This is a genomic window from Alteromonas sp. 5NW40-0090, from assembly GCF_057552975.1.
Genome location: NZ_BAAJLT010000011.1, coordinates 115,344 through 173,014, shown reverse-complemented (window position 1 = coordinate 173,014; position 57,671 = coordinate 115,344). Strand labels below are relative to the sequence as shown.

Genomic DNA, 57,671 nt, shown 5'->3' with positions numbered 1-57,671 from the left:
CAGCACTGGTCAAATATTTTAGCATAGTGTGAAGTCCTCTCTGCGTTCATTGAGACGAGAGCAAAAGGTAAAACTGAAAAAATTGTAAGGGAGTATATCGAGCATACCGTTTATTCACAAAAAAGAGTAAGGTTATGCGATAGACATCAGGTTTGCTGAGTACATATATGATTTGGCAACGTTAAATAGTCGTGCTGTCATCATGTTTTCAATTAATGTGCAGCATATTTAGTTAACACGCTTACGTGTATTAATATTGACGAAAATTAAAGGAGAGCGTCATTTCTACGCAGCACTTGCCCCAAGTTATTGCAGGTCCAATAGTAAGAAAAGTGACATCTACAGAATGTCATATTTGGGTAGTAACCAGTAACGCCGATTCACCTGCGCTAAATCTATCTGCAAATGAAGTCGTCGTCAGCGGCAATTGTCAACGCGAAACCGTACCCGTAGGTAAGTACGCATTTATACACTTGCTCTCTTTCACTTCGTCAGAGCCCTTCGAAGATACTGCGCGGATAGGTTACTCGCTATCTTTTAGCGACGACGCTCAACAGGCTTCATGGGAAGATGAACAACGCGGGCTTCTTTACGATGGGCAGTCTTCCTTAAGTTTCCATTACACTGAGACTCCCGAGACCATACTGCACGGCTCATGCCGTAAGCCTCACTTTCAAAGTGATGATGCCCTAGCACAAGTAGATGTACTCCTTAAAAATGCGTTCAAAAAGCAAAATGATTTTCCCGATCTTCTGTTGATGACGGGTGACCAAATTTACGCTGATGATGTCGCAGGTCCTATGCTTAAAGCCATACATAGCGTGATTGACCGTTTAGGCCTTTATCATGAAGTACTGGAAGGAGCAGTAGTAACCAACACTAATGAACTTGCCACACATGAATATGGGTATTACGAACGAGAGCAGCTTCTACCTCAAATTGCGACCAATACGGTACTGTCTTCAATATTCTTTGGTGCTAAGAAAAAACCCGTATTCACATCAGTAAACGCGCAAAATCATTTGATTGGCAGTGCGGAGATCATCGCTATGTATTTACTGGTGTGGTCCGACACGCTTTGGGCTGATATCAATATAGATAAAGATGGGATCCCCCAAAAATACCACGCTATTTTCGACAAAGAACACGAGGCGCTTAGCGGCTTTGTAAAACAGCTACCGCAGGTACGTAGAGCCCTGGCACACATTCCTACCTATATGATCTTTGACGATCACGATGTGACCGACGACTGGAACTTAACCCGGGGGTGGGAACAAGAAGTCTATGGAAACCCTTTATCAAAACGCATGATCGGCAATGCGCTTATCGGCTACTTGCTTTGCCAAGGCTGGGGAAATGCACCAAAAAAAGTGGCGCCATTAATTGCTAAAGTACAAGAATCAATGGGAGAAAGCGGTTTAAACTCGCACGATGAAATCATTGATGATCTGTTGGATTTTGATCAGTGGCATTACCGTTTAGATACCTCACCACCTATTGAGGTTTTAGACACCCGCACGCAGCGTTGGCGCAGTGAATCTAATATGAATAAGCCCTCGGGGCTAATGGACTGGGAAGCACTGTGTGATTTTCAGCATTCTATAATCGGCAAAGAATCTGTCATCGTTGTCTCTGCCGCTCCCATTTATGGTGTAAAGGTTATCGAAGCCATTCAAAAGGTGTTTACGTTTTTTGGCAAGGCGCTTACTGTTGATGCTGAGAACTGGATGGCCCACAAAGGCACCGCGAACGTTATATTAAACATATTCAGGCATTACAAAACGCCCCCCGATTTCATCATTCTATCTGGCGATGTGCACTATTCCTTTGTATACGATGTACGTCTACGCTTTAGGCGAAACAGCCCCCATATCACTCAGTTCACCTGTAGCGGATTGAAAAACGCATTCCCGGATGGGCTTATTAAGTGGCTGGATAGGTTAAACCGTGTGCTTTATCGCTCCAAGTCACCCCTGAACCTTTTTACTAGGCGCAGAAATATGTCGGTAAAAGCACGGGAACCTAGCAAGGGTTATGGCGAATTATTCAACGGTTGCGCCATTGGTGTATTAAAAATTTCACAGAAAAACACCGATGTTCAGTGCAAAGCTTTGTTGAGCAACGGTAAAGAGGTAGAATTCCCTGCTTCTAAAGACGATTAGTTCAAAAGAGGTATCTAATGAGTGATAGCGTACTGTCCATCGGATTATTTTACGGCTCAACAACCTGCTATACCGAAATGGCAGCAGAAAAAATCCAAACGCAGCTCAATAGCCTTTTTGACGAAGATATTGTTGACCTCCACAACATTAAAGACGTGAATCTAACGCGCACCGCCGAATACGACATTATCATTTTTGGTATTTCAACGTGGGACTTTGGCGAGCTCCAGGAAGATTGGGAGTCTCATTGGGAAGAAGTGCACGGCTTGGATTTAGCAGGGAAAACCATCGCTTTATTCGGACTTGGCGACCAACTTGGTTACGGAGAATGGTTTCAAGATGCACTAGGTATGCTTCACGATGCAATATTGCCATCTGGCTGTAAGATCGTGGGGTATTGGCCAAACGAAGGCTATGAGTTTACCGCCTCAAAAGCGTTGACCGAAGACAAAACTCAATTTGTTGGTCTGTCTCTTGACGATGAAAACCAATACGACAAAACCGATGCACGCATCGAAGCATGGTGTGAGCAGTTATTGGTCTCGATGGCTTAACATCTATAAAATTTGGATCTCAGTGTTGGAAAGTAAAGGCCGTATTCATCAGCAGTTTTATCGCAACGGCCCAAGCCACAGGGACGGCGCTGATGTTTCATTTCAAGATATTCGCAAACTGTTTAATTTCGCTACGATCACTGTGGGTAGATGGGTCACAGCAGAAGAACAACAGATTGCTGCTAACCTCTTTTTCGATGCACTTTACGATCTGGTCGCGATCTTAAATATCAATGAACAGGTGTTGTCGTTAAATGGCTCCCTGTCACTGGCTTTTGGCAGTGGCGGTCAAAAACACAGTAGTGCCCACTACAACAGTGCGAAAAGACAGCTTGCGTTAGCAAAAAACGCGGGCGCTGGAGCGTTGGCTCACGAGTGGTTTCACGCCTTCGATCATTATATTGCGCCACGGATGTTCAACGGCATTGCCGCCGGTAGTTTTGCTACACAAGCCTGGCTAGATAACGCGCCTATGATCGATCATCCATTGAATCAAAAATTGAGCGATTGCTTCTCGTTATTGTTCTTAAATGATCAAAAAAGGCCAAATGAGTACTTTGTGCGATCCGTAGAAGCTGATCGCGCGCTAAAAATGTATTATTATGCTATGCCTCAGGAGATGGCTGCCCGTGCATTTGAGGCCTGCATTCAAGATCACGAGATCAAAAATGCGTTTTTGGTGCAAGGCACAAAAAAGTCAACGGAAGCTAGACTTGGCATTTATCCTCATGGTAACTTGCGTACATCACTCAATCAGGCATTGATGTTGTATTTTTACCAATTAGGTGTCGCTATTTCACGCAAACAAACCTAGTTTGTTGTTTTATTACCGTGAAACTGAGTATTTTTTCAACAACAAGTGTTAATGAGCACACTGTTTTTATACAAAAGTCTGTATATTTTTGTAACAAGCAGTATACTAAATGGCTCGAACGTAACAGAAGAAAGAAGACGAGATGAAAAGAAAGAAGCATACCTCGGCTGAAGACGAGGCTCAGATTGATATGACCCCCATGTTGGACATCGTGTTCATCATGTTGATTTTCTTCATCGTAACGACCTCGTTCGTGAAAGAGAAAGGTTTAGACGTAAACCGTCCAGAAGATAATCAAGCTAAAAACGATAAGCCTTCAAAAGCGCTTTCTATTCGTATTGATGCTGATGGCACAATCATGATGGGCGGCCGTGAGGTTGATATTCGTCGTGTGGTAGCTAACACACAAACATACCTAGCGGAAAACAACACGGATTCAGCTGCTATCCAAGCTCACGAAGACAGCGAGCACGGTACTGTGGTAGAAGTTATGAACCAAGTTAAAATTGCAGGTATCGATAAAGTATCTGTTCTGGTTAAGAAGAAAAGCTAAAGCGCTTCATTAACTAGACAAAACTTTACAAAAGCCACCTTCGGGTGGCTTTTTTCGTATAAGGCCTTATACCAAAGTATCTCTTGTGCTATCGCATGAATTTTGTTCAGATCGTAGTATTCGGTGTGTCTGGAAAATCCATGTTGAAGCTCGGTTCCAGACTCGGATGTCACTGGAGCCAATATGCACAAAAAACTAATCTACACCACTGTACTTGCAGCGGTGATGACAGCACCACAGGTGTCTGCCGCCAAAATTGAATTAAGTGAAGCGTTTGAATATAACGCATTCATTTTCGACAGCTTTACCGGCAAATCTTCCGATGTTGAAGGAAGGTTAGCAGTAGGCGGTAAGATGGAGGTAACTGATTTTAATGTTGGCTTGTTGTTATCACCAGATATGTCTGAGTCTGCGCTTGCCGTAGGCGGTAACCTTCATTTCACACGCGGTGATGTTCACGGTGGTTCAACTACCGTGTCAGGTATGGTGTTTGGTTCTAAACTCACATTCGATAAAGCGGTTAACGCCGAGCAAACTGTAAATCTCATCAATTCGACGGTGAAATCTGGCGGTATCTCATCGAAAGGTGATGTCAAACTAGGTAACTCAAACGTTGTATCAGGTGATGTGTACGCCAATACCGTGAAACTTGGCGGGCCTAATAGTGTTAACAGCGACGAGAGCAACCCTACCTTATACGGCTCCCAAATTGAAAACGGAAACGTATTTGCCGAGACTAGCGTTGAACTTGATAGCAGCGAAGTTAACGGTGCCGTAACGCTTAACGACGTTAGTAATTACACCGCTATTAACGGTTCGACAGCAGCATCTGTTGAACAAGGCAGCGTGATTAAGGCTGACGTTAACAATATTGACTTTAATGCGATTGCTGCCGAAGTGACAGGGCAGTCTCAGGAATTTGCGTCAATGTCGGTGAATGGCACAACAACATTGTCGTGCACTGACGCTAACGATTCGGACCAAGCGGTTGCTTGTACCGACGCTAGCAAGGATGTATTGCATACCATTACCTTCTCTGGCTCTGATGATATCAATATCTACAATATTGACGCTAGTTGGTTCAGCGCTGCTGATAAAGGCATTGTTTATGATTTCTCAACCACCAGCTACAACATCATCAATGTGTACGGTGAATCAGTTGAGTTATTTAACACTGGCTTCTTTAATACAGCCTTTACGCAGGAAAATGAATATTTCAGAGAAAATGGCCAGTACAGAGACAACGACAACAATGTAGGTCAGCGTCATGATGGCCTTTATACCAACAACATCTTGTTTAACTTTGTTGATGCTGATTTTCTTACACTACATAGTGTGGGTGTTAAAGGCAGTGTACTTGCGCCATATGCAGAGCTAAGTTTCTACAATGGTCATGTGGATGGTAACGTCATTGCTAATCGTTTGGAAACGCCGTTCAAGGAACTGATTAATGACGATGGTGAAACCTACGTTGCACCAACAGGCCAAATAAACAACTATCAGTTCGGTGCCATTAACGTAAGTGAACCAGCCTCAATCGCTCTTTTATTTGGCGCTGGATGTTTCATGCTAGCTAGACGTAGAAAAGCGAACTAACGCTTTAAAAAGAGAGTAAATCTTGAGACAAAAGCGGCTTTATAGTGCAAAGCCGCTTAATCTCGGCGAAGACAGCAACAGTTCATCGCTTGTTACACCGCCGCCTTGCCCTTCTCGCCACCTTACCTGAATACCCGCTTCAAATGCTTGGTACTCAACCGCAAATGCTTTTCCTATGTACCCAGCCACAATCCAGTTGTGATTGATTCGATACTGACCTTCAGCCATAAAATTTCCGCTTAAACCCGTATCTGAGCTTTCACCAAGGGTCGCGTTCTCGTCTGCCGTTGGAAATGCACCTCCAATCGGAAAGCGCAGTTCATCGTCTTGTTCAACACGTGAAAGCGCAAGTGAACTTCGAAGTTTAACTTGCCAGTTTAGCGCCTCAAGCGTTAACAGCTCTGAATAGCCCCCGATGCTGACAAACTGACTGGGGCTAAAGTAGCCACCATTGCCGACCGTAAAGCCGCTTGGATTTTTATCATAGCTTGTATAGCTCAAGAATGGCCCTACACGCCAATAATCAAGCATGGGAGATATTATGGTAGCAATATCGTAACTCACATCACCCCGTAGAGAGAACGCACTATTATCGGCAACCTGCTCGCCTTCTAAGCGACTAACCTGAGCAGTACCTGCAACAGACCAGTTGTCGGCGACTGCATGCGCTACTAACCCTCTTATGCCACTTTCTATCACGTATCCCCAAGGTTTCGCGTGATCAGCATTGAAGGTTCCGGTTTGACTTAACAAGCTGTCTTCTTTTGCCTTTCTAAATAAGGTTGCAGCTACCGTTGTACTGGTAAGAAATTTGGTTGCAGATATCTGCCCCGTTACTTTAGCGCCAACGGGTTGATCGAACATGGCATATTCAAGATTAGCGTAAAAATTGAAATCAGGTGCCTGGTAATGCGCTTCGGCGCGAAGCCCCTTATCTTCAAAGCCGCTTATTCCCGAAAATGCTCCACTCAATTGGTCGTTACCAAACCAGTCGCCAACTTGAGGGCGACCGCTGTAGAATTGCTTATAGTCGAGCGATACTTGCCACAGCCAGTTTTCATAACCGCTGCCAACACCAACATATTGCGACAGAACATCGAAATTACCGAGTCCCTCACTCCCGCTTCGACTGCGAGTATTAATACCGTAGACTGCACTTAGGCCATCTTTAGTTTGTGCTGTAACTCCCCGCGCATCGCGATTTTGATAAGCTAGCCAAAACTGTTTTCTGGGCCAGGCGTTACGTGTGGTACGTTCTTGCAATATGCTTTTTACCGCACTGTATCTCAGCGCCAATCGGTTCAGTGTGGCTCCGTCGTCTTGATTAATTGTAACCAATTCATTAGCAATTACCGTATCGGTTGGCGTCTTCGCTAGCACTCGCTCGAACGCTGCGGTGGCGGTTGTGGTGTCTTTTATCTCTTTAGCAGCCCATCCAATTAGTGCTTGCTCATCTACACTTAAAGGTCTCAAACGGGCAAGTGCATCGCCTGACTCAATACTTTGCTTATAGCGCCGCGTATCGTAAAAAAGAGCCTGTTGGCTAGCCAGTGCATCAGCACAGCGTCGAATGAAAACCTCAGTATTGATACTACATGCTAGGTCAAACGCGCTTTGCTTGGCCGTGTCGCTGCTTTGCGCGCTAAGTGATAAATACCTGCCTTCGTTATCGTTTACCAAACTAAATAGCGCGTCGGCAAAGTCGTAATTTTTCGAGTCATATTGTTGCCATGCCGCGCCCTTCAGCACTTCTTTCACGTAGCCGCTGTTATCAGATTTGAGAAACTGCTCCAGCGCTGTCGTATCGCGCAAAAACAATGCCTGCTGTAGCTCAATACCAGTGATACTGTTAAGGCCTTGTTGAGCGGATTGTTTATCGATATCCCGAACTGCCGATTGTAGGGCCTGAGAGAACTGCTGCGTTGCCATTTTTAACATGCCTTTATCAATGGCTGTCCACCCCATAAGCAAGTAAAAATCAGTACGCTTAATTTGATTGCTCAATGCAATAAGCGTTTCTACTTTTTGCTTCGGCGTATTTGCTCTGGCTTTCGGCGTTAACTGAGCAAATTGTTCGAGCGGGAGGGCTTTAGAAGCGGGCTTATCTGGCTGCTTTTTTAAAGCCTGAAGCGATTCTCTTGGCTCTGAAACTACAGACTTGATAGTACCTTTTAAGCGGCCGTTTATTCTGTTTAGTTCGGTTTCGACTTCTTGTGGCACCTGCCATGCAGGGTAACGAGCTTTTAAGCGCGTAAACTCTTCATTGGCTTGCTGAATCTGTCGCTCATTAATATGGTACCAAAGCCCTGTTAGATCTGGCTGTTCTTGTTGTGCAGGTAATATACCCAGATCTTTTTCTTTGTACGTTGTTTTAGCTTGTCCGTATGCCTGCACCGACACAAGTGACGTGGCCAAAGCGCCTAGTGCCAGATACAAAGACGTGCGAGTAAGCCGAGTTTTCACGATGCGTTATCCAAAACTGCTAGCATAGAAAGCAGCGTTAAACTTGCCGAGTAATAATCCATGTTTCGATTGATCTCAGGCCACTCTGGCCTTTGCTTTTCTTCTGATTTCATCAAGCTGTTTACGGCCATCTGCACTGAACGCATTCCCTTAGACATTTCGTACTCAGCGGTTTCCTCGTTTAACAGGTTGATGGTAGCTGGCGTAGGCGTTATCGCCCACCATGCATAGTAGGGAGAAAGTAGCTTCTCAGTTAACCTAGCGTTTTGGCGAAAACGTGGGGACCATGCAAGCTGAAGCGGTATACGGATCGCATTAAAACCAAACTCGGGCGATATCACATTATCTAAACTTAACGCACCAATTTTACTGTTATCGGACTCAGCACTATTAGGGGTAAAGCGCACCCAATCACTGGGCAATTGATAGGAAGAAAACTGCATATTAGACAGCAAGATCAAGCCCGATTCGAACAGGCTTTCCCAACGTGACGGAGTGTCCGACAGCGAAGACAGGTCAGTTATGGCGGGAAAAACCCAATAGGACAGATTTAGCTGAAGGCTGGCATTTCCTGTTTGGTCAGATGCAAATCCGTATTCCCCTGGCAAGAGCACGACACTGTTATTATTCACCACCAAAAGTTTCTGCTCTACAGCACGTACAATATTCCTGGCGGCCTCCTCATACTTACTAACGCCCCACTTTTCACTTGCACGCAATAATGCCCAGGCAATAAGAATCTCACCATCAGAGGCATTATTAGGGTCATCAATACAAGAGGATGAATTATCCACACAAGGTCGGTAGCGCCAGCTAAAGAGCCCGTCTTCTCGCATGAGCGTACGTTGGGTCCAGTGCCATAATGCATCAAAGGTGTCTTTATCGTTGGCGGCGACGGCAAAGAGCATACCGTACCCTTGCCCTTCACTGTGAGACACATCATCATTTCCCGTGTCTACTACGCGCCCACCGTCAACAAACAATGCCTTGTACGCTATGTACTGAGACTTGAATTCGCTATCATCCTTGGTAGAGCACGACGCCAACAGGAATAAAACACCTATCACTAGCGTCGCTTTTGTTGCGTAATGCAGCTTTACCATGAGTCTTGCACTTGTTTATTTCTGCGTTTAAGCAACAGGTAAATAAGTAGGCTCACAACAAATACAACCAATATAAAGCCTATTAACCAATACCACGGGTTGTTAGACAGCCATAGTCGTAAATGCAGCCAGCTGTCGTCGGCTTCACCCACTTCATATTTATCGCTTACCTGCATGACGAGTGATGGCGAAAGACCATCTTTCCATGCGAAGAAATCCCCTGCCATCTGCCCCCACATCGACAAACTAACTAGGTCCTCGACTCTAGCTTGAAGAAGCTCTGGCGTCTGTGCTGCAATAATGAACAAGGTATCGGTTCGTGATGAAACTGGGTTTGCCTGTGCAGTAAGCACAGCTTGCTCGCCTAAGTCGCTTTCTTGAACTGTATGGCCGTCTACGCGCATTTCTTTGAAAGACTGATCGTCAGTCAGGTTTCTTACGCGATTGTAAAGATTATTCTGTAACCGATAAGACCAGCGTTTCGTTGCCTCAATAGCCGTACTGAATTCAGACTGCTCGATATTCGTTAAGCTTTCAGGGGTGCCTAGAACAATCACAGAGCCTTCGGTTGCAATGTCGTTTCCAGTTGCTATTTTCACATTTAGTAAAGGCACTTGAGCTACTTGCGCTAATTTTGCTGAAAGAGTCAACGCTGTATCTAAGTAGTCATCTGAAGGAATAGCAATGGTTGACGATGGGGCTGACTTAAAGCGGGCAAACGGGTAAGCGGTTTCTGAAAGCAAAACGAGACTAGGCTGAACTGCCACGTTTCCTGCATCAGGGAGCTTAATAGCCGAAGAATCATCAAGTTGGAATACGAGGTGGGAACCAGGTATATCATCACAAGGTACGCCTGCCAATGGCGCTCTCATGGTTACCGAAAAGTCTAAATTATTCGTCCCGCCTTTGAAGAACCGTGCAGGTATTCTTAGCTGATAGTCTCGGTAGGATTGTCCGTTAATATTATTAAGAGACAAACCGTGTACAAGTTCGTCGTTCACACTGACATTCATAACCGAACCAGGTCCAAAACCTGCGCCATACCCAAAGTCTAAGAGCAAGCTCACGCTCGCGTTTTCAGGCACATAAAAATCTGCAGGCAATCTGAATGACACCCGTTTAGTGAAGTTCCCCTCATCCCTAAATTGAGTGGTCGCCACACCAAAGTCTTGGAATGTGTAGTGATTGTCAGGGTTCAGAATGCGATGACGCTGCAGCGTTTCCGCCTGCATTTGTGACTGTGAAAGTACGGTGACTTGTGAAATAGGGTTGATCGCATCGTCCATTACCGCCAAGGCTTTCGCTGCTTCAAGTACTTCATCTTGCGTAGTACCGCTGACAATAAGACGGTAGCTAGCCGGTACAATAACCTTGCTGTCCTTAACAAACGCTGGTGTCCGCTGTGCTTTTAGAAACGCGCCATCTATGTCGTTAATCACTTCGTCAGATAACACAGGTGATAACGCGTCGACTGTACCAACTAGAATATGAACAGGCTGCTTTTGCTTGGCTTTGAGATACCATGCAGTACGCTCGTAACGAGCAACATTTTGGTCGTTCCAAAAACTATTTTCTGTGTCTTCTAGCTGGGGCAAAACGTAACCATCATCAAAGCTGTCATGCTCGATAATCAGCGGCTGATATTGATTCCTAAGAGACAGTGCTTGCGCAACAATGGAAAGTGTCTGATATCTAATTTGAGCATCAGCTTCACGCGCTGTGTATAGCTGAACGTTTCGCTGTCCGCCAATTCCTGGATTAAAGAACCCGCTGAGCTCATCTAACGTGAAGCGCTTTTCAATTACCGACGTCGCAATTTTTAGCGTTGAGTTGTATGCATTGATTTCGCTCCACAACTCAGGTGCACTGCCATCAACACATTGCTCGGCGTAGTGCTGACTCACCGCTAGTGTCAGAGAGTTAAACCCGGCTCGCCATAATGAAGTGGGGATCGCAATTTCAGAGACAAGAGAAGGTCTGTCTGGGTCGAACGCAATCTGTCCAATGGTCGCATTATTAAATCTCACATACAGCTGAGAACGCTTTTTAATTAATGCCTGAGAGCTAACCACTTCTAATGTCAATAAGGCGCTATCTACATCAGTGACTGAGCTTAGGGGGATTGGTATATCAATAGAGGCAGATTTTCCCTGTAAGCGCACGGTACTTTCACCGCCAAAGAAGTCGGTTAATCGATACGTGTCGGTTTGCGCCGCTAGGGTAAAAGACATGCACAAGCATACGATAAACATAAGGTATTTTTTTATCATTGTTTTTCCTTTGCCAGTTTAGCAAGCAAGCCTAATTTCATGGCGAATTTCCCAATCAATACAAGCAAATGCAATAAAACAGGCTTTAACCCAACTTTCAACACATGTTTTGCGCCGAACCAGTAAGAGATAGCCCTTGTTCTTCTTCGTTGAAACGACAGCCAGCGCAGACTATCACACAGTGAATAAGCGACGACTTCGTTTTCTTGTTCTTCGGTTTGAGGCATAAAGCGTACACGGAGCATTTTTGACTTACTATCGTAATGCAGCACATTTATAGGGATATGTACGTTTCTACTTAGTGCGTGGCTCCATGAGGTTAATATCGCGCCCTCGGGCACGTAAGCACCTTCTCCCTTTAATCGAAGCCGAGCCCCGCCAAGCGACATGTCTACTAAATCACCCACCCATCCTTGACCGTTCTCACTCTTGATAACCACACTATTGGTAGCGGGCAAGCGTGCCTGGCTACGAACTTGTTTTCTTTCTAATAATACACTGAGTACAGACAGCAGTAATATTAAATTGAACACGTTCCAAAGCATTACCACTACGGTTAATTCTCGGGTGATCGGCTCAGTGATAAATTTATAAACACCAGAGCCTAGTGCGAAAGTGATGACCAGAATAAGCCAATAAAATACGGTTGAAAGTGGCGACACAAATGTCTTTTCCAGGCTTTCTCCTTTGGGCGTTACAACAAAAGAAGGAGCGCGAGGTTTTAGGAAGACTTTTACCAAGGCATTCAACGTAAAAGCACATTGTAATATTTCATATAATTCTGAGACCAGCGGCCATCGAGTTCGACCAAAAAGCATGGTTGATATCATGTAGGTAGCGATAACGTGAGGTATAGTGAAGGCAAAGATTTCAAGTAATGACGCGTGATACACCTGAAGCCCAAAAACCAAATATGCTAGCGGCATTAGCAAGAAAATAATACGGGCGAAAGGAAACAGCCAAAACATGATTGAACTCATGTAACCCACCCGCTGGTGCCATTTCAGGCCTTCCGCTTTGAATGGTTTTTTTAATAATAAAATTTGCGTCATTCCCTGCGCCCAACGCATACGTTGCTGAATGAATGCATCAAATGTTTCAGGGGCGAGTCCGCTTACCATTGGCCGATCAACATATACTGATTCATAGCCCATTTTATGCAAATCAAGCGCAGTTTCTGCATCCTCTGTAATAGAATCACCCGAGATCCCCCCCACCAAGTCCAGATGCTTCCTTCGCATTAAAGCAGCCGAGCCGCAAAAGAATGAGCTCCCCCAATAGTCTAGCCCCTTTTGGATGGTGCCATAGAACATGTCATTTTCAGACGGCATACGGGTAAATGCCGAGAAATAGTTTCGTTCTACCGGATCGGGATTAGCCATAAAATGAGGAGTCTGAACTAAGAACACTTTTTCATTTCTAAGCATCCAAGGGACAGTTCTATCTAGAAAATCTGAAGTGGGCACATGATCTGCATCAAGAATTACAATTAACTCACCCGTAGTGTTGTGTATTGCGCTATTAACATTACCCGCCTTGGCGAATTCATTTTTTTCACGCGTGTGATACGTAACACCAAGGCGCGAACAAAGCGCCTGGAGGTCCTGTCTTCGCTGCTTTGCTGAAGCCGCTGAAACCGGATTATCTGCATTGATTTTTTGATCTGTTCCGCCGTCGTCAAGCAAATGGATGTAAAGCTTATCCTTTGGATAATCCAGCATTTGTGCGGCACGAATTGTGACCTCTAATATCTCTTCATCTTCGTTATAACTTGGGATCATTACGTCAACGCTCGGCAGCGTAGATTTGTCTTTACCTTCCAATGTCAGAAGAGGACGACTTAAAGGAAAAGCATTCACGATTGCGCCCAATACGGAAGTTATCCCAGCGTAAATTTCTGCGCCAAACAATAGCCAAACTGCAATCATAGAAAGCACATCAGAATAAGTGAGCGTATAAATACCACGCCATAATAAATACCTCACGCTAAGTGCTATGGCGAGAACGAGCGCAAGTACTCTGAATAAGTTCTGGTATTTTTGAGAATGCCTGGCTTCTTTACTGCAAAGCGATATGAAAATGAGAATAGTAACGGAAGCCAGGAGTTGCCCGAGTGCATCCATCGGAGCCAAAAGTAGCGCCCCAAGAACGAACGACGCTACTAGTAAAACAGCAGTAAGGTGTGACGTGTAGTGATGTTTATGTGTTTGCGAATGATCCAACGTTGCGATCCAGAATGTGTATGTGCGTTACACTTGCATAGTTCGCCCTGTTGATTAACGTCATCTTTCCGTCTGCGATCTCTACCTCATGATTGCTCTTGTAAAACAAACTAGAGATATGATCTCTGCGCTTTCTGTCGCTCTTAGATACTAAGAACCACGCTGGGTACGTCGCAACTCCGAAAGCGGCGACCGCACTTAGAACATAGAAAACGACTGGCGACATAGACGGTGCTAAGTACAGGGAAAATAAAAACATAGCCGTGCTCAATACCGTAAATATACCAGTAATTTTACGTAAGCGTATAACTTTAATAAGTTTATTCTCTGCATCAAGTAGCAGGTTGAGACGTTTCTTCCACAGGTTTTCTGTTTCTAGACTTGTTCGAGTCTCAACTAGACGAGGTTGCTCACTTGCCGAAACAGCATTGCGAAAATGCCTCGCGCGCTCAAATACGTTAACCGCAGTGCCTTTGTCTATCGCACTTTGAAACGATTGCTCAAGCAAGTCAGACTGATTAGATTGTTGTGTATTTTCCACTAATTTCACTGCGCATACTCCCCTCATTACTACACGTTGAGTCTACTTCCACATATTCAGAGGAAAAATTGCTGAAACCATACTTACTGATTAGAAATGATACGCTTATATTTGGATAAAGATATTGAACTTTAGCCCATTGAACTTTGGTATACCCCTTTAAAAATAAGGCGCGCAGAGATTTGATATGATATTTGTTGACCGTTTGGTTAAGTATTTTTAAGAATTCTAACCATCGGAAACTGATCTTTTTTTGAGCAAAATGAGAGGGAAATTAGACTAATTGATTAGATAAAGGTATTGAAGGTTTTAACTAGGGTTTGCGCAGCTTACTTAAAATACTGATCAAATTGCTTACATTGAATACCGTGCCGAAAATACTTCCTACAGAAATGGCATACAGCAGCCCCAAAGTTTCAGCTAGAAGAAAGACTTTTCTAATAGTATGTGTGTTGCGAATAACCAGTGAACCCACTGTGAAAATAAGTGACGACGCATAGGCAATGAAAATGATCCAGCTGTGATCTAGTACAAACCATTCATAAGCCAGAAAGCCTAAATTCACTGCAACAAAGAAAAATAAAATAGCGTTGCTTCTGTGTTTGATCGCAATGAAGTTACGAACGCTGGCAAGTAGAGTACCGATGCCTGCGGCCATAGCGTCTAGCATAAAAAAGTGCACGCTAAGTGCGCTCAAGGCAAAGGCAGAAATAAGCAAATATCTGTCTACATTGGTTTGGCGATACCCAATAAAATTCAATACAACGGCTATCGCGCCAAAGCCTTCTGCGATTATGTTCATTTATAAAAGCTCATTCAAAATTTAAGGTAAAAAGGCTGACAAAGGGCTTTGTATTCAATTGTGTAATTGCCCTGCGCGTCTCTAATCGTTAATGTTGTCTTACTCGCCTCTTCAGTAATTACCCCGACATTTTCAATTGGCGATAATGTGGAAGTTAACGCTAGCTTTCTAAAGTGGAATGCACAAAGGTAAGGAGCGCTGTTAGATTCATGCCTGACGTAAAGCTGCTTTTCTAACGCGAAGCCATGGGAAGCGGCGATCTGAATTACCCTTGCTTCTAGCGAAAAAGGATAAACGCAATACAAATGCCCGTTTAATTCAAGCATTTCTTGGCTGACCTCAAAAAACTCTTCTGCACTAAGCGCCAAAGTCTGCCTTGCCAAATTTCGAGACTGGCTCTGCTGGTTGTAAGCATTTGAACGTTTGGCGGGCGAGTCGAAGTAAGGCGGATTTGAAATGACGACATCGTACAAATAGGGCGATGTAAAACTATTTACATCACAACAGCGGGCAAATAATTGGTTAGCCCACTTTGAATTTTTAAAATTCAACGCGGCCTGCGCGGTTGCATCTTCATCAATTTCTATCGCGTCTATTCGAACGGCTCGCTGATTATCAATACGCTGTTCATCGGCACTACTATGAAAACTATGCTCCGACTTTTGCGCCATCATCAGCGCAAGAATGCCACTCCCTGTTCCAATATCTAGGATATGCGTCGCCGTACCTGGCTCAGCCCAACTTCCTAAAATTAGGCTGTCAGTGTTCACTTTCATGGCGCAATTGTCCTGCGCTACGGTGAATTGTTTACAGCGGAACATAAGAAAGTCATATTACCTAATGCGTTAAAAGCCGCGCATTCTATACCAAGTCGGGTTGTGCTTCACGTTAACGTTGTGACATTTACTGCCAGCGCTGCAGCGACATCATGTTCCTGGCCACATCAACAGCATGAACCGGGCGGAATTTCTTTAGCGGCCCTTTCATAATGCTTTGCCAAATAGGCGCGGTTTTCTGCGCTATATCTTCTAGTGTTCTCGACTCATCACGACTGCCTAACAACAACGATGGACGCACTGCAGAGGCATGAGGTAATTGCGGCATTCGCATGATCGCGTTTTCAAGCTCACCTTTTACGCGTAAATAAAAGTTACTGCTTTTAGCATCAGCGCCAACCGAAGATATCCACACAAAGCTGTCTGCGCGCTGTGCACGGGTAAGCTGTGCGGCAACATGCACATACTCAAAATCAACGCGGCGAAAGGCTTGTTTGGACCCCGCCTTTTTGAGTGTAGTTCCTAGGCAGCAATACACATGGTTTACGCTAAAGTAACCTTGGTAGTCTTGTAAGTTGTTAAAGTCGATAACCACAGGCTTTAAGCGTTTGTGGGGGTCGTTAAACATGCTAGAAGAAAGTGGCTTTCTGACTAAGCAGGTTACTTCGTTGTACCGTCTGTCCTGTAACAGCATATTTACAAGCGTTCGTCCTACTAAACCTGTCGCTCCTAGCACCATTGCGGATTTCATACGTCGCACCTTGTATCATAAATTGATATAACTACAATCAAACCTTCGACAGTCAATTATGCAGATAAAAATGAAAAAAGCCCTTTTAATTGGAGCCGCTATGCTCTCTACTGCTTTAAACGCTGAAACGCTCACAATCGAGCGTATTTTCTCTTCACCTTCTCTTGATGGCGATGCCCCCCGCTCATTAAAAGTGTCACCCGATGGTCAACGAGTAACATTCCTTAAAGGTAAGCAAACCGACTACGAACGCTTAGATCTGTGGGAATATCACATTGAAAGTGGTCAAACTCGCATGCTGTTCGACTCAAACGACCTTCAAAGCGGCGAAGAAGTCCTGTCTGATGAAGAAAAAGCGCGACGTGAGCGTATGCGCTTATCTGGTAGCGGCATTGTTAGCTACCAATGGTCAGACGATGGTAAAGCGCTGTTATTCCCGCTGGGCGGAGACGTTTTCTATCACAAGTTAGGCGAAAAAGGCGCAAAACAGCTTCTTGATACTGAAGCATTTGAAACTGATATTAAATTATCACCAAAAGGCAACTATATTTCTTTTATCCGCGACCAGAACCTTTATGTTAAACATATAGAGTCAGGGAAAGAGACAGCAATTACCAAAGAAGGCGGCGGCAACATAAAATTTGGTATGGCTGAGTTTGTAGCCCAAGAAGAAATGGGCCGCATGACCGGATATTGGTGGTCGCCAGATGAAACTAAAATTGCTTTTACCAAGGTTGATGAAAGCCCAGTAGACGTGATCACGCGTTCTGAAATCTATGCTGACGACATCAAACTTATTGAACAAAAATACCCAAAAGCGGGGACGCCAAACGTATTGGTTGAACTTGCTATTCAAGACATCAACTCTGGCGATCGCACCTGGGTTGATTTAGGTAAAGACAAAGACATTTATTTTGCCCGCGGTAAGTGGATGCCAAATAGCACTACCTTTACCTACCAGTGGCAAACGCGTGATCAGCAAACGTTAGAGCTGCGCGCGTTTGACCTTAACAGCAAAAAAGAAAACGTGCTGCTTACAGAATCAAGCAACACGTGGGTAAACCTGCATGACGACCTTTACTTCCTAAAAGACAAAGGCCAATTTATTTGGGCGTCAGAGCGCGACGGTTTTAAACACCTTTACCTATTTAACAACAGCGGCGAAATGGTTAAGCAGTTAACCAAAGGTGATTGGGTAGTTGATAGCGTTGAAGCCATTGATACCGCAAATAACCGCTTGTTCTTCTCTGGCCGCAAAGACACACCACTAGAAAGTCATGTTTACAGCGTACCTTTAGATGGCGGCGAAATTTCGCGTATCACTGAACTAGGCGCGTATCACAGCGCGGCATTTAGCAAAGATGCCTCTATCTTTATTGACCGTTTCTCAACGATTAACTCTCCTGCACAAGTTAGCCTAAATAGCGCCACTGGCGAGCGAATTACCTGGCTTGAAGAAAACAAAGTTGAAGAAGGCCACCCTCTGCACGCTTACATGGATAGCTGGACGGCACCTGAGTTTGGTGACATCACCACTAAGGATGGTGCAACCCTTAAGTATCGAATTTACACGCCTGACAGTGCCAAGCAAAACCCTAAACAGAAGCACCCTGTTATTGTTTACCTTTACGGCGGCCCGCACGCACAAGTGGTAACAAACAGCTGGGCGGGTAACCGTGGTTTGCTTTTCCAACACTGGGTTGACCAAGGTTATGTAGTATTTACGTTAGATAACCGCGGCTCTAACTATCGCGGTAAAGGCTTTGAAGATCCTATTTATAAAAAAATGGGCTTTATTGAAGTGGACGATCAGGTTGCAGGCGTAGAGTTCTTGCGTACGCTTGACTACGTTGACGCTGAGCGTATTGGTGTTCATGGCCACAGCTATGGCGGCTACATGACGCTAATGACCATGTTCAAAGCGGGCGATTACTTCGCAGCGGGCGTGTCAGGTGCGCCGGTGACCGACTGGCGCTTATACGATACCCACTACACTGAACGCTACATGGGCAACCCAAATACGGATGACGATGCCTACACCGCATCTTCAGTATTCCCTTACGCAAAGGACTTGAAAGGCGACCTCTTGATTTACCACGGCATGGCAGATGACAACGTGTTGTTTACCCATTCAACCATGCTCTACAAGCACCTTCAAGACTTGGCAATTCCATTTGAAACTATGGATTACCCGGGCAAGAAGCACAGCATCCGTGGTAAGCAAACGGGCATTCACTTATACAAAACCATAACTAACTTTTTCAATAGAACGATTAAGTAGCAATAAGTAAATGAAATATAAGGGTATAAAGAGAACTTATCTTTATACCCTTTTTTTTGGTTATTAAACTTTATAATAATTTTTTGCTACAAGGTTTGTTAAATTTTTTTTCATAGTGTAGGTTCAAAAACGAGCATTTTGCTTACCCACCACAAAAAACAATCAAAAAGGTGGGAACGAACAACAGGTGAAATAGTGTGGTACCTATGAAAAATAATAAATTTACCCCTTCTTTAATCGCTGCTGGCTTGGCACTTTCAAGCTTCGGCGCTCTTGCAGACAACGACCGTTATATTATTCAAGTAGACAACAACGCCAAAGGCATTGTCAAAGCACTTGCAAAACAGTCTGGTGCAGAAATACACGTTGATGCCGACGGCTTTATTGCTGCAACCTTCAGCGGTAAGTCACTAGACGACGTAAAAGGCTTACTTAACAATCCACATGTAAAACTGGTTGAAGCTGACCAAAAACGTGTACCGCTAGCGCTTTTTAACGACGACGCGGGCGATCCAACACAAACCCAATTAACACCCTATGCGGTTTATCAATCACAAGCTGATCAGGTTGTATTTGATAGCAACGCTGGCATGAAAGTATGTGTCATCGACTCGGGGCTAGATTCATCGAATGCTGATTTTAATTGGTCTGCGATTACCGGTGATAACGATGTTGGTACAGGCAACTGGTTTGAAAACGGCGGTCCTCACGGCACACACGTGGCAGGTACCATCGGCGCGGCAGATAACGGCCTTGGTGTAGTGGGCATGGCACCTGGTGTTGATATGCACATCATCAAAGTATTTAACGCTTCTGGCTGGGGCTATTCATCAGATCTAGCGCAAGCAGCACAGCTTTGTTCTCAAGCTGGTGCCAATATTATTAACATGAGCCTTGGTGGCGGCGGTGCAAACTCTACAGAAGAAAATGCGTTTAAAGACTTCGTTGCGGCAGGCGGTCTGGCTGTGGCTGCAGCAGGTAATGATGGTAATAGCGTGCGTTCTTACCCTGCAGGCTACTCGTCAGTAATGATGATTGGTGCTAACGACGCCGACAATAACATTGCTGATTTCTCTCAGTATCCGTCGTGCACCACAGGTCGTGGTAAACGCGTTACTACCGACGAGACCATCTGTGTAGAAGTCACAGCAGGTGGTGTAGATACTCTATCTACCTATCCAGCAGGTGGTGCGTCACTATCTGCAATGAGCGCTGACGGGGTTGGCTTTGCATCATCGGCGATGGAAAACACTGGTACAGTATCAGCGGCGACTTACTTTCTTGGCTTAGGTGATACGGTAGATACCGGCGCAGCAGGCAAAGTTTGTGTTATCGACCGTGGTAGCGTGTCGTTCTACGACAAAGTTAACAACTGTGAATTATCAGGTGGTATTGGTGCTGTTATTGTAAATAACGAGCCGGGCATGCTTTACGGCACCCTAGGCGATACAAACAATACATCTATCCCTGCTGTAGGTGCAGCATTCGAAGATAGAAGCGCATTAGTTGCAGCATCTACCATTGATATCTCTATTGGCGCAAGCGACTACGGCTACATGAGTGGTACATCAATGGCAACACCAGCCGTTGCAGGTATTGCAGCACTGGTATGGTCAAACCACCCAACGTGTACAGGTGAAGAAATTCGAAGTGCACTTAAAGCAACCGCGATGGACGCGGGGGCCGCGGGCAAAGACGACTTCTTTGGTTATGGTATCGCCCAGGCGGCTGATATGAACACGTACCTTACTCAAAATGGTTGTGCTGGCGGTGGCGATACTGGCGGTGGCGATACAGGTGGTGGTGACACGGGAGGTACGGGTGACCTGACCCTAACTGCTAATGGCTATAAGGTAAAAGGCACACAAAGAGTGGATCTTTCTTGGGCTGACGCTACGTCATCAAATGTTGATGTATATCGCGACGGCAACGTGATTGCTACCACGGCGAACGATGGCGCTTATACTGATGCCCTTAACGTTAAAGGCGGCGGTAGTTACAGTTACCAAGTGTGTGAGGCCGGCACTACTACCTGTTCAGCAAGTGTTAGCGTGGTTTTCTAAGGCTTTAGCGGTTTATGTTTCTGGCATGAAATTGCAATGATTCGCAAACATATTGTCGAAACTGAATTTGAAAGAAACTAAAAAAGCGGGCAGTTCACACTGCCCGCTTTCTTTTCATTAACCGTAAACTAGTTAAGCAAAAGCGCCTAGCTAAACATTTGCGTTGCTAAGTTTTGCTGTACCGCCTGTGCAGACGATGCACTTAGTTCAATCTCAATAGGATCGGCTTTACCCGACAGCCAGATTTTAAGCTCGGCGTCAGTATCAAAATGCCCTGCCGTCTCAACGATAAACTGCGTGATAGATTTGTAAGGAATGGAGTGATAGTTCACTTTACGCCCGGTCAGGCCCTGCTTATCAATAAGAATTAGGCGTTTGTTCGTGAATACACTTAAATCGCGCACTAGCTTAAACGCAGAAGTAACGGTTTCGTTAGCAGCAAGTATAGGCGTAAGCTCTTCTTGAACGTCTGAAGCGCTAGTCTCGCTCGCATTACCCATGATGGTATCAAATAAACCCATGACATTTCCTTTTAGGCAGAGGCAAGTTTAACTCGCCATTGAACTCTATGCGCCAGTGGCTTGGGTTTATCTAAAGCAAAGCCCTGACCGAAATCTACTTTAAGCTCTCGTAAAACTTCGGCGGTCGCATTATCGACCACAAACTCGGCCACGGTCTGTTTACCCATACTGTGCGCGATATTATTTATCGCAGTTACTGTAGCATGATCAATAGGATCGTGAACGATATTTCGCACAAAGGAGCCGTCGATCTTAACGTAATCAACATCTAGATTTTTAAGGTAGGTGAACGAGGACATACCTGCACCGAAGTCGTCTAAGGCAAAGCTACACCCCAAATCGCGTAGTGTGGAAATAAAGTGTTTTGCAGCGCTTAAGTTAGTTACCGCTGTTGTTTCTGTAATCTCAAAACAAATTTTCTCAGCAGGTACAGAAGTACTTTGCATACGCTTGGCAATCTTGTGCAGCGCCATCTCATCACCCAATGTAATACCCGATAAATTAATCGCGACTTTACCCACGTTATCGATGTGAGCGGGGTTACGTTCAAGGGTTTTAAGGGTGTTATCTACCACCCACATATCCACTTTGTTCATTAAACCGTGACGCTCTGCTAACGGGATGAAGAGGCCTGGGCTTATAAGGCCACTGTCTTTTGCATTTAGACGAAGCAAAATCTCGTAATGCTGAAGTTGGGCGGCCTTTTCTTGATAGGGCATGTTAAGCGGCATGATAGCTTGGCTATACAACTCAAACCCATCGTTTTGTAATGCGTGATGCAAGGCATGTAACACCTGGTTTTCACTGTCATCAATGGCCATCTGTGAGTCGTTATCATGGAACACAAAGTAACGGTTTCGCCCCAGGTGTTTAGCTTTGTAACATGCGTTGTCGGCCGCTTTAATTAATGCTTCTGCGCTTTGTGTACTCTCGTTTATCTCGATAACGCCAATGCTTGCTCCCACAAAGAACAACTTGTCGTCATAGACAAAACGATAATTTGAAATCGCCAATAAAAGCTTGTCTAGGCGCTTGGTCACCTCATCCAAACTTTGATTGCGAAATATAATGCAGAACTCGTCTCCCCCTATTCGGGCAAGCAAGTCTTGCCCATTCACGTATTGCCTAAATATGGTGGAGATCTCTTTTAGTAGCTTATCACCGGCTGGATGACCACAGCTGTCGTTTACTAACTTGAATCTATCCATATCAATAAAGCACATCACGCTTTGCTTGTGGTAAGCGCGAGGCGAGTTTATGCTCGCTACTCTTTTAAGACTAAGTTGATTTAAAGCCTTGCTCTTGCCCTGCTGACCAGCCGCTTCATTCGTTTCATCAAGGATCGCTCGCAGTTTTTCATCAAATGCATAGCGATTAAACAGCCCGGTTAACTGGTCATGATTAGCTTGAAAATACACTTCTTCCTGCAGCGCCAGCTCTTTCGTCACATCGCGGGCTATGCCTTCAACGGCAACCAGTAATCCTTGCTCGTCGACGATAGGCGTGTCTGAAAACTCAATCGCTAACGGCTCGCCGACTTTACCTTGATAATGCACAATATAAGGCTCGGGCTTTTGGCCACGGGCAATGGTTTGGCGTATTTCAAATGTTTCATCAGGTACTTGGCGAACATATTTCGACTCGTTCGCACAGAAATCCTCTGCGCTAAACCCTAAAATCTTTTCAATACCCGCGCTCACATAAATAAAGTTGTGCTCTACGGTTTTGGTGTAAACAAAGTGGCGGTGCATGCCATCAACTAAGCGGCGATACTTTTCTTCGCTGCGCTTTAAGTCGTGCTGGGCGCGAAAACGTTCGGTAACATCTCTTACGGTTACCGCAATATTATCACCGGCTTTTACCACCTGGACTTTTATCCATTGAGGCGCAATTTTATCACTATCGATGGCAAGGTGAGCTTCATAAGGTACCCCAAGTTCAGCAACGTTTTTGACGTTTTTAAATTCGCTGCTTAAACCTAAATAGCGCGTCTGCTCGGCTAAGCTCATAGACCGCAATACATCACATGAACCGCGAAATAAATAGCGGCTGTATGAGTTTGCTTCCACTAGAGAAAAGTCATCATCTGTTGGCTGATAAATAAGAAGCGCATCAAGGGAAGCTTCGCTAGCGGTGAGATAACGCTGCTGACTTAAAGATAAATTAACCGCTCCTTTAAGCTGCTTGTGCAGCACGTAACTCACCAGCGCCGACATAAGCGAGCCAATCACGATAATTAACAAGCCAGCATTATATGGACTTTGCTGAGACTGCATGGAAAGGGAAAAATTGCGTTCTAAAAAGTTGAAAGGCAAAAGCGACACCGTAGTGCCATCATTGACTAACTCACCGCTTTGAAAAAGCGTTGCACTGTCGGCTTTGAGCCGAAAATTAAACTGCGGGCCTACTAACTCGCCTAACATCACGGTTAATATAGTCTGTACGTCGAACCCCGCCACCAAAAATCCGTGCTCAGGCTCTTGAGGGCTTATGGCCCTGCCTACAAGGATAAAGTGATGTTGAGCGGCATCTGAATACAAAAGTGTGCTTTCCAAATCCTCGGACAAACGCGATATGTTTAAGCCCAATGCATCCATAGGATTGCCAATTAAGCTGTTGTCTATACGGGTTTTAATACCGGAGGGTGGCGTTGCCACCCACGCTATCTCACCGCTAGCATCAATAAATACCAGCGATGAAAAGCCTCTCTGCATAGCCATTAATGACAAAGCTTGCGCATTAAACCAGTCTACTTGGTTTGGTTCAAAGGTGGGCCAGTTTCGCATAAGGTTGTGCAGCGCTTGAATACGTTCGCTTGAGAAAACTTCAAGACTAATTTTTACCTGCTCTGCAACCGACTGCGCTTTAGAAATACGTGCTGCGCGTTCATCGTTTTGAATAAAAATGCCCGCAGAAACGAATAAAAAGGTGAGAAAAAGAAACAAAACCGTAGGTAAGGCGTAAATACGATGGTTGTGTTTGCTTAACATGTGCCTGTCTCCGGTAACTTGCGCCGGTATACTAAAGTAGAATTATGAAATAAATATGAATTGTCTTATGCACTTGGTGGTATAGGCTCTGGCGTTATCCAATAGTATCTGGCACTGTAAGATATCCGTTTTCCTTTTAGTGCGTAAAAGCCCTTATCGGCGCTAACCTATTAAAAAATTAAAGTGAAAAGAACGTTACGTAATGAGTATTTCCCCAAATTTCGAAGATATAAAACAAGCCTATGAACGTATAAAAGGCGACGTAAAGAAAACGCCAATTGTTGAATCTTCGTTGCTCAACAAGTGGATGGGCAACCGCATTTTGTTCAAAGCGGAGTGCTTACAGACCATCGGGGCATTCAAAATTCGCGGCGCAATGAATTTCTTAGCCCGGTTGAAAGAGGAAGGTCGTTTACCGAAGCATGTGGTTGCCAATAGTTCTGGAAATCATGCTCAGGCAGTAGCCTATGCAGCGTCTCACTTTGGTATTAAGGCCACTATTTTTGCGAGCGAGACCATTTCACCAATTAAAGCTGCCGCTACGCAAAGCTATGGTGCTGAATTAAAACTATTCCCTACCCGTCCAGAAGCAGACGCGGCTGTCGAGCAGGCCTCAAAAGCACCAGACACGGTCTGGATACCGCCGTTTAACCACAAGGATATTGTGGCAGGACAAGGCACGGTAACGTTGGAAGCGCTTAACGAAATTGGTGAGGTGGATGCTGTCTTTGCGCCGTGTGGTGGCGGAGGGTTATTGTCGGGCTCATTACTGGCAACTCGCGCACTACAGCCAAATGCATTGGTCATTGGCGCTGAGCCCGCCGAAGCGAATGATGCCTCTATGTCGTTGCAAGCTGGTGAGATCATTGCTTTAGACTATGCTCCAAATACCTTAGCAGACGGTGCAGCCACGCCATCTGTTGGCGATGTAACGTTTCCTATACTGCAAGAAATAGACGATTTCTACGAAGTAGATGAGCTGCAGATTGCTTATTGGACGCAATGGTTACATCATTTATTGAAGCTTCATATAGAGCCCACGTGCGCGATGACCATGGCGGCAGTAGCGGCCTGGGCTGCCAACACTCCACCTGGGCAAACCGCCCTTGTTATATTGAGTGGCGGCAACATAAGTCAGTCTAGCATGGCAAAGATTTGGGAAAGAGACTTTTTGTTGCAACCTCCCATTCTTGACCTTGATGACGAAGACGAATTTGAAGACACCGAGCGTGTTGAGGCATAGCGTTGCGTTAGCGCGCAGCTATAGAAACTCGAGCAGCTCGGTATAAAAACTAAAAAAACAGAAATAAAAGAGGCAGAAACTCACTATGAACTCTACATTGTCGGCACTGACATTTAAAAAGCACTCGCTTTCAAAACTACTCACAGCAACATTTGTAACGACGACAACGTTAGCTGCTATGACTGCATCTCTTACGGTAGATGCCGCGACGCTTGTTGAGAACGTAAAAGGCTACACCTTAAATGAAAAGGGTGAACTCACAACTTTTAAAAATCTTCTTTTGGACGAAGGTAAGGTCGTTGCGCTGGACGTAGATAAAGGTAAAACCTCTATTGATGACACCATAGACGGCAATGGTAAAGTCATGCTGCCTGGTCTTATCGACGCTCATGGTCACCTTCTCGGCTTAGGAGCAAACTTACTAGAAGTAGACTTGCGAGAAAGCAAAAGTGCCCAAGACGCAGCTAAAATGGTTGCCGAATACGCCTTCGCAAACGGACAACAAGCTTGGATCACCGGGCGTGGCTGGAATCAAGAGTTATGGTCTGACCGAGCGTTTCCAACCGCTGCGGATTTGGACAAAGTTGTTTCTGATAAACCGGTAATGCTTACTCGAGTGGACGGTCATGCGGCGTGGGTTAACACAAAAGCCATGGAGCTAGCTGGCATCACGAAAGACACTGAGTCACCTGTTGGCGGTGAAATTATCAAAGACGCCAACGGCAAACCCACAGGCGTATTTATTGATAACGCATCACTATTAATCGAAGAACACTTACCAAAAGCCAGTAACGCGATATACGAGCAACAATTACATGCCGCAGGTGAGCACTTACTAGCAAATGGCGTTACGTCAATGCACGATGCTGGCGTAGGCAGAGACGTTTACGATTTCTATTTAAAAGAAGCGGTAGAAGGTGACTTGCCCGTGCGTATTTATGCCATGGTGAGTGCAACAGACCCTGACCTCAGCACTATGCTGGGCAACGGCACCATTCGCGACAAAGACGATTTCTTATATATTCGTTCGGTAAAAGCCTATGGCGATGGCGCACTTGGTAGCCGAGGCGCAGCATTGCTTGAACCTTATTCAGATGCACCGCATCAACATGGTTTGCTGTTAACTCAACCAGAAGATATGACCCAACTGTTTACCACAGTTATCGGTGCAGGCTTCCAGCTTAACTACCATGCCATTGGTGATAAGGCTAACCATGTTGCACTGAACGAGTTTGAAACCACGTTTAAGAGTATTGGCGGCAGCGAACTGCGCAACCGCATTGAGCATGCACAGGTGATTGCGCCTGACGACCTAGCCCGCTTTGCTTCGCTAAAGGTCTTACCTTCCATGCAGCCTACTCATGCCACCAGCGATAAGAACATGGCGGAAGATCGCCTTGGCAAAGATCGTATGAAAGGCGCTTACGCGTGGAAAACGCTACTCGATTCAGGCATTGCACTGCCTTTAGGCTCTGATTTCCCTGTTGAGCTTGCTAACCCATTTTACGGGCTTCACGCTGCAGTTACGCGCCAAGACAGAAACAATCAGCCCGTAAAAGGCTGGTATGCCCACGAAGCGTTAACCATAGAACAAGCTTTTAAAGGGTTTACGTTAGATGCGGCCTACGCAGGGCACATGGAAGATACCTTGGGCACACTGACGCCAGGAAAATGGGCAGACTTTATCTTAGTCGACCAAGATATTTTTACTATTGATGCCAAAGACATTTGGAAAACCGAAGTACACGCTACTTATGTGGCTGGAGAAGAAGTTTTTTCTAAATGAGTAGCGAAAACAAAAGCCTGTTAACCAAAGGGATTGGCGGCATTGGCGCTGCCCTTTTGGTGTTAAATGGCCTTATTGGGGCGGGCATTTTTGCTCTGCCCGCTAAAATGGCCGCTGAGCTCGGCGCTTTCAGCCCTTACATCTTTTTGATTTTTGGCGCGCTAATGCTGGCCATTGTGTGGTGTTTTGGGCAACTAGCGGCGCTGTACCAAGAAACCGGTGGACCTGTGGTGTACGCCCAGAAAGGCTTCGGCGACGCAGCGGCGTTTCAAACTGGCTTTATTTACTATTTAGCTCGCGCAACCGCGATTGCCGCCAACATGCACGTGTTATTGCTGTACGCCGGCTATGTGTGGCCCGAACTGAATGCGGGAATAGGCAAGTCATTCGCTATTATCGCGCTTACCACAGCACTAATCGTCGTGAATATTGTCGGCCTTAAGGCCGCCATGCGTTCACTCGATACTATCTCGGTGCTAAAACTCCTGCCTTTTGTGGCGCTTATTGCGGTTGGTTACTGGCAGCTCGATTTCTCTACTGCGCTAACACGTTCTTCGGAAACCGTTATACCTGCGTTTGACACCATATCTGCTGGTGCCCTACTTACGCTTTACGCTTTTATTGGTTTTGAAACGGTAGTGGTCACAAGCGGCGAGACCAGTTCGCCGAAAAAGACCATACCTAGGGCATTAATGCTTACGGTTTCAGGTATTGCCATATTTTACTTTTGCGTGCAGTGGCTTTATTGGCACACCGTAGGGCCTGCAAAGCCAGATAGCGCACCGCTTATTGCGCTCGCCAACATGATATTTGGCGAAACTGGGGCGCTTATAATGACGCTAACCGCCGTGGTGTCGGTTGCCGGTAACTTACTGGCGAATATGATTTCTACGTCTCGACTGACGTTCTCTATGGCGCAGCAGTCACTTATTCCCGGTAAACTGGGACAGAAGTTAGGCGAGATTCATGCGTCTTTTGCTACCCCAGCAGTTTCCATATCAATACTGGGAATATTTGCAGGTACTATGGCACTTAGCGGTAGCTTTGTGTGGCTGGCTATTTCAAGCGTGCTTGCACGGCTTGTGGTTTACGCCGTGTGTGTAGTGGTGCTGATGAAAGCTCAGCGGGCGTCTTTACAGGGGACTCGCTTGCAAGGGGCTTCCTTGCAGAGCGCTTCTTCACAAAGCAGCTTTCAGCCCGACACTTCTGAAAAAGATGCTTATTTCAACGGTTCTGCAGGCGCATTTGTCAGCCCTGTAAACCTGTTTCGACGTCTGATACCCTTTGTCGCACTAGCAGTTTGCGCTTGGTCTATTGCGCAGTCTTCAACCAACGCGTGGCTATTTTTACTGGGCGAATTAGTGGTTGGCGCACTGCTCTATTTTGCTCAAAGCAACAAAATATCAAAAGGTTAAACCGTGGAAATTCAAGTTATACCCGTTACGCCCTTTGCCCAAAACTGTTCATTAATTTGGGACTCATCCACTAACAAAGGCGCATTTGTCGACCCAGGTGGCGACATTGAAAAGTTGATTGAAGCTGCATCGAATAAAGGCGTGAGTATAGAGAAAATTATACTCACTCATGGGCACTTAGATCATATAGGTGGTACTGTCGCCATAGCAGAACATTATGGTGTACCCATTGTTGGGCCGCATATTGGCGACAAGTTTTGGTTAGATGCACTTATGCAGCAAAGCCAGATGTTTGGCTTTCCACCGGCCCAGCCTTTTGCTCCCAATGAGTGGTTAAATGACAACGACACCATTTCAGTGGGCAATTTAACGCTAGAGGTGCTGCATTGCCCGGGTCATACGCCTGGACATGTGGTGTTGGTAGAACGCTCAAGTAATCGCGTTATTGTGGGGGATGTCATTTTCGCAGGCTCTATTGGCAGAACTGATTTCCCACAAGGAAATCACCAGCAATTAATCGACTCGATTAAACAGAAGATTATGGTGCTGCCGGATAATATGACGATTTACCCGGGTCACGGGCCAACCACTACGGTTGCAACCGAAAAGGCCACGAATCCTTATATTTCGGGTCAATTCGGATAAAACCTCACGTTGTAACAGCGGTTAAAGAACCAAAAGGCGAGGTGCGTTGAACAAGCTTTTGCTTGTTTCGCCCTCGCCTTTCGCTTATTTAAAGCTTGCTATGCATTCGCTTAGCGCAATGTCTATAAAGCGTTATTAACTAACGCTTACTCGTATGCACCGCTAGCATAATGCAATTCATAGCTGTGGCTATAAATTTCAAGGATGTTGCCAAACGGGTCTTCCATGTAAATCATGCGGTAAGGCTTTTCACCCGGATAGTAATAACGCGGCGCCTTCATTCGCTTTTTACCACCAGCAGCGACAATCTTTTCAGCCAAGCCTTCAACATCTGGGTCTTGAACACAGAAATGAAAGATACCGGTTTTCCAATATTCAAAGTTGTTTTCTGGGTTCTGTTGGTTGCTGAACTCAAAAATTTCAACACCAACACGATCACCTGTTGAAAGGTGAGCAATGCGGAATTTCTCCCAACCTGGACCAAATACATCGGTACACATTTCGCCAATGGCCGAGTCATCTTCAACAATTTCGGTAGGCTTCATGATGAGGTACCAGCCAAGTACTTCGGTATAAAATTTCACGGCAGCTTCTAAGTCAGGTACTGAAATTCCAATATGAGAAAACGTACGTGGATACGGTGTTTTTACTGCTTCAGTCATTACTTACTCCTTTGTAGTGCAAGTTGTCAATATGGCTTAAGCGGCCGTTTAGTAGGCTGTGTCGATACCCCGATTAATTCGAGTGAGTGCAATTTTAATGCAGGTTCGATAACACATTTGATATCGATGTTATCACCAAGCCATTCATTAAAAAGCTCAACGCGAATACCGCTTAAGTGAATGTACATACATAGTAGCTAGACAAAGGAGAAACATGAAATTATGATATTTTCTAAATATGATAAATTTAAGTTATACCTAAATGATAAACCCTATCTGGCTAGACACCTTCATTACTTTAGTAGAAACGGGGAACTTTACGCGCACTGCAGAGCAACGATTTATGACGCAGCCGGGCGTTAGTCAGCACCTAAAGAAACTGGAAGAGACATGCCAGTGTGAACTGGTGGTTCGTTTAAATAAAAGGATCCAGCTAACTGAGCAGGGCCAGCGTGTGTATCAATACGCCAAAGATCAGCAGACAAAAGAGCAAGAATTTATTGATAGCTTAAAGTTCGACGCCCCTTTTGAAGGTAAGTGCATAGTGGCCTGCTCAGGTGCGATTGCTCAGCGTATTTATCCAGCCCTGCTGTCACTGCAAAAGCAGCATAGTGCGCTTAATATTCACGTGGAAGTCGCGCCTCGACGCACAATTTTGTCAGGCATTGCGAACAATGCGCTGGAGCTTGGCATTGTGACAAACCAGCCAGAGAGTGAAGAAATACATAGTGAGTATTTAGGCGAAGAAGCATTGGGGCTTATTCTACCTCGTAGCCTACCTAAGGCGCTTGCTGCACAGGTTCCTGGGTTATCTGAAAACGCGCAGGGTTCGGGTTCGGGTTCGGGTTCGGGTTCGGGTTCGGGTTCGGGTTCGGGTTCGGGTTCGGGTTCGGGTTCGGGTTCGGGTTCGGGTTCGGGAGCAAAAGTAGCAAGCGTATCTGGAAAAGCAAAGAGCAAAACTGATGATGCTAGTTCGTTAAAAGACGTCCTTAACCATCTAGGGCTTATTAACCATCCAGATGCCATGCACTACTTGCAGCGCTATTTTAACGATTGTGGAGAACCAAAGTTAGCCAGTGTTAATCCGAATAAATTGCCTCACACCGGCTACATCAATCAACTTTCGCAAATTCTGCTGCCGGTAAGCGAAGGATTGGGTTACACCGTGCTGCCCACCAGCACACTAGACTTTGTGTCTTTTGCCGACAAACTGTCCGTCTACAAAGCTAAAAATGAAGTAACCGAGCCCCTATACAGTGTTCAAACACCCCACAGCGCTCTACCCGCCCGCTACCAGGCAGTTAAACAAACCATCACCCAAGTATTGGGTTAAAAATTAGTCGTGAAGCGAAGGGTCTGGCGCTACCATTTCGGCTTCTTTTTTATGTTCAGGTACATTCACTTTACCTGAGGCAATGACCTCTCCTTCTTGCCAAAGCTTCCATTCGCCTCGCTCGTAGATATCCCACTGTTCATCATTAGTTAGCGGTTCTGTAGCAATAATGCTTACCACATCCTTAGGTGTGGTTTCAGCTGCAAAATCAATTTCTACTTCAACATCACTTAAACAAGCGGGGCCAAAAGGCGCTCTACGAGTAATGCTAGCTAACTTTGTACTACAGAAGGTAAACAGCCAATCGCCATTGCTCAGCAAGCAATTGAATACACCTTGCTGAGCGTACTCCTTCGCAAGTGAAACTAGCGTTTCAGCTAACTGTTCGGGCATGGCGTCGCGTGGCAAATTCTGTCTAACATTGTTCATGATGTCGCAGAAAAGCTCTTCGCTATCGGTATCCCCTACTGCTTCGTAAATCCCCGTCCGGCGCGAGAAATTAGGAAGCTGTCCGTTGTGCGCAAACACCCAGTATCGCCCCCACAGTTCGCGAGTAAAGGGATGGGTGTTGGCTAAGTTTATGTTACCCACATTAGCCTGACGAATATGGCAAATCGCATTCTTGCTTTTTATAGGCAACTTCGAAACAAAGTCAGCGATGGGTGAAGTGGCGCAAGGCTCGGGATCGTGAAACATACGTACGCCCTTCCCTTCATAAAAAGCAACGCCCCAGCCGTCTTTATGCGGCCCTGTTTCACCACCGCGGCGAGTCAGCCCGGTAAAACTAAAACATAGGTCAGTAGGAGTGTTCGCACTCATGCCTAAAAGTTCACACACAGCGTTGATAACCTATTGCAGTAAATTATTTAAGTATGCAAAGAATACGCAAGCTATCGAGTCTTATCAATTCGACCTTAGGTAAGGGCATCATTTTTTACCTAAGATTCCAGTTTTACAGTGGTTTGGGGTCAGAGTACATTGGTTTGGTGGCGGGGGCGTCTAACGTTGGCGAAATGTACTCTGACCCCGTTACTTTTATGCGGCTTTTACTTTGGTGGTTGTTTCAGGTTGTGAAACGTTAGTTTCTGGTTGGGGTTCGACGCTACTTGGCTCGCTTTGAGTTTGGCTATCACGAACGTTCTTTTGAACCGTTATGGCGGCAAATAAGCTTAAAGTAAACGCCATTCCAAAAAAGCCTTTTTCGCTTAATAAAAGTTCGGCGTTCAGCAACCCAATAATTAACAGTACAATGGCTGACCCAGTAGCTACTGCTGAAGCTAAGAAGTATGCTTTGGTTGTAGGTACACCCTCCATTTTATCGCGCACCGTTTTTTGTAAGCTCACCACAGAAAACAAGCCAAATAGCATAATAGTGAAGTAATAGCCTTTTTCGTTAAGGGCCATAGGCGCGTTATACAAACCTATGAAATAAGCACCTACGCCTACAATGAGTGCTGCTAGTGACGCGATTCGAAACGCTTTAGTGGGTTTATTTATGTGTTGCATAGTAAAACTCCTAAATATTTTCTATTTGACCCGTGTGGGTAAACGTAACTGCCTTGTTTGTTAAATTGTACTTTTGCATATAGCGAGCAAGGCTTCCGAAGGTGGTGGTTTCTACCTTGCGACCGTGATCTGATAAGGTTACGCCATCGCTGAACATACTTGCCAAGCCAAGTTTTGCGCGGCTCATATTTACTTTTTGCGGTATAAAATGCGCTTTTGCATTTACCTTTAGCTTCGCAATATCAGTAGTTGAGTAGATTGCAGCGTTCAAAACATCAAGGGTGTATTCTGTGCAGTTCTGGCGTTCGCTATTAAACGGGTTGGCCACTACCGAATAGCGAGGGTTGTGAAGCAGCTTAGCTTTGTCATCGCGATACAAATTCACTAACGCTTGCTGCACTTCTGTGGAAGGAATAATTATTCCTGCTTCAAGCGCATACGCGCCCCAGAAGAAATCTACAGGATAGTCGGTAATCAAATGACTTTTTCCCTGCTCTTCAGCATCTTGATACAAATTGTGTATTGCATAACCTTTCGCCTTATTGCCATTGCTCAGCTGAATAGTTGAGTAAATCGCAACGGCGGTATGAGTAAAGCGAATGCCTTTCGGCATATCCTCAATAGGTCTGCCACGTCTAGCAATGATAAAAGCTCTCGCCCCTTCACTTGCCGCATACTTTTCTACATTTTTTGAAAAAGTCGCAATCGCTTCTGGCGTAAAAGTGGGCTTACCATGCTGCTGACTACCCGCGCATACGTCATGAATACTAGACATCAACAATACAAAGGCGAACCCGATTGAAGTTAAGTAGGCTTTCATGTCTCACCTACCGCTGAGTATTAGTTGTGGTTGTGATCACTTTAGTTTTGGTAGAAACCACTTGATTTGGAGCGGGGTCGGCAGTAATCACAGTTTCGGTAATCACCAAAGGCTGGTTGTGCGCCACTGACGATTGATGGCTAGCCTGATGAAGGTTACGAGCGCTTTCGTTCACCGCGCTTTCTACCACCGCGCTTCCGGCTACAACCACACTTCCGGTCACTACTACCGGCACTGCCACGACCGCACTTGCTACCGAAGCGGTTGTCGCCAAGCCTTCAGAAGCCGCTAAAACACTGTGCTTACTGGCTTTGCCGCTATGGTCAAAAGAATCATCCGCCATTGCAGAATGAGTAAGAAGCGCACTACCAAGTAGTGCAGTTAACATCAATGTTGAACGTGTATTTTTCATATCACTTGCTCCTAGTTTGTTAAGACAAGGTTTGTCTGAACACTTTCCACACTAGAACCAAGAATAAATTTCGTAAACCAAAATGATTAATGTAGTATTAATTTACACCACAAGTATAAAAAAGTAATACCATGAGCCAGATTAGTCTTGTGTACGACACCTTGAAGCAATGCTTACGGGAACAACGACTTACCTATAAACAGCTTGCAGAAGCGCTTAATGTGAGCGAAGCGAGTGTTAAGCGTAACTTTTCGTTGCAAGCGTTCAGCCTTGATAAGTTAGAGCAAATTTGTGAGTGCTTAAATTTGTCATTGAGTGATTTATTTAGCCTTTCACAAAAACAGCAGGAGAAGATTTCGCAGCTGTCTGAACAGCAAGAAATGGAACTGCTCGCTAACCCTAAGCTACTGCTTGCCGCGGTGTGTGTTCGTGACGGCTGGCGCTTTTCAGAACTCATCGAACATTACGACATTGATGAAGTAGAAGGCATTAAGCTAATGACGACCCTCGACAAGCTTAAGCTCATAGAACTGTTGCCGAACAACCGTTATAAGCTGCTTATTGCCCAAGACTTTCGGTGGATCCCAGGCGGTCCGCTAGAGAAATTTATGGAACAGGAAGTAATGGTGAAGTTTATGGATCCAAAGAAAAACGAGCCATGGATGTTCCGTTTCTATTTACGCGGCCGCTACTCTCAGACCTCGGTTTCGATTATTCAGCGCCGCTTAGAGCAGCTTAGGCAAGAAGCAGCTAAACTCAGCAGTGAAGATAATGCCCTGCCGATTGAAGAACGCCAACACATAGGGCTTTTAATGGCTATGCGGCCCTGGGAACCCTCGCTTTTTGAAAACATGAAACGAAAATAACGCTAACAATGTATATTGGGGGCAGAGTACATAAAATGGAAAAGTACTCTGCCCCGATTAGGTTAGGGGCTCAGCCCCCATTATTGGGAGGCGCTTTTTGCCTGCATGGTGACGGGCACTCTGTTGGAGAGTAGTAGATAAACCATGCTGGCAATGATTAACCCTACAAACCATGCGTAGGCGTAAAGCGTATCGAAAATGGTAGGTACGCTGTCTACAAAGCCAGCTGCGTGCATAAAGCCAGGAATATTAGGCAAAATACCAATAACAAGCGCAGTCACACCCGCCATGTTCCAACCGTTGTTCGCGCCATATTCGCCAGAGTGTTGAAATAGCGCATCTATGTTTAACGTCGATTTTCTTAAGATAAAGTAATCGGCGATTAATATACCCGCGATAGGGCCAAGCAGCGCAGAATACCCGGTAAGCCAGGTAAATAAATAGCCCCCCGCTGTTTCAAGCAGCTTCCAGGGGAAGATAGCAACGCCGATACCAGCGGTTATATAGCCTCCCATTTTGAAGCTTATTTTCGATGGCGCCATATTTGAAAAACCATAGGCCGGGGCAACCATATTAGCGGCTAAGTTTGTGGTTAACGTTGCAAGTGCTAATGCTGCAAGGGCTAACACGACTCCCATGCCACCCATTCGACCGGCAAGTGCAACAGGGTCCCAAATGGCCTCTCCATAAATGGTGACTGTTGCCGACGTTACCGCAACCCCAATAAAGGCAAACAACGCCATAGGTAACGGCAAGCCGATAGCTTGCCCTAGCATCTGATCTTTCTGTGATTTAGCAAAGCGAGTAAAATCAGGGATATTTAATGCCATGGTCGCCCAAAAGCCCACCATAGATGTAAGACCAGCGAAAAAAGCAGACCAAAACTGACCTTCTTTAGCGCCCCCTTCTACAAATTGAGATGGTGTAGATAACATAGCGCCAAATCCACCGGCATTGATATATGCCCAAGCAAGAAGCGCTAAGCCCATTAAGATCAAAAATGGTGCAGCAAAAGTTTCAAGCCAGCGAATAGATTCAGTGCCGTGCTTAATAAAAACTAAGTGCATCGCCCAAAAGGCAAAGAAGCACAGGGTTTGGGTAATATCGATACCTAAAAATGGCAGCGCCTGCCCCACAAAAGCGTCACCGCTCACGCTATTTAAAATAACGTAAATAGCACTGCCGCCTACCCATGTGTTAATTCCAAACCACCCGCATGCCACAAGTCCACGAGCCAGTGCTGGAATCTTCGCGCCTTTGGTGCCAAATGCGCTACGTAATAATACGGGAAAAGGTAAGCCGTATTTTGCACCTGCATGACCAATTAGCATTATAGGTACAAGCACGATGATGTTGCCCAACAGTACGGTGATAACCGCTTGATACCAATTCATGCCTTCTGATACCAGGCCGGCAGATAAGAGGTAAGTAGGTACACAAACCACCATCGCAATCCATAATGCTGCATAGTCTTTCCACACCCAGGTTCTGGTTTCCGCGTTGGTTGGCGCTAAATCTTCATTCCATAAATCGCCATCGTAATGGGAAGGTTTTGTCATGGTCTGATTGTTGGTGTTATCCACGATCTATTTCCTTATTGGGTTTGCTATTACTTGTTGCTTCTTTTTACACAGCGTCATGCTCGGCAAAGCGGTAGGTTAAAAAATGCATCAGCGCTCTCAACGGCGTAACGATTAGATTAGAGGCTCGCTGCTAACCTTTATTGGGGCCTGCTGATTTTTGGTGTACAACAAAGGTCAACAGCCCCTAGCAAAAAAGAAAAGCAAAAATACTGCCGCTTCGCGCGCTTTGTTAACGCAAAACCTAAATACCGTTTTGCTACGTCGGTATTTAGGTTAGCTATGCACGTTTCTTTTTAGAAGTAGGTGATACGCTTTATTTTGTTAAACAAAGCGCAACTACGCTAATTAGAAATTACGTCTTACCGTTACGCCATACGTCCTAGGCTTCGCATAGGAAATCTGGCTGGTTCCATAAAAACCAGTTACGTCAAAGCCAATAAGTTCATGGTCTGAGTCAAACAGGTTATCTACATAAGCCGCTATTAGCCATTTATCCTCAGCGTCTACCCAGGTTAAACGAGTATCAGCCGTGGCATAGCTATCAATTTCATGAGCGGTAAAATTCCGCGCATTGTGAAAAGTTTCAGACTGATAGTTTGCTGAAAATTGAGCTGCCATATTGCCGTCAAAGGCATCCCAGTTGTATCTGAGCATGGCAGAAGCCTGATATTCAGGCGTAAATGGCGGAGTTGTATCAGCAAAGTACCCAGAAGCCACCTCTAGGTCTTCAACCACGGCGTCGGTATATGAGAAGTTAACCATTACATCCAAACTGTCTGTCGGTGTTAAAAAGACCTCTAGCTCGACACCACTAAACGAAGCCTCTTCATTGGTGACCACACCCGCGTTATTTACCCATGAAAAAGACTGGTAATCGTTATAGTCATAGTAGAATACATTGGCATTGAATACGCCGCTTCCTTGCATAAAGCTGTGCTTTAAGCCTGCTTCATAAGAAGTGAGTTCTTCAGGTTCATAAAAGCTGAAACCACCGAACAACGGGGCATTGAAGCTTCCCGCTTTCACACCTCGGTTGACTCCTGCGTAATACAAACTGTTCCCCACGCTGTATTCCAACTGAAGCTTTGCTGACCATAAATTTTGATCGTTGCTTTGCTCAGTAAATTCTAGCGAAGGGGTGCTGGTGTCAATCTCAATAACTCGGTCGTCGGTGTTCTCGTTCTGATAAACATTACCCACAAAGTCTTTGTCTTCACGGGTATAGCGTAAGCCACCAACCAGAACAAGGTCGTCAGTCAAGCTATAGTCTATTTGCCCAAATACAGAGTAAGATTCGGTTTCAAGAGACACTAAAGTGTTATTTTCTTCACCCCCCAAGAAAAAGGTAGTGGGTGAACCCGCCAAGCCCTGGCTATAGTCTGTATCGATAGACAGATAATAAAGCCCCCCAACCCATTTCAAGTCAGCAGTTTCACCAGAAAAGCGAAACTCTTGGCTAAACTGCTCAATCGTGCTGTTGGACTGGAAAATAAGTTCAGGTGACGCGGTTTGGTCGGAGTCGAGGCCAACGGTACGTTTAAACTCTTTGTAATCAGACATAGCAAAGAAATCGAAGCTTTCAAATGCATAGTCTAATGTTGCCGCGAGCCCTTTTGACTTAATTTTGTTTTGATCGTCAAAGGCAAAGTCTTTATTTACTTTATTACCCGACCCATCAGGGTCGAAGTTACCGTTGAAGTCGCCGCCTTGCACAGGACGGAAAGGGTCGCCATTGAAGTTGCCGTCTACGCAAACGCCAGCCTGAATAGTGTCACAGCCTAGCGGGTCGTCAGCAGCATAAATAACGTCAATCACATTGCCGTCGGCATCTTTTACTTCTGTGGTATTGACCACCTGATACGGGCCTTCACTTTTGGTTGTATCAGACCAGTTCCCGCTTAGTAGCAGCGAGCCTTCCTCACCAATATCAAACAGCAGTTGAGCACGAAACGCTTTGGTATCATCGTTGTACCCGTCTTCACCGCCTCCCACTGAACCTAAACGGGTATCAGGTGCTGCGCCGTCTTCATAAATATTCTCTAAGATCTCACCTTGCTGATTGGTAAACCCAGATAGGCGACCATAAATGCCGTCTGCTAGTTCGCCTGATATCGCTCCTTCAAAGCGGTATTGCTCGAAACGTGCGGCAGTAAACTCAGCATAACCCTCTGTGTCGGCAGTAGGCTTGGCGGTAACCGTATTAACCAGTCCGCCAGTGGCATTTCTTCCGAATAATGTTCCCTGCGGGCCTTTTAAAATTTCTATACGGGCTACGTCGAATAAGCCAAAGGTTTGCGCTTGGGTACTGGCTAAATATCCGCCGTCCACATAAACCGCCACCGGCGCTTCTGCCAAGTCAGCGTAATCGTTTTGCACCACGCCTCGAATATTGAAAATAGCACGCTGACCACCGATATCACCGGCTAACGATACACCCGGGGTAAACGCGATAAGCTCGGTGCTGCTTTCAAGGCCAAGGGCTTCTAGTTGTTCACCAGAAAACGCGGTAATGGCAATCCCCACATCGCTTATATTCTCGTTGCGCTTTTGCGCGGTAACTTCAATACTTTCCCAAACATTCTCTGCAGCAAATGCCGCTGGCGTACTTAACGCCATAGCTACGGTTAACGCCAGCAGACGCTTGTGTGTGTTTAACGTATGCATGTTTTACTCTCGTTTATAGTTCTTTTTAACAAGCCTTGCGGCGGTGTTGTCCCGATATTTTTTTGTAAGAGTAACGGTCGACGTGAACTGCATATCGATTGCCACTGGGGTGCAAGCCTAAGGCAGGACTGGAGAGGTACTGCCAAAGGCTTGCGGTTTTAAATTGTTATTATTGATGGCTCATGGCTGAGCCTAAATCTCTGTTCTTTTACCTGCTGCGAGCAATTATTTGCCATAAAGGCTTAATAGTTACCGTGCGTGGGCAAAGTTCTTATGGTCATTTATGGTTAATCAAGGTCAATACGCCATGACATTAACTTGGAAATGAAAAACTCACGCCTTCTCGAACGCCGCTTGAAGGCCAACGCTGAGTAATAGTTTTGCGTTTGGTGTAAAAGCGTACGCCATCAGGGCCGTATGCGTGAAGATCGCCAAACAGTGAGCGCTTCCAACCACCAAAACTGTGATAAGAAACAGGTACAGGCAGCGGTACGTTTATGCCTACCATGCCCACCTGAATATTGTCGGAGAAATAACGGGCAGCTTCGCCGTCGCGGGTGAAAATGCAGGTGCCGTTGCCGTACTCATGCTCGTCAATAAGCTGCATGGCTTCCTCCATACTTTCAACGCGCATTACCTGTAGTACAGGGCCAAAGATTTCGGCTTTATAACTCGTCATTTCAGGTGTGACTTTATCGATAAGCGTAGCCCCTAGGAAAAAGCCAGTTTCATACCCTTCAACTGTGGGGCTTCGCCCGTCAACGACCACGTTAGCGCCCTGCTCTGCTGCACTTGTTATGAACCCTTCTACTTTCTCTTTATGCTGCTGCGTAATAAGTGGGCCAAAGTCGTTAGACGCATCGTCAAATGCCCCCACTTTCAAACCTTTCATGGCCGACTGCATCTTATCTACAATCTCATCAGCTATCTTGTCGCCCACGGCAACCACAACTGATAAAGCCATACAACGTTCGCCTGAAGAACCAAAGGCTGCACCTAACAGCTGGTTAACCGCGTTATCAACGTCTGCATCAGGCATTACAATGGCGTGGTTCTTGGCTCCGCCTAAGGCTTGGCAGCGCTTGCCACTAGCATTGGCTTTTGAATAGATATATTCGGCGATAGGCGTTGAACCTACAAAACTCACCGCTTTAATGCGCTCGTCATCGAGTATTTGATCAACCGCTTCTTTATCGCCATTGATGACGTTAAAGACGCCGTCGGGTAACCCAGCCTCTTTAAGTAGCTTGGCTAGGAAGATAGCGCAGCTTGGGTCCCGTTCTGATGGTTTTAAAACAAAGGTGTTACCGCATACAATGGCAAGCGGAAACATCCAAAGGGGCACCATGGCTGGAAAGTTAAATGGTGTAATTCCCGCCACCACGCCAAGAGGCTGAAACTCGCTCCAAGAGTCTATGCTTGGCCCAACATTTTTACTGTGTTCACCTTTAAGCAACTGTGGCGCGCCACAGGCAAACTCTACGTTCTCGATACCACGCTGTAGTTCGCCTGCCGCGTCGTGGCTTATCTTGCCGTGCTCCGCACCAATTAATGCAATAATTTCATCGGCATGTTCTTCAAGTAAGCTTTTAAATTTGAACATAACACGAGCGCGCTTACTTACTGGCGTATTACGCCACTCAACAAACGCATTTTGCGCGCTGACGATAGCGTCGTTTACCGTCGCTTTTGACGCCAGTAAAACCAGTTTTTCTGCTTCCCCCGTTGCCGGGTTATAAACATCTTGCATACGCCCTTTTGGGGTACAGGTTTCACCGTTAATAAAGTGGCCTACTACTTTCATTATTTGTCTAATCCTTTAATTATGCGTCTTTGCACGCGCTGTGATAGCCGCGCTGATAATATAAAAGCGCGTCGGCTTCTGGGTCTTGTTTGATATCCACCACCTGGCAAAAAATAACGTCGTGAGTGGCCACACTTTTAACGTCTGTAATAATGCAATCGAAGCTAACTGCAGCATCGGCAAGCCTTGGGCAACCGGTCGTCGACTCCACCCAATCGCCAATTTCAAAGCGTTCGTTCATGGGTGCTTTGCCACCAAACGTGTTTGAAATTAACTGATGCTGTGAGGTAAGGGTGTTGATAACCAAATGCGTGCTGTTTTTAAAAACCTGATGTACAGACGCACCGCGATTCAAACAAACCAGCAAAGTTGCAGGAGTATCGCTTACGCTACATACGGCGGTTGCCGTGAAGCCTGCAAACCCTTCTGGGCCCGTGGTTGTAACGATGTTTACCGCTGCCGCTAAACTCGACATACCTTCTCGATAAGCTTCGGGAGTTACCGGGGGTAGCACTTCTGTTACTGCGTTTTTTATTGCTGTAATAGTCATACAAATATCCTTTAAGTTGGCGTTACACGATTTGGCAGGCTTGCTCGAAACTTAAACGAGGTAAGCGTTTATGTACTTTCTCTTTATCGCCGTAGCCAATGTTCAGTAAGAAATTCACCTTCCACGTGCTATCTGAAAAGAAAGTTTCGTTAAGTAATGTGGGGTTGAAACCAGACATGGCGCCAGCGTCAAGGCCTAGGGCTCGAACGGCGCTTATTAAGTAAGCCCCCTGCATAGAGCTATTGCGCATGGCAGTCTCATAGGCCGCTTCTGGGCTTGAAGTAAACCAGCTTTTCGCATCTGCATAAGGGAATAAGGTAGGAAGCTCTTCGTAGAACTCTTCATCGTAGGCCACAATAACCGTACAGGGTGCGGTCATGGTTTGCTCAACGTTACCGCTTGAAAGACAAGGTTTGAGCTTTTCTCTCCCTTCATCTGAGGTAATGAAAACAAAACGCGCTGGACTACAATTTGCCGATGTCGAACCTACTTTTACTAAGTCATAAAGCTGCTTTAGCACCGATTCTTCTATCTTTTTATCCAGCCATGTAATGTGCGTGTGTGCACCACTAAATAGCTGAGCTAAGCCACTTTCGCTAATGGGGCCTTTTGTTTCATATTCAGTTTTCTCTGATACCGTCATTTCAAATTCTTTCCAGTTTTAAAAGATTATTAAGTGCTGTTTTAGCCACCTAGATATTGGGTTATGTGATTAAGCTATGCGCGCTAAGTATTCCAATACCAATTTATTAAACACCACTGGCACCGTAATGCTTGATGCATGACCGCCATATTCCATTACCGATAGCTCTGCGTTAGGCAAGGCATCAGCTAATATTTTCGAGCGCTGCCATGGAACCAAGGTGTCGTCTTTATTTGCCAGGGCTAACGTGGGTGTAGTGATATTCGTTAGCGTGTCGTCGATATCGAACGCGCTAAGAGCGCCGATACGAGCGAGCAAGTTATCTACATCGGGAAAATGATTAAGTAGATGCGCCTCTTCATCGTCTAAGTGCTGTGAATTAGCGGCTATCCAATCAGGGGGAAACAGCAGCAAGGCCTGCAACTGTAAATACATGTCTTTTCTATCCGCAGCGAGTAAGGCTTTGCGTATATCAAAGCAGCGCAGAGTGTGCGGATTGGGGCTACTCCATGCATTTACTAGCACTAGGCTTTGCAGTAGGTTGGGCTGAGTTAACCCTAGTTCTAAGCCCACCAGCCCACCAAGTGCATGTCCAACAAAATGGCATTGCTGTACTTCCAGTTTTTTCAGGAGTTCCGCGAGTTCATTTGCCATATCAGAAATACTGTAGTTCGCTGGCAAGTCACCCACACTTTTGTTGGTTCCAAGCTGGTCGTAAGTGATCACTCGGTAGCCTTGAGTAAAATCAGCCAGTTGAGGCTGCCAAAATTTTGCTGCCCCGCCCAGCCCTGAACTAAACACAATCGTGGGGGCGTCGGGCGACGTCAAACCGTGAATCTCGTAATGTAACTTGTTACGCATTTCGCCGTTCATTTCGCCGCTTATGTGGGCGTAGCTTGACTGCGTATCAGAATGCATAAAGCTCACCTACATAAAACCAGTGGGTGCAGTTCGCGGGTAGTCCAAACATAATCGCTTACCCAATGTGTGCCGTAGAGGCAATTTCAATTAAGGCTTCAGGCTTTACCAGTCCAACTTTAATGCAGTAGCGAGCGGGCTTTTCGCCTGGGAAGTATTCCGCATATACCTTGTTTACCGCGGCGTAGTCGTCCCAATCGGTAATAAAAATTGAGTTGAAGGTCACATCATCCATAGTGCCACCCGCCTCTTCAATAACGCTTTTAATGGTCTCTAAAACATGTCGAGTTTGCGCTTCGGCATCACCCACATGCACCACATCATTGTTTTCATCAAACGGCAAAGTGCCTGACACATATAGAATATTGTCAGCCATGGAGCCTGGAACAAAAGGGGCTATTGGCGTTGAAGTACCCGCTGGGATAATGGCTTTCTTTGGCATAATTACATTCCTCACTCTTTGCGCTATTTACACAGTGCTTTTAGTACTGCTTTAGCTAATTTTTTATAAAGGCAGCGCTACTCGTTGCCCTTTATTTTCGATTTTCGGTTTTTCGCTTATTAAGCTTTCTTTCCCACTATTGAATAGCTGCTATGGATTAAAGCTAAATGGATTTTCACTTTACGTGCTGCGAGCTCACGTCTGGACTTTTGAAACTAAGAAGGTTTAAACACCTCACAAAATTGCGCCGTGGTTGACACCCAACCGAAAAACGTTTGAATATTAAAAAGAGACGCTTCGTGAATATCTGGCGGGCCAGCTTGATAGGCAGCATCGGCCAGCACCACACCAAAATATTCCAAATGAAAGCCATCGCGCAGTGTAGATTCCACACACACATTGGTTGCAATGCCTGTAAACACTAAGTTGCGAATACCGCGTGCGCGCAGCATGCTGTCTAAATTAGTATTGTAAAAACCGCTGTAACGGGTTTTCGGTATAACGATGTCGCCATCTTGAGGCTTTAGGGCATCGACAAGCGCGTAATCCCATGTCCCCTTGGCGAGCAAACTGCCCTTAAGCTCTGGTTGTTTACGCATGGTTTTAAGGGCATTAGATTTGTACCAGTTCGGCGAACCTGGGCCGCCCGCCTCTTTATAGTCGGCATCCCATCCATTTTGTAAAAACACCACCGGCATACCAGCAGCCCGTGCGGTTTCCAGTACCTTAACGGTATTTTCAATGACTGGTGCTGTAGTAGATACATCAAAACCCGCTTTGTCTAAGTAACCGTTTTTACTGGCATAAGCGTTTTGTAAATCCACCACAATTACGGCAGTTTCCGTAGGGTTTAACGTCAACGGTTCAGGCTTAGCTGGTAGTACGGGCTGCCCTTCTTGGCGCGCTTGAAAGCACCCTGACACTTCAAATATTTCACCGGCTGACATTAGGCGGCTCCCGATGTGCTAAGCAAGTGCTGACGGGATTTCATTAGCGGCTGAATTTTAGTGCCAAAATCGTCCATCCCTTTAAGGAAGTCATCAAAGGTCAGCAACACACCTTCACAGCCTGGCACTGTGGCTATTTCATCAAGCATAGAAGCTACTGACTCGTAAGAGCCTACTAGCGTGCCCATATTCAGGTTTACTGCTGAGGTTGGGTTGGTCATGTCCCGAATGTTGGTGTCTTTACCCGACTTCTTATCAGCGGCCCCTTGCGTTGCCATCCAATCCAAAGCTGACTGATCCTTGCCGTCTTTATAGCTTTCCCATTTAGCCATGGCTGCTTCATCGGTTTCATCGGCAATGATCATAATGAGTACCGCAGAGCCAACGCTGCGACCATGTTTTTCAGCCGCTTCAGTTAAGCGCGCTGCTGTGGGTGCGAAAGCGGTAGGTGTATTCACACCTTTACCAAAACAGAAGTTATAGTCGGCATGACGCGCCGAGAAATCCATACCAGCCGCACTTTGGCCCGCACAGATAAGTGGAATTTTTCGCTGTGGTTTAGGTAGCATACGGCAGTCATCCATTTGGAAATGCTCGCCTTTAAAATCGCTTTTCCCTGTTTCCCACAGCTCTTTCACAACTTTGATGTATTCATCTAGATATTCGTAGCGGTTACCGAAAAATTCATCGCCCGGCCACATTCCCATTTGCGAGTATTCAGGGCGTTGCCAGCCAGTCACTAGGTTTACGCCAAAACGACCGTTAGAAATAGAGTCGATAGTAGTTGCCATGCGCGCCATGATCGCAGGCGGCAAGACTAACGTGGCAGCAGTAGCATACAGCTGTATTTTTGAGGTAACGGCGGCAAGACCAGCCATCAACGTAAAGGACTCTAAGTTGTAGTCCCAAAATTCAGTTTCACCGCCAAAACCGCGAAGTTTGATCATAGAGAGCGCAAAGTCCATATCGTACTTTTCAGCCTTCATTACAATCTCTTTGTTGAGATCAAACGATGGTTTGAACTGAGGCGAATTTTTAGAAATTAACCAGCCGTTGTTACCAATCGGAATAAATACACCTATATCCATGTTGTTCCCTCTGCTTGTCTGCGTTTTAAGCGGTTTACCCCGCTTTTTTTAAGGTTGCCGAATTCAAAACATTGAAGTGGCGGTATACATAGTGAACAGCATAAAGCAGGCCAATTTATTAAATACTTTATTTTCAATAACTTAAGTGTTTTACATTTCGAAAATAGACCTATTGGTTCAATTTGGAACATCCAGTCCAGTGCAACTGAACTTAATTGGTGCATAATTGTGCAAATGGGTTTATAGGTGAGAAAACTGCGCGTAAACTATGCGCTAGATTGTAGAAATCCGGTTAAGAAGAATCGAGTAGTGAGCAAATCTGAAGACCAATTAAATACAAAAACAGTAAGAGCTTTTAGCCCTACTACCCAGAAACGAAGAGAAAAGGCGCTGTTAGAAAAGCGTACCCGCATTATGGATGCTGCCCTTTCTCTGTTTTCAAAAAACGGCGTAAGTGGCACAACGGTAGAACAAGTATCGGAATTAGCGAATGTCTCAAAAAGTAACTTGCTGTATTACTTTAAAAGCAAAGACGGTCTTTACTTATCGGTTATCACTCACCTATTAGATGTGTGGCTAACGCCACTGCAAAGCTTTTCTGCAGAACAAGAGCCCATAGCCACCTTAAGTGAATACATTAGAGTAAAACTTGAAATGTCACGGGATAACCCGGCCGAATCTAAGCTTTTTTGTATGGAAGTAGTGCAAGGTGCGCCACTTTTAATAAAGGAATTGGAAACGCCGCTCAAAACATTGCTGGACGCAAAAAGCGCCGTCATTAATGAGTGGATTGAGGCCGGAAAGCTTAAATCTGTCGACCCCATACATTTAATTTTTAGCATTTGGGCCATTACGCAGCACTACGCCGATTTCAGCGTGCAGATTAAAGCGGTCACCGGCAAAGATTTGAGCGATCCAGATTTCTTCGATAGCACGCTTAGTAACATTCAGCACATTATTTTAGATGGGCTAAAGCCTTAAAGAGAAATGGGGTCAGAGTAATGACTCTGACCCCATTGTTTGTGATAAACTGAAACATAGAGTAAATGCAAATCAGCGGCACATTATGGACCAACAACCCAACAATCCCTTACACGGCTTAACACTGGAAAAAATCGTGACGAAGCTTCATGAGCGCTACGGTTGGGATGGAATGTATTACCGTATCAGAGTGAACTGCTTTAATAACGAACCTTCTATTAAATCATCCCTTAAATTTTTAAGGAAAACACAGTGGGCTAGAGATAAAGTAGAGCAGCTTTACATACAAACGTTTAAACAGCCTGAGTAGCCCTATCAGTCCAAGGTTCTTATCTGACTGTGACGACAGCATTGCGATTTTTTAACTAGCAACTCGCCTCCAATGTACTACACTTCCAGTACATTAAACGAATACATTTAGAACTTTCTGATCTACAAGGGATGTTGATATGTGGGGTAAGAGTAAGCCGAAGTGGCTTAAGTTTTTCTTTCTACCGTCCTTGTTCTATTTCTATTTTACCTTTCCCGTTTCTGCTGTGGATTGTGAAGAAGCCAAGGGCACACTGAATGTGTCACTGCTTATTTTCAGTGTTAAACAACGAAATGCCTTCGAAGAAATTGCAGCGAACTTTTCAGCACAGTGCCCCGGTATAAATATTGGTTACTCATCGTCAGATGATACTGGCTACAAGCAAATGACCGGAATGTGGTCAAGCGACAATCCTAATCTAGATCTCATGCTATGGTTATGGCCTGTTGAGCTAAAAAAGGTCATTGATAGAGGGTTGATAGAGCCTTTAACATCTCTTTGGACAGAACCAGAACTTCAAAAATATCCAAACGAAATGAAAGAACTGATTACTCATGAAGGGGAGCAGTTCGGTATCCCTTTGTCAGTGGGCTTTTGGGGATTTTTTGCCAACCAAAGCGTTCTAAAAGAATTTGAAATCAATCGTCTTGAAAATATAAGCGATCTGCTGAGTGCATGCCGAACCCTGTCCCGAAATCAAATTATTCCTATCGCTTTAGGATTAGAAGATAAATGGACCGTTTTAGCGCTTTTTGACTATTTAAACCTCAAAATAAACGGGCTTTCTTTCTACAATCAGTTACTGGAAGGAAATGTAAAATTTACGGATGAGAAAGTGTTTGCGGTACTTCAACTGTGGAGAGAAATGATTGATAACCAATGTTTTCTTAAAGGAGCCGACCGCTTCACACAAAAAGAAGTACTACCTCTGTTGTATCGAGATAGAGTGGGAATGGTGCTTTCAGGAAATTATACGATAAGCCAGTTCCCTGATGTGGTCTCTGAAAAGCTAGAATTTATACCTTTTCCTTTTGTGGACGAGAATATCGGCCAGTTTGAAATTGCCCCAATGGATTTTATTATCCTTCGTTCAAGTAGCAAAAACAAAACTCTCGCTAACGTTTTTTTACGATACCTAGTTCAGCATGAGGTACAAGCCCAACTAAATAAAAGGCTTAATTTCCTACCCGCACACCCAGATGCACAAATAAGTGATGTTAGCTTTGTCCAACGCGGTAGCTCAAATTTAGAAAAGGCTGACGGGGTAGTGCAGTTTTTCGACCGCTCTACAAGTAGGGACTTTCATCAACCGCTCATTAACATTCTCGTAGACTTTATGGAAACAATGGATGTAAACAAAACAGCCTTAGAGATGGAAAAAGTTAGACAGCGGCTCTTCGATTCGTAGGATATTTCGAGCCGCATAGCTTTTTAGCTAAAAAATTTAGCTCTTAAGCATCTTTGTAGAGTGTAGCTATCCACTTCTCTTCATTGATGAAATTCCAACTCCAGTCTGTCCACTTATCGTCTAAGCCCATCGCTTTAATTTCATCGAGGGTTTTGCCGTCTTGCTTAAGTGACTTAACGTAGTTGAACGTTTCAGAAATCATAGCTAAAAATGCGCTATATTCTTGCTTGTTACTGATGTCGCCGTGGCCAGGAATAATAACGGTTTCATCGTCTATTTTAGCAAGCAGCTGTTTTACTGAGTCCATATAGCCCTCAACATTGCCCCCTGCACCTTGATCTATGTAAGGAAAACGACCATTAAAGAACAAGTCGCCGGTGTGCATTACGTTGGGTTGCTCGAACCACACTACGCTATCGCCATCGGTATGACCTACGGCTAAATGCATTACGTGTAAGGTCTCACCGTTGAAGTAAATTTTTATTCCGTCTTCATAGGTGATAGTTGGCAGCGCTTCGGGTTTTATCTTTTCATCGTTAGCTAGGCGAACACGCACATTCTCATGGGCAAGAATAGTTGCGCCCTTATGACTATGGAAAAATGCATTAGAGCCTGTGTGGTCGCCGTGATAATGGGTGTTTATAACATATTTAGGCTTGTCGCTGCCTAACTCACCAAGCTGTGCTGCTATTTTTTCAGCTAGAGGCGCAAATTGATCGTCGATGATCAGTATCCCGTCCTCCCCAGCTGATACGCCAATATTTCCACCTGCGCCTGTAAGCATGTGCACAGAGCCTTTTATCGCGGTTGCCTTTACTTCAACATCGGCGAACCTGTCTTGTGCATTTGCGGGATTAGCCGCTGAATAAATTAACGGGCTCGCAGCTAAGAGCGCGGCCATAATGTGGGCGCTAAAACGAGGTGCAGTTTTCATTATTATTTCCTTGTAAGAAGCCTGTTTAAATAGGACCTCTTACACTATGACCTAATTTCATAATTAGATCATTTTTTCATCTTCAGGGATATCACCTACATAAGCAAAACGAGGGAGTGTCTCTCCGTCTTTTTCCACTGACTCAACAAACATATCCAAAGGACGAACCCATAACGCCTTTTCGCCATAACACGGCCGATATACCACTAGCTTACTTTCGTCTTCTGAGTGGGTGGCGACTTCGTAAACATCGTATAAATTACCTTTGTAATGCTTATAACGACCGGGTGTTTTTAGTTGTTTCGAGTCCATAATGTCCTTCGGTAAAAGTAGAGTGAAAGCGTAAGGGTGTATATATTGAACGCTGTTTTGTGTAGCGCCATCGTGTGGAGTATATCAAGCGACTGGGGTGAGGCTATAGCACATGAGTATTTAACAAAAGTCTGTGGTGTTTTTCTCCTAACCCTGTTCAAAAGGCAACACCAACTGCTGTGTTGATTGGTCGGCTGCAAGCCCTATGTGCACACCTACAAGACGGATGCCTCGCCCTGTTGCTCGCTCAAAAGCTTCCTGCATTAGTGTACGAAAATACGCTTCATCTAGCGCTGCGCTGCGATGCTCGACGGTAGTCAGCTGAAAATCATTAAACTTAAGCTTCACGCCCTGCGTGCGAATACGCACGGGTTTACCCGTTCGCTTCTTGTGATTTTCCATTCGCTCTTGAAGCTTTTCAAATAAATGTGGCAAGAAGTCAATGCACTGCTCAAAAGTGTGGATGTCTTCGCTTAACGTGCGCTCTACGCCGATGGACTTGCGTTCACGAGATACCGATAGTTCACGCTCGTCAATGCCATGAGCACGCTCCCACAGCACACTACCGAATTTACCCAGCTCTTTTTGAATGCGCTCAAAAGGATACTGGCGAACATCGTTACACGTATTAAGCCCCATACGCTGAAGCTTTTGCATGGTAACTTTGCCCACGCCTGGAATTTTCTTTAGCGGCATTTCGCGTACAAACGCATCAAGTTTATCGGGCGTGATAACACAAATGCCGTCGGGCTTGTTTTCATCGCTGGCTACTTTTGCCACGAATTTGCAGGGCGCGACCCCTGCTGAAGCGGTCAGGCCGAGTTCGTTTTTAATACGCTCGCGTATTTCTTCGGCAATTAAAGTGGCGCTTCCACCGCAAAACTCACTATTGGTCACGTCCAAATAGGCTTCATCTAATGATAGGGGCTCGATAAGGTCGGTATAGTCAGCAAATATCTTACGTATTTTTTGCGACTCGGCGGCGTATACGTCCATGCGCCCCTTTACCAGAGTGAGGTTAGGACATAGTTTTAGCGCGTACGCAGTAGCCATGGCTGAGCGGACACCAAATTTGCGGGCGGGATAGTTACAGGTAGAAATAACTCCCCGACGGTCGGCACTGCCGCCAATGGCAATAGGAATATCGCGCAAGGCTGGGTTGTCGCGCATTTCAACTGCGGCGTTGTTACTATAGCTTGTAGATTGTATATGTAAGCAAGCCATTATTAATAAATAATATTTTTAAACAGATAGATACAAGAAAGAACCCACCCCTCCCCACTACATATAGTTTTTTTTGTATGTAATATTCCGGAAGCTGCACACAAATTTTGATAAACACCAGGCAAAATGGAAACCTTTGGTTTGAACACTGAAGTAGACGTAATCTGGCTACTCAATTTGGCCTAAAAATTTTTGTTGGTTGATTAATCAAAACTCAATCTGAGACACCCATTGAAAGAGCTAGATCGAATCTCACGGTCTGTTGTGCGCCAGTACCTGCTTCCACCGCGGCATTATTTAAACGAAGGTAGTGTTCGTATTGCGGTCGTTGACTTCAAGAAACTTCAGTTATGGCAACGAGAGAGCAAGAAATGACGACCAAAGTGCAAAAAAATGCGCAATTAGTTTTGGATGTCTACAGTCGCGAGCCACTTAAATTTGTCCTAAGATATTGCTCATTATGAAAAGCAGCGTGCAAGTAGCAGGTGAGCTTAAAATACAGGTGTTTGCTAAAGCCTTCTCAAACAGTATATTGTCATTGTTCCATATCACGTAATTTCTCGAAAGATAGTTTCTATTTAAGCTAGCTCATAATTAACGTCACCACTCAATTCGCGCAAAATTTATAATTAGATTATTAATAGAACTTACAGGTAGACTTCTTGCCAATGAGGCTGTACATTATTTAACCAAATCATGGCGACAAGGGACTGTTATGTTCGACAAATTCATTTTAAGTATTTTTTTACTCACTTTAAGTGCTTCTGCATTTTCACAAGATAATGTTTGCTTACCACTTTTAAAAGACGGGCTATATAAACATGTAATTCAGAATCAAAGTGACACTTTTAACGGTAATTTAAAAAGTTATTTCGAGTCCAATACATTTAAGAAAGATTTTAAGTCAGGAAAGTGGAATCTTGGCATTAATGGTATCACTCCAGTTAGCGATTCAGGTTTGATGCAAGAGTTATCACTCGTAGCTGGGGCATCTGAGAGCAAAATTAGCAATTTTCAACAAACAATTCGAGATGCTAAGGATATTCAGATAGACAGCAAATTCTATCAGTCTTCGGTTACGGCCGTTCCGGATGTCGCTTTGGCAAAAGCCTATGTAGACTGCCTCGGAGGACAGCAAACGTCAGGCTTCAAGATCAAAAATGTTATAGAAACACCTACAAATGTAGTTTTTAACATCTCCTACCGAAAACGCCTCAGCGCTGATCCATTACCTGTAGTTAAAAGCGTCAATATATTGGGAAGCACGAAGATAATACAAACATTAACTCCGAATACAAAAGTGCCAGATGAATTTAGTATCTCTGTAGAGCGATATCCAGAGAGTGAACTTATATTATCTATTAATACAGACCGCGAGAATTTAGTGGAAGTAGTTGAAGCAATGGATGACGGCTTTGGAAAAGAGTTTCCTATAGGCAGTATAATTACCTCTGTGTTGGACTGGGACAGTTTTTCACAAATCACTGAGGATAAGCCATCTAGTAGCTGGGACGCTGGAAAATCAGCGTGGGCACCATCTGACGGCCGAGACGTAAGTGCATCGATGTATACTAGAAAAACTGGTAGTTCAAATGTACCTGATCTAAGAGGAGTCTTTTTAAGGGGCTTAAATCAGTTCGACCCATTTTACTCTGGCAAGTTGGCCGATAATCAAAAAGATGTCGAAGATGGAAGAGTAGTAGGTTCTTTTCAGACAGATACATTCCAAGGTCATAAGCACTTCCCCGACAATCAAGTTGTAAAAAGTGGGAGCAGAGATTTACCTAATCAGCCAGATCAACGCCCAAATCAACAAGCATCAGTCAACTCAGCCGGAATCCATGACGCTGGTTTTGGAAGACCAAGAATATCTAGCGAGACGCGGCCTAAAAATGTTGCGGTTTATCACTATATTAGAATTAATTGAAATTGAAAAATAGGGCTTTCATATAACAAGAGACCCGCCTAATTATTAGCTATAACACCAAAGAACACTTATGTGTGTGATTCATAGAGAGCGTTTCAATATACTATGTCTCTATGATACAGAAATCAAAAAGCGTTTGAAGTGGATTGAGCTTTACGGAGAAACCCGTAATGCGGCCTAGTTTGTCATCAGTGTGGAATATCTAGGCCCACTCTTCAAAAATTTGTACAATCGATAAAACGATACAATGAGAAAGGCCTAGGCGGTGACTTTTCCTCAAAAAATAACACCATGATATTGATGAGATTTTCGATAAACTGAAGGCGATAGAGATCTCAAAATGAAGAAACGGTACTGCGAAGAATTCAAAGGCGAAACGTTGCCTGAGTGGTAACATTACTACAATTGGCAACTCGCTCACGGCTCGTTTAAAGGTCAAATACCAATGGGTGTTGTATCTAAACGCCTCAGAAAAATACCGCCCTGTGGATGCGTTCACGTCAACTACAAAACTGAAAGAGAACGTATTCAGCTAACGAAATATCAAGGTGATCTTCAACTCCGAAAAATGAAATGATGTCTATGAATCACAAAGCGTACGGTGCATCATAAATTCGGCGACACCAAATTGACAGTATGCACCCAGCGCTGAGCTTGCTATGTTAGCAACAATTTAGCTGTAAAGAATTTATTACGTAGCATTTAATGCTGTTTACGAAATGTTAATTCATTTGTAGCGTTCTTATTGATAAGAGCAAGTTCATTTTTTGTGGATTCAGATATCATAAACGGCTCCAAATCTGCTAATTGCAAGGATTCTTCCCTATATTTCCCTACAATACCCAATACGCGCTGACGTTTGAATTTTGGTGTCTTACTGTAGCTTTCTAACTCAGCAAGGTTTGACCAAACAAGATTTTTACTAGCTAATTCTTCATCCATTCCTAATCGGATAGTTAGAGGGAGTTGTTTAGGGTCTTTTATTACGCTATCAGTAGTGGTCTGCTTATCTTGCCCGTTGATGTTTGTACTACATGCAACATCTTTATAGCCAGTAGAATTCTCATCTACACTCTTCGTTCTTATTGGTTCATTCATTTTCACAACTTTAACTTTAGCGCGTTCATCAGGAATATCTTGAACCATTCGCTTTGCGTACTCAATCAGCTTTGGTTCAGCTGGCATGAACATAAAAGCATCTTGGTTCGGCGAATCAGTCTTTCGCAAGACGCGGCCGAAAATCTGTCTGAAGTACATCTCGGTAGTAACATTCGTTAAGTTACAACAGACCTGTAGACGAGGAATGTTTGTACCTTCACTGACCATGCCTACGCTTATAAGCCATTCTTCACTGCTATTTTTAAATACTTTAATCTTATCCGCAGGTCTAGCTTCATTAGTTGTTACTATGACTGCATCTTTTCCGTAGCTATGTAGCATTAGTGATTTGATTTCTTCTGCGTGCTCTATTGAAGAAGCAACAACCAATCCCCCAGCTTTAAAGTTGATTCTTCTTATTTGACTCAGTTTCTTTATAGCCCTTGAAATAACCTGCTCGTTAACTGTTCGATTCTGCACTATATTCGAATAGGAAGAAGCTCTTGCAGACAGTAATGTGCAGAAGCTTGAAAATACTCTCTGTTTGTCAGTTTCAGAAACTACTATCTTATTGTTATCAACAGCTATGACCTGAGGAATTCGGCAGACATCATCTGCTATCGCTTGCTTAAGGCCATATATAAAGTCGCACTGAATTTTCTTCTCTTCGGAATAGGTAGACAAAGCTATAGGTAGAGAGTCAGAACGCCAAGGAGTGCCCGTCAGTGCAATACTGTATGCTGCTTTTTTTCGTATAATATCGATAATTGGTGCTCCCCACGCATTGGCGTCTTCCATAGAAGACCCTGCACAGTGATGAATTTCATCAAAAATCACGAAGACTCTAAAGCGGTCAAATAACTTCCATGTATCACTACTTATAGTTCCTAGTTTCTGATATGTAAATACTTCACCTAGAGACCCTACTTTCCCGTTAAACTCACATTGAAATTGTGATGTTAGTTCATCCCTAAAATCTGATGAAACTACTGATGATGGAGAAAAACACAGAACTAAATCTATCAAGCCTTGCTCATATAGCTTGAGAGATAGAACACTCGCCATAATAGTCTTGCCAGAACCTGGGGTAGCAAGTGTTAAAAAGTGCTTTTTAAAAGATTCCGAATCTTTAGCGCTCGTGAACTTAGAAATTGCTGAATTAATACATTGAGACTGCCAATTTCTTAATTTCATTTACTTTTTAGCCTTTAATTTTTTTAAGATTTCTTCAATTGCTGCAATTTTTCCTTTTATTATGTGCTTTTGTTCCTTCGTTGAGTGAATCATTTCTTTAAAAAAATCTAACAACTCTGGGTATTGTTGCTTCATTTTAAGAAATGAATCTAAAGCGCCCATGCACTGTAATAGATCAGCATTCAGTGTGCTTAGATCCAAGTAGAGCGCATTAATCGTTTCGTTCGTTTTTTTACTAGGTTGAAAAACACTTGGCTTCGACTCACCTATCAGCGTCGGTTTGAAAAACTCAGTTTTAGTAAAACGACTTTCTCTACCATTGCTAGTTGTCTTCTTAATGAGAAAACGCTGTTTTATTAGCTTATGTAAATCGTCATAAATCGATTGCCTAAGCTTGTAACTATCAAGCCCTTCGTCGCCAACCAACGCAATATAGGCTGTTCTAATTTCAGTAACTGAAAAACGGTCGATATTTTTCATACAAATGATTGACTTAATGACAGGGTCTATTTTCATTTCAAGCTTATCTACGTTAACACATGATTTATGACCTATTAGTCATTTTTAATGCATTATATTACATAGGAGAAAAAACCGCAATGTGGGACGATATCCGATTTAATTGTGGGACGTCTGAATGCAATCAGCGCAAAAAATTATCGGACTTAACATCAAGTTAGCGAGGATAAAGAATGGTTACAGCCAAGCTGAATTGGCTGATAAATTAAGCGTCGAACAAAGTTATATAAGCCGTGTAGAGTCTGGGAAGGTGGCGGTTTCATGTGAACGCATATATGAAATCATCCACTTACTAGGTTGCGAAGCGTCCGACATATTTCCTGAATCAAAGGAAGTTGTAACATCTTTTAATAAATGTATGAAATAGCCGCTGCAAGTGATTTTACTTCATTCAGGTAAACATTATAGGCATCCATAGCTTCTCCTTCTGTAGGCACCAATACTATACGTTTTGTGCACCTTCTCATGCTAGACCTATAAGCATGAAAGTTAGGTTATCTCTTTAGTCGTTTCCTGCTTACAATAAGTCATGATTGTGAACAGGTATCTACTAGCTTTGATTAAGAGCCATTAGAGTCAGGATAAGGTGGAACGAACTCTTAACTTATTTAGGTTTTCATAGAAGTAGTTATATGTGGTAAGTGGAGCTTGGCAAATCTATCGCAACGTAGTCGGCCTGCAAAAAATATCACGAAGTAACCAATGCGAAACAGCTACTGTCATGTTATATCTCGTTTCTTCCCCGATTGGCCTCATGCTGCATCAGTTCGTTGCTCAAAAACACTGATAGGTTCCATTTTGGAACCTACCACACCGTTTTACCTTCTTCGACATTGTGCATCCGCTAGTAATAATGTCAATGCGTGACATTGCGTCATTCTGAGAAATTGTGAGTACGTATTAGGTTGCACTGATTATATTACTTATTGTTGTAAATATGGCGATCTGGACAGTGGCTTTTACCTAGGCTTGTCGATGTGATGATTAATACTGCTAAAAAGGAATAAGCAATAAATGCGCACTCCTTTTCAGTGCATCATGAGTTGTTGTATTTCATGCAACAACTCGCTTCAAATTTGCGAACAGTCAGAATAAAACATACTACTCGCATCCCAACGGAGGGAAATAATGCTCGAAGAAGCCGTTTTCTAACAGCCTTTTGTAGTGATGGTACGCAGATAATCCCGATGGCTGCGCTCGAACCGATAGGTGGTGGAAGCATTTCATTAAATCACGTTCATTCACTGAAATCACATGAAAAATATAAGGATGCAACTATTACTGCCATTCATTGCGATAGCCGCCGCCGTTGTCATGGTGCTTCACACCATTTACCTCATTTCGAAAAACCTTAACAAGTCGGTTTTTTCTCGTCGAAAGACCTTCTGTCGAAATACTCACGCAGCTTCACCCATTGTCGCATAATCTTGTAGACTTGGGCACATTATTACTCATGTCGTGTTATGTCGCTAACCTTGTACTCTTTCATTATTTGCCATCTTGTTCTTCGGGCGTAAAAAGCCACCTAGGCTATCATTATGATAAAGTCATAATGAAACTATCATAATGATAAAGTCATAATGAAACTATCATAACGACTAAACTAAATAGTTATTTTAGCTCTCTGTTAGCTTTGCGCTTTGTTAGCAGAGATAAGCGACAGGTGGATATGACTCATTCGAGATAGCTCATTGTGTCATTAACGCAGCAATTTACGATTGTTCGTTGCAATTTTTTTAGTTTTGCCTGTTTTTCCACTTAACCTTAAACGCAAGTTTATCCTTATCAAGCTTTATAAACTCGGAAGACTTAATCAAACTTTGAACATCTTGGTTGTACTTTGAGACTTCATCAATAGAAATAAAAATTTGTTTCTTGAAGCCAGAATATATTTTCATCAAACTCTCAACAGCAGGAACATCAAGATTTTTAAATAGCAAACTGTCATGAATTAAGCAGGGTAGATGAGTTTTTT

50 protein-coding genes (2 of these 50 cut by a window edge) are annotated in these 57,671 nt (G+C 44.5%); 18 read left to right on the top strand and 32 right to left on the bottom strand.

The window, feature by feature from the left end:
* Positions 1-25 carry the start of a hypothetical protein gene (locus tag AC27KT_RS14890; protein WP_487131227.1) on the bottom strand. It extends 1,097 nt beyond the left edge of the window, so only the first 25 of its 1,122 coding nucleotides appear in the window; it begins with the start codon at positions 23-25; the stop codon falls past the left edge of the window.
* A gap of 271 nt (positions 26-296) precedes the next feature.
* Between AC27KT_RS14890 and AC27KT_RS14885 the strand changes: the two genes are divergently transcribed.
* The 5 genes from AC27KT_RS14885 to AC27KT_RS14865 all read left to right on the top strand — a co-directional run bounded on the left by AC27KT_RS14885 (position 297) and on the right by AC27KT_RS14865 (position 5,679).
* The gene (locus AC27KT_RS14885) at positions 297-2,162 is read left to right on the top strand and encodes a metallophosphoesterase family protein (RefSeq protein WP_487131225.1); all 1,866 of its coding nucleotides are present in this window, start codon (positions 297-299) and stop codon (positions 2,160-2,162) included.
* Between the two features lie 17 nt (positions 2,163-2,179).
* Positions 2,180-2,716, top strand: coding sequence for a flavodoxin FldB (gene fldB, locus AC27KT_RS14880; RefSeq protein WP_487131223.1), 537 nt, complete (start codon positions 2,180-2,182; stop codon positions 2,714-2,716).
* A 25-nt stretch (positions 2,717-2,741) separates the two neighbouring features.
* Positions 2,742-3,530, top strand: a complete 789-nt coding sequence (locus AC27KT_RS14875) for a CLCA_X family protein (RefSeq protein WP_487131221.1) — start codon at positions 2,742-2,744, stop codon at positions 3,528-3,530.
* Positions 3,531-3,672: 142 nt separating this feature from the next.
* Positions 3,673-4,083: an ExbD/TolR family protein gene (locus AC27KT_RS14870; RefSeq protein WP_014999591.1), complete on the top strand. Its 411-nt coding sequence runs from the start codon at positions 3,673-3,675 to the stop codon at positions 4,081-4,083.
* Positions 4,084-4,266: 183 nt separating this feature from the next.
* A complete protein-coding gene (locus AC27KT_RS14865; protein ID WP_487131219.1) occupies positions 4,267-5,679 on the top strand; it encodes a collagen-binding domain-containing protein in 1,413 nt (470 codons plus the stop codon).
* A 39-nt stretch (positions 5,680-5,718) separates the two neighbouring features.
* Here AC27KT_RS14865 and AC27KT_RS14860 read toward each other — a convergent pair whose 3' ends face one another.
* From AC27KT_RS14860 to AC27KT_RS14825, 8 genes are all read right to left on the bottom strand, one after another.
* Entirely contained in the window at positions 5,719-8,142 is a 2,424-nt protein-coding gene (locus AC27KT_RS14860; RefSeq protein ID WP_487131217.1) for a cellulose synthase subunit BcsC-related outer membrane protein, read from the bottom strand.
* Positions 8,139-9,245, bottom strand: coding sequence for a family 8 glycosyl hydrolase (locus tag AC27KT_RS14855; protein ID WP_487131215.1), 1,107 nt, complete (start codon positions 9,243-9,245; stop codon positions 8,139-8,141). The genes AC27KT_RS14860 and AC27KT_RS14855 overlap by 4 nt, the downstream gene beginning before the upstream one ends.
* Positions 9,239-11,515, bottom strand: a complete 2,277-nt coding sequence (locus AC27KT_RS14850) for a cellulose biosynthesis cyclic di-GMP-binding regulatory protein BcsB (RefSeq protein ID WP_487131213.1) — start codon at positions 11,513-11,515, stop codon at positions 9,239-9,241. The genes AC27KT_RS14855 and AC27KT_RS14850 overlap by 7 nt, the downstream gene beginning before the upstream one ends.
* Positions 11,512-13,737 (bottom strand): UDP-forming cellulose synthase catalytic subunit, encoded by a 2,226-nt coding sequence (gene bcsA / locus AC27KT_RS14845; RefSeq protein ID WP_487131211.1) that lies wholly within the window; start codon positions 13,735-13,737, stop codon positions 11,512-11,514. Before bcsA ends, AC27KT_RS14850 begins: the two co-directional genes overlap by 4 nt.
* The gene (locus AC27KT_RS14840) at positions 13,715-14,287 is read right to left on the bottom strand and encodes a hypothetical protein (RefSeq protein ID WP_487131209.1); all 573 of its coding nucleotides are present in this window, start codon (positions 14,285-14,287) and stop codon (positions 13,715-13,717) included. The genes bcsA and AC27KT_RS14840 overlap by 23 nt, the downstream gene beginning before the upstream one ends.
* 304 nt (positions 14,288-14,591) lie before the next feature.
* Positions 14,592-15,080 carry a YgjV family protein gene (locus AC27KT_RS14835; RefSeq protein ID WP_487131207.1) on the bottom strand — a complete coding sequence of 163 codons (489 nt, stop codon included), beginning with the start codon at positions 15,078-15,080 and terminating at the stop codon, positions 14,592-14,594.
* Positions 15,081-15,094: 14 nt separating this feature from the next.
* Positions 15,095-15,856: a tRNA1(Val) (adenine(37)-N6)-methyltransferase gene (locus tag AC27KT_RS14830; protein WP_487131205.1), complete on the bottom strand. Its 762-nt coding sequence runs from the start codon at positions 15,854-15,856 to the stop codon at positions 15,095-15,097.
* A gap of 127 nt (positions 15,857-15,983) precedes the next feature.
* A complete protein-coding gene (locus tag AC27KT_RS14825; protein WP_487131203.1) occupies positions 15,984-16,607 on the bottom strand; it encodes an NAD(P)H-binding protein in 624 nt (207 codons plus the stop codon).
* 70 nt (positions 16,608-16,677) lie between these two features.
* Here AC27KT_RS14825 and AC27KT_RS14820 point away from each other — a divergent pair, with 70 nt between their 5' ends.
* Positions 16,678-18,888, top strand: coding sequence for a S9 family peptidase (locus AC27KT_RS14820; protein ID WP_487131201.1), 2,211 nt, complete (start codon positions 16,678-16,680; stop codon positions 18,886-18,888).
* Positions 18,889-19,094: 206 nt separating this feature from the next.
* Positions 19,095-20,951: a S8 family serine peptidase gene (locus AC27KT_RS14815; RefSeq protein ID WP_487131199.1), complete on the top strand. Its 1,857-nt coding sequence runs from the start codon at positions 19,095-19,097 to the stop codon at positions 20,949-20,951.
* Positions 20,952-21,097: 146 nt separating this feature from the next.
* Here the strand turns inward: AC27KT_RS14815 and AC27KT_RS14810 are convergent, their stop codons facing one another.
* Together AC27KT_RS14810 and AC27KT_RS14805 are read right to left on the bottom strand one after the other, a co-directional pair.
* Positions 21,098-21,472 (bottom strand): PH domain-containing protein, encoded by a 375-nt coding sequence (locus AC27KT_RS14810; protein ID WP_014950757.1) that lies wholly within the window; start codon positions 21,470-21,472, stop codon positions 21,098-21,100.
* A gap of 11 nt (positions 21,473-21,483) precedes the next feature.
* Positions 21,484-24,462: a bifunctional diguanylate cyclase/phosphodiesterase gene (locus AC27KT_RS14805; RefSeq protein WP_487131196.1), complete on the bottom strand. Its 2,979-nt coding sequence runs from the start codon at positions 24,460-24,462 to the stop codon at positions 21,484-21,486.
* Positions 24,463-24,664: 202 nt separating this feature from the next.
* Between AC27KT_RS14805 and AC27KT_RS14800 the strand changes: the two genes are divergently transcribed.
* The 4 genes from AC27KT_RS14800 (at position 24,665) to AC27KT_RS14785 (ending at position 29,551) form a co-directional block, all read left to right on the top strand.
* Positions 24,665-25,705, top strand: a complete 1,041-nt coding sequence (locus tag AC27KT_RS14800) for a serine/threonine dehydratase (RefSeq protein WP_487131194.1) — start codon at positions 24,665-24,667, stop codon at positions 25,703-25,705.
* Between the two features lie 85 nt (positions 25,706-25,790).
* The gene (locus AC27KT_RS14795; RefSeq protein WP_487131192.1) at positions 25,791-27,491 is read left to right on the top strand and encodes an amidohydrolase; all 1,701 of its coding nucleotides are present in this window, start codon (positions 25,791-25,793) and stop codon (positions 27,489-27,491) included.
* Entirely contained in the window at positions 27,488-28,906 is a 1,419-nt protein-coding gene (locus tag AC27KT_RS14790; RefSeq protein WP_487131190.1) for an APC family permease, read from the top strand. Before AC27KT_RS14795 ends, AC27KT_RS14790 begins: the two co-directional genes overlap by 4 nt.
* A 3-nt stretch (positions 28,907-28,909) precedes the next feature.
* Positions 28,910-29,551: an MBL fold metallo-hydrolase gene (locus AC27KT_RS14785; RefSeq protein ID WP_487131188.1), complete on the top strand. Its 642-nt coding sequence runs from the start codon at positions 28,910-28,912 to the stop codon at positions 29,549-29,551.
* 146 nt (positions 29,552-29,697) lie between these two features.
* Here the strand turns inward: AC27KT_RS14785 and AC27KT_RS14780 are convergent, their stop codons facing one another.
* Positions 29,698-30,213, bottom strand: a complete 516-nt coding sequence (locus AC27KT_RS14780; RefSeq protein WP_487131186.1) for a lactoylglutathione lyase family protein — start codon at positions 30,211-30,213, stop codon at positions 29,698-29,700.
* 262 nt (positions 30,214-30,475) lie between these two features.
* Here AC27KT_RS14780 and AC27KT_RS14775 point away from each other — a divergent pair, with 262 nt between their 5' ends.
* On the top strand, positions 30,476-31,546 hold the full coding sequence (locus tag AC27KT_RS14775; protein WP_487131184.1) for a LysR family transcriptional regulator: 1,071 nt from the start codon (positions 30,476-30,478) through the stop codon (positions 31,544-31,546).
* 3 nt (positions 31,547-31,549) lie between these two features.
* Here AC27KT_RS14775 and AC27KT_RS14770 read toward each other — a convergent pair whose 3' ends face one another.
* The 4 genes from AC27KT_RS14770 to AC27KT_RS14755 form a co-directional block, all read right to left on the bottom strand.
* Entirely contained in the window at positions 31,550-32,383 is an 834-nt protein-coding gene (locus AC27KT_RS14770; protein ID WP_487131182.1) for a class II glutamine amidotransferase, read from the bottom strand.
* Between the two features lie 198 nt (positions 32,384-32,581).
* A complete protein-coding gene (yiaA, locus tag AC27KT_RS14765; RefSeq protein WP_487131180.1) occupies positions 32,582-33,052 on the bottom strand; it encodes an inner membrane protein YiaA in 471 nt (156 codons plus the stop codon).
* 10 nt (positions 33,053-33,062) lie between these two features.
* Positions 33,063-33,872, bottom strand: a complete 810-nt coding sequence (locus AC27KT_RS14760) for a DUF2145 domain-containing protein (RefSeq protein ID WP_487131178.1) — start codon at positions 33,870-33,872, stop codon at positions 33,063-33,065.
* 7 nt (positions 33,873-33,879) lie between these two features.
* Entirely contained in the window at positions 33,880-34,284 is a 405-nt protein-coding gene (locus AC27KT_RS14755; RefSeq protein WP_487131176.1) for a hypothetical protein, read from the bottom strand.
* 131 nt (positions 34,285-34,415) lie between these two features.
* Here AC27KT_RS14755 and AC27KT_RS14750 point away from each other — a divergent pair, with 131 nt between their 5' ends.
* Positions 34,416-35,150 carry a helix-turn-helix domain-containing protein gene (locus AC27KT_RS14750; protein ID WP_487131174.1) on the top strand — a complete coding sequence of 245 codons (735 nt, stop codon included), beginning with the start codon at positions 34,416-34,418 and terminating at the stop codon, positions 35,148-35,150.
* 80 nt (positions 35,151-35,230) lie between these two features.
* Here AC27KT_RS14750 and AC27KT_RS14745 read toward each other — a convergent pair whose 3' ends face one another.
* The 9 genes from AC27KT_RS14745 to rutA all read right to left on the bottom strand — a co-directional run bounded on the left by AC27KT_RS14745 (position 35,231) and on the right by rutA (position 45,789).
* Positions 35,231-36,733, bottom strand: a complete 1,503-nt coding sequence (locus AC27KT_RS14745; protein ID WP_487131172.1) for an NCS1 family nucleobase:cation symporter-1 — start codon at positions 36,731-36,733, stop codon at positions 35,231-35,233.
* Positions 36,734-37,078: 345 nt separating this feature from the next.
* On the bottom strand, positions 37,079-39,397 hold the full coding sequence (locus AC27KT_RS14740) for a TonB-dependent receptor (RefSeq protein WP_487131170.1): 2,319 nt from the start codon (positions 39,395-39,397) through the stop codon (positions 37,079-37,081).
* Between the two features lie 313 nt (positions 39,398-39,710).
* Entirely contained in the window at positions 39,711-41,201 is a 1,491-nt protein-coding gene (locus tag AC27KT_RS14735) for a CoA-acylating methylmalonate-semialdehyde dehydrogenase (RefSeq protein ID WP_487131168.1), read from the bottom strand.
* Positions 41,202-41,220: 19 nt separating this feature from the next.
* The gene (locus tag AC27KT_RS14730; protein ID WP_487131166.1) at positions 41,221-41,751 is read right to left on the bottom strand and encodes a flavin reductase; all 531 of its coding nucleotides are present in this window, start codon (positions 41,749-41,751) and stop codon (positions 41,221-41,223) included.
* Positions 41,752-41,773: 22 nt separating this feature from the next.
* Positions 41,774-42,394, bottom strand: a complete 621-nt coding sequence (locus AC27KT_RS14725) for a malonic semialdehyde reductase (RefSeq protein ID WP_487131164.1) — start codon at positions 42,392-42,394, stop codon at positions 41,774-41,776.
* Positions 42,395-42,463: 69 nt separating this feature from the next.
* On the bottom strand, positions 42,464-43,312 hold the full coding sequence (gene rutD, locus AC27KT_RS14720) for a pyrimidine utilization protein D (RefSeq protein WP_487131162.1): 849 nt from the start codon (positions 43,310-43,312) through the stop codon (positions 42,464-42,466).
* A 58-nt stretch (positions 43,313-43,370) separates the two neighbouring features.
* A complete protein-coding gene (rutC, locus tag AC27KT_RS14715) occupies positions 43,371-43,754 on the bottom strand; it encodes a pyrimidine utilization protein C (RefSeq protein WP_159120466.1) in 384 nt (127 codons plus the stop codon).
* Positions 43,755-43,969: 215 nt separating this feature from the next.
* Positions 43,970-44,701, bottom strand: a complete 732-nt coding sequence (rutB, locus tag AC27KT_RS14710; protein WP_487131160.1) for a pyrimidine utilization protein B — start codon at positions 44,699-44,701, stop codon at positions 43,970-43,972.
* Complete coding sequence (gene rutA, locus AC27KT_RS14705) at positions 44,701-45,789, bottom strand: pyrimidine utilization protein A (protein WP_487131158.1); 1,089 nt, start codon at positions 45,787-45,789, stop codon at positions 44,701-44,703. Before rutA ends, rutB begins: the two co-directional genes overlap by 1 nt.
* A gap of 309 nt (positions 45,790-46,098) precedes the next feature.
* Here rutA and rutR point away from each other — a divergent pair, with 309 nt between their 5' ends.
* The 3 genes from rutR (at position 46,099) to AC27KT_RS14690 (ending at position 48,488) form a co-directional block, all read left to right on the top strand.
* Positions 46,099-46,770, top strand: coding sequence for an HTH-type transcriptional regulator RutR (gene rutR / locus AC27KT_RS14700; RefSeq protein ID WP_487131156.1), 672 nt, complete (start codon positions 46,099-46,101; stop codon positions 46,768-46,770).
* An 85-nt stretch (positions 46,771-46,855) separates the two neighbouring features.
* A complete protein-coding gene (locus AC27KT_RS14695) occupies positions 46,856-47,080 on the top strand; it encodes a VF530 family protein (protein ID WP_487131154.1) in 225 nt (74 codons plus the stop codon).
* Positions 47,081-47,219: 139 nt separating this feature from the next.
* Positions 47,220-48,488, top strand: coding sequence for an ABC transporter substrate-binding protein (locus tag AC27KT_RS14690; RefSeq protein ID WP_487131152.1), 1,269 nt, complete (start codon positions 47,220-47,222; stop codon positions 48,486-48,488).
* A 43-nt stretch (positions 48,489-48,531) separates the two neighbouring features.
* Here AC27KT_RS14690 and AC27KT_RS14685 read toward each other — a convergent pair whose 3' ends face one another.
* The 3 genes from AC27KT_RS14685 to dinB all read right to left on the bottom strand — a co-directional run bounded on the left by AC27KT_RS14685 (position 48,532) and on the right by dinB (position 50,904).
* The gene (locus AC27KT_RS14685; RefSeq protein WP_487131150.1) at positions 48,532-49,422 is read right to left on the bottom strand and encodes an MBL fold metallo-hydrolase; all 891 of its coding nucleotides are present in this window, start codon (positions 49,420-49,422) and stop codon (positions 48,532-48,534) included.
* A gap of 63 nt (positions 49,423-49,485) precedes the next feature.
* The gene (locus tag AC27KT_RS14680) at positions 49,486-49,734 is read right to left on the bottom strand and encodes a DUF1653 domain-containing protein (RefSeq protein WP_487131148.1); all 249 of its coding nucleotides are present in this window, start codon (positions 49,732-49,734) and stop codon (positions 49,486-49,488) included.
* 147 nt (positions 49,735-49,881) lie between these two features.
* Positions 49,882-50,904, bottom strand: coding sequence for a DNA polymerase IV (dinB, locus tag AC27KT_RS14675; protein ID WP_487131146.1), 1,023 nt, complete (start codon positions 50,902-50,904; stop codon positions 49,882-49,884).
* Positions 50,905-51,673: 769 nt separating this feature from the next.
* Here dinB and AC27KT_RS14670 point away from each other — a divergent pair.
* The gene (locus AC27KT_RS14670) at positions 51,674-52,885 is read left to right on the top strand and encodes a hypothetical protein (RefSeq protein ID WP_487131144.1); all 1,212 of its coding nucleotides are present in this window, start codon (positions 51,674-51,676) and stop codon (positions 52,883-52,885) included.
* A gap of 702 nt (positions 52,886-53,587) precedes the next feature.
* Here AC27KT_RS14670 and AC27KT_RS14665 read toward each other — a convergent pair.
* A complete protein-coding gene (locus tag AC27KT_RS14665; RefSeq protein WP_487131142.1) occupies positions 53,588-55,177 on the bottom strand; it encodes a DEAD/DEAH box helicase in 1,590 nt (529 codons plus the stop codon).
* Positions 55,178-55,657 (bottom strand): hypothetical protein, encoded by a 480-nt coding sequence (locus AC27KT_RS14660; protein ID WP_487131140.1) that lies wholly within the window; start codon positions 55,655-55,657, stop codon positions 55,178-55,180.
* A gap of 157 nt (positions 55,658-55,814) precedes the next feature.
* On the opposite strand from AC27KT_RS14660, the gene AC27KT_RS14655 reads away from it, so the two are divergent.
* Positions 55,815-56,063: a helix-turn-helix domain-containing protein gene (locus AC27KT_RS14655; RefSeq protein ID WP_487131138.1), complete on the top strand. Its 249-nt coding sequence runs from the start codon at positions 55,815-55,817 to the stop codon at positions 56,061-56,063.
* A 911-nt stretch (positions 56,064-56,974) separates the two neighbouring features.
* Here the strand turns inward: AC27KT_RS14655 and AC27KT_RS14650 are convergent.
* A complete protein-coding gene (locus AC27KT_RS14650; protein ID WP_487131136.1) occupies positions 56,975-57,097 on the bottom strand; it encodes a hypothetical protein in 123 nt (40 codons plus the stop codon).
* Between the two features lie 335 nt (positions 57,098-57,432).
* Positions 57,433-57,671: the 3' end of a DUF2326 domain-containing protein gene (locus tag AC27KT_RS14645; protein ID WP_487131134.1), read on the bottom strand. The gene runs 1,363 nt beyond the window's last position; the window shows 239 of its 1,602 coding nt (coding positions 1,364-1,602); its start codon lies off the right edge, out of view; the stop codon is at positions 57,433-57,435.

Bases quoted from the DNA above. Each gene is read 5' to 3' on its own strand.
- fldB (WP_487131223.1), top strand. From the start codon at position 2,180: ATGAGTGATAGCGTACTGTCCATCGGATTATTTTACGGCTCAACAACC.
- AC27KT_RS14870 (WP_014999591.1), top strand. From the start codon at position 3,673: ATGAAAAGAAAGAAGCATACCTCGGCTGAAGACGAGGCTCAGATTGAT.
- AC27KT_RS14865 (WP_487131219.1), top strand. From the start codon at position 4,267: ATGCACAAAAAACTAATCTACACCACTGTACTTGCAGCGGTGATGACA.
- AC27KT_RS14855 (WP_487131215.1), bottom strand. From the start codon at position 9,245: ATGGTAAAGCTGCATTACGCAACAAAAGCGACGCTAGTGATAGGTGTT.
- AC27KT_RS14850 (WP_487131213.1), bottom strand. From the start codon at position 11,515: ATGATAAAAAAATACCTTATGTTTATCGTATGCTTGTGCATGTCTTTT.
- AC27KT_RS14835 (WP_487131207.1), bottom strand. From the start codon at position 15,080: ATGAACATAATCGCAGAAGGCTTTGGCGCGATAGCCGTTGTATTGAAT.
- AC27KT_RS14830 (WP_487131205.1), bottom strand. From the start codon at position 15,856: ATGAAAGTGAACACTGACAGCCTAATTTTAGGAAGTTGGGCTGAGCCA.
- AC27KT_RS14825 (WP_487131203.1), bottom strand. From the start codon at position 16,607: ATGAAATCCGCAATGGTGCTAGGAGCGACAGGTTTAGTAGGACGAACG.
- AC27KT_RS14820 (WP_487131201.1), top strand. From the start codon at position 16,678: ATGAAAAAAGCCCTTTTAATTGGAGCCGCTATGCTCTCTACTGCTTTA.
- AC27KT_RS14815 (WP_487131199.1), top strand. From the start codon at position 19,095: ATGAAAAATAATAAATTTACCCCTTCTTTAATCGCTGCTGGCTTGGCA.
- AC27KT_RS14810 (WP_014950757.1), bottom strand. From the start codon at position 21,472: ATGGGTTTATTTGATACCATCATGGGTAATGCGAGCGAGACTAGCGCT.
- AC27KT_RS14805 (WP_487131196.1), bottom strand. From the start codon at position 24,462: ATGTTAAGCAAACACAACCATCGTATTTACGCCTTACCTACGGTTTTG.
- AC27KT_RS14800 (WP_487131194.1), top strand. From the start codon at position 24,665: ATGAGTATTTCCCCAAATTTCGAAGATATAAAACAAGCCTATGAACGT.
- AC27KT_RS14795 (WP_487131192.1), top strand. From the start codon at position 25,791: ATGAACTCTACATTGTCGGCACTGACATTTAAAAAGCACTCGCTTTCA.
- AC27KT_RS14790 (WP_487131190.1), top strand. From the start codon at position 27,488: ATGAGTAGCGAAAACAAAAGCCTGTTAACCAAAGGGATTGGCGGCATT.
- AC27KT_RS14780 (WP_487131186.1), bottom strand. From the start codon at position 30,213: ATGACTGAAGCAGTAAAAACACCGTATCCACGTACGTTTTCTCATATT.
- AC27KT_RS14775 (WP_487131184.1), top strand. From the start codon at position 30,476: ATGATAAACCCTATCTGGCTAGACACCTTCATTACTTTAGTAGAAACG.
- yiaA (WP_487131180.1), bottom strand. From the start codon at position 33,052: ATGCAACACATAAATAAACCCACTAAAGCGTTTCGAATCGCGTCACTA.
- AC27KT_RS14760 (WP_487131178.1), bottom strand. From the start codon at position 33,872: ATGAAAGCCTACTTAACTTCAATCGGGTTCGCCTTTGTATTGTTGATG.
- AC27KT_RS14755 (WP_487131176.1), bottom strand. From the start codon at position 34,284: ATGAAAAATACACGTTCAACATTGATGTTAACTGCACTACTTGGTAGT.
- AC27KT_RS14750 (WP_487131174.1), top strand. From the start codon at position 34,416: ATGAGCCAGATTAGTCTTGTGTACGACACCTTGAAGCAATGCTTACGG.
- AC27KT_RS14740 (WP_487131170.1), bottom strand. From the start codon at position 39,397: ATGCATACGTTAAACACACACAAGCGTCTGCTGGCGTTAACCGTAGCT.
- AC27KT_RS14735 (WP_487131168.1), bottom strand. From the start codon at position 41,201: ATGAAAGTAGTAGGCCACTTTATTAACGGTGAAACCTGTACCCCAAAA.
- AC27KT_RS14730 (WP_487131166.1), bottom strand. From the start codon at position 41,751: ATGACTATTACAGCAATAAAAAACGCAGTAACAGAAGTGCTACCCCCG.
- AC27KT_RS14725 (WP_487131164.1), bottom strand. From the start codon at position 42,394: ATGACGGTATCAGAGAAAACTGAATATGAAACAAAAGGCCCCATTAGC.
- rutD (WP_487131162.1), bottom strand. From the start codon at position 43,312: ATGCATTCTGATACGCAGTCAAGCTACGCCCACATAAGCGGCGAAATG.
- rutC (WP_159120466.1), bottom strand. From the start codon at position 43,754: ATGCCAAAGAAAGCCATTATCCCAGCGGGTACTTCAACGCCAATAGCC.
- rutB (WP_487131160.1), bottom strand. From the start codon at position 44,701: ATGTCAGCCGGTGAAATATTTGAAGTGTCAGGGTGCTTTCAAGCGCGC.
- rutA (WP_487131158.1), bottom strand. From the start codon at position 45,789: ATGGATATAGGTGTATTTATTCCGATTGGTAACAACGGCTGGTTAATT.
- AC27KT_RS14695 (WP_487131154.1), top strand. From the start codon at position 46,856: ATGGACCAACAACCCAACAATCCCTTACACGGCTTAACACTGGAAAAA.
- AC27KT_RS14690 (WP_487131152.1), top strand. From the start codon at position 47,220: ATGTGGGGTAAGAGTAAGCCGAAGTGGCTTAAGTTTTTCTTTCTACCG.
- AC27KT_RS14685 (WP_487131150.1), bottom strand. From the start codon at position 49,422: ATGAAAACTGCACCTCGTTTTAGCGCCCACATTATGGCCGCGCTCTTA.
- AC27KT_RS14680 (WP_487131148.1), bottom strand. From the start codon at position 49,734: ATGGACTCGAAACAACTAAAAACACCCGGTCGTTATAAGCATTACAAA.
- dinB (WP_487131146.1), bottom strand. From the start codon at position 50,904: ATGCGCGACAACCCAGCCTTGCGCGATATTCCTATTGCCATTGGCGGC.
- AC27KT_RS14670 (WP_487131144.1), top strand. From the start codon at position 51,674: ATGTTCGACAAATTCATTTTAAGTATTTTTTTACTCACTTTAAGTGCT.
- AC27KT_RS14665 (WP_487131142.1), bottom strand. From the start codon at position 55,177: ATGAAATTAAGAAATTGGCAGTCTCAATGTATTAATTCAGCAATTTCT.
- AC27KT_RS14660 (WP_487131140.1), bottom strand. From the start codon at position 55,657: ATGAAAAATATCGACCGTTTTTCAGTTACTGAAATTAGAACAGCCTAT.
- AC27KT_RS14655 (WP_487131138.1), top strand. From the start codon at position 55,815: ATGCAATCAGCGCAAAAAATTATCGGACTTAACATCAAGTTAGCGAGG.